The organism is Alteromonas sp. NFXS44 (genome assembly GCF_040148705.1).
Taxonomy (GTDB): domain Bacteria; phylum Pseudomonadota; class Gammaproteobacteria; order Enterobacterales; family Alteromonadaceae; genus Alteromonas.
Genome location: NZ_JAGDEA010000001.1, coordinates 461,373 through 519,043 on the forward strand (window position 1 = coordinate 461,373; position 57,671 = coordinate 519,043).

The 57,671-nt window shown below is 50.5% G+C and carries 49 protein-coding genes, 1 pseudogene and 1 riboswitch (2 of these 51 cut by a window edge); of the genes and pseudogenes, 25 read left to right on the forward strand and 25 right to left on the reverse strand.

Translation table 11 applies throughout. From position 1 onward, the window contains the following. The 5 genes from J3369_RS01995 to J3369_RS02015 all read left to right on the forward strand — a co-directional run. Positions 1 to 1,862 carry the 3' portion of a TonB-dependent receptor gene (locus J3369_RS01995; RefSeq protein ID WP_349583197.1) on the forward strand. Its footprint begins 820 nt before the window's first position, so only the last 1,862 of its 2,682 coding nucleotides appear in the window; its start codon lies beyond the left edge, outside the window; the stop codon is at positions 1,860 to 1,862. A gap of 54 nt (positions 1,863 to 1,916) precedes the next feature. Then, the gene (locus J3369_RS02000) at positions 1,917 to 3,428 is read left to right on the forward strand and encodes a CehA/McbA family metallohydrolase domain-containing protein (protein WP_349583200.1); all 1,512 of its coding nucleotides are present in this window, start codon (positions 1,917 to 1,919) and stop codon (positions 3,426 to 3,428) included. After that, positions 3,418 to 3,948 carry an RNA polymerase sigma factor gene (locus J3369_RS02005; RefSeq protein WP_349583203.1) on the forward strand — a complete coding sequence of 177 codons (531 nt, stop codon included), beginning with the start codon at positions 3,418 to 3,420 and terminating at the stop codon, positions 3,946 to 3,948. The genes J3369_RS02000 and J3369_RS02005 overlap by 11 nt, the downstream gene beginning before the upstream one ends. Next, a complete protein-coding gene (locus tag J3369_RS02010; protein ID WP_349583206.1) occupies positions 3,948 to 4,886 on the forward strand; it encodes a FecR family protein in 939 nt (312 codons plus the stop codon). Before J3369_RS02005 ends, J3369_RS02010 begins: the two co-directional genes overlap by 1 nt. 153 nt (positions 4,887 to 5,039) lie before the next feature. Continuing rightward, the gene (locus J3369_RS02015) at positions 5,040 to 7,871 is read left to right on the forward strand and encodes a TonB-dependent receptor (RefSeq protein WP_349583209.1); all 2,832 of its coding nucleotides are present in this window, start codon (positions 5,040 to 5,042) and stop codon (positions 7,869 to 7,871) included. A 30-nt stretch (positions 7,872 to 7,901) separates the two neighbouring features. On the opposite strand, the gene J3369_RS02020 is transcribed toward J3369_RS02015, so the two are convergent. From J3369_RS02020 to J3369_RS02070, 11 genes are all read right to left on the reverse strand, one after another. Further along, positions 7,902 to 8,819: a sugar kinase gene (locus J3369_RS02020; RefSeq protein WP_349583212.1), complete on the reverse strand. Its 918-nt coding sequence runs from the start codon at positions 8,817 to 8,819 to the stop codon at positions 7,902 to 7,904. Then, complete coding sequence (gene eda / locus J3369_RS02025) at positions 8,816 to 9,454, reverse strand: bifunctional 4-hydroxy-2-oxoglutarate aldolase/2-dehydro-3-deoxy-phosphogluconate aldolase (RefSeq protein WP_349583215.1); 639 nt, start codon at positions 9,452 to 9,454, stop codon at positions 8,816 to 8,818. The genes J3369_RS02020 and eda overlap by 4 nt, the downstream gene beginning before the upstream one ends. Then, positions 9,454 to 10,914, reverse strand: a complete 1,461-nt coding sequence (locus tag J3369_RS02030) for a mannitol dehydrogenase family protein (RefSeq protein WP_303573506.1) — start codon at positions 10,912 to 10,914, stop codon at positions 9,454 to 9,456. The genes eda and J3369_RS02030 overlap by 1 nt, the downstream gene beginning before the upstream one ends. Before the next feature lie 4 nt (positions 10,915 to 10,918). After that, a complete protein-coding gene (gene uxaC, locus J3369_RS02035) occupies positions 10,919 to 12,334 on the reverse strand; it encodes a glucuronate isomerase (protein ID WP_349583219.1) in 1,416 nt (471 codons plus the stop codon). A 13-nt stretch (positions 12,335 to 12,347) separates the two neighbouring features. Further along, complete coding sequence (locus J3369_RS02040) at positions 12,348 to 13,835, reverse strand: UxaA family hydrolase (RefSeq protein WP_349583221.1); 1,488 nt, start codon at positions 13,833 to 13,835, stop codon at positions 12,348 to 12,350. Positions 13,836 to 13,967: 132 nt separating this feature from the next. Next, entirely contained in the window at positions 13,968 to 14,990 is a 1,023-nt protein-coding gene (locus J3369_RS02045; protein ID WP_119499740.1) for a LacI family DNA-binding transcriptional regulator, read from the reverse strand. A gap of 201 nt (positions 14,991 to 15,191) precedes the next feature. Next, complete coding sequence (locus tag J3369_RS02050; protein ID WP_303573508.1) at positions 15,192 to 16,487, reverse strand: TRAP transporter large permease; 1,296 nt, start codon at positions 16,485 to 16,487, stop codon at positions 15,192 to 15,194. After that, positions 16,487 to 16,975, reverse strand: a complete 489-nt coding sequence (locus J3369_RS02055) for a TRAP transporter small permease (protein ID WP_303573509.1) — start codon at positions 16,973 to 16,975, stop codon at positions 16,487 to 16,489. Before J3369_RS02055 ends, J3369_RS02050 begins: the two co-directional genes overlap by 1 nt. Positions 16,976 to 16,977: 2 nt before the next feature. Beyond that, entirely contained in the window at positions 16,978 to 17,964 is a 987-nt protein-coding gene (locus J3369_RS02060; RefSeq protein WP_349583225.1) for a TRAP transporter substrate-binding protein, read from the reverse strand. A gap of 14 nt (positions 17,965 to 17,978) precedes the next feature. Next, positions 17,979 to 18,824, reverse strand: a complete 846-nt coding sequence (gene kduI, locus J3369_RS02065) for a 5-dehydro-4-deoxy-D-glucuronate isomerase (protein WP_303573511.1) — start codon at positions 18,822 to 18,824, stop codon at positions 17,979 to 17,981. Positions 18,825 to 18,854: 30 nt separating this feature from the next. After that, complete coding sequence (locus tag J3369_RS02070; RefSeq protein WP_303573512.1) at positions 18,855 to 19,616, reverse strand: SDR family oxidoreductase; 762 nt, start codon at positions 19,614 to 19,616, stop codon at positions 18,855 to 18,857. 210 nt (positions 19,617 to 19,826) lie between these two features. Between J3369_RS02070 and J3369_RS02075 the strand changes: the two genes are divergently transcribed. Next, the gene (locus tag J3369_RS02075; protein ID WP_349583228.1) at positions 19,827 to 21,071 is read left to right on the forward strand and encodes a DUF4861 family protein; all 1,245 of its coding nucleotides are present in this window, start codon (positions 19,827 to 19,829) and stop codon (positions 21,069 to 21,071) included. Between the two features lie 5 nt (positions 21,072 to 21,076). Here the strand turns inward: J3369_RS02075 and thiH are convergent, their stop codons facing one another. From thiH to thiC, 6 genes are read right to left on the reverse strand one after another with little or no spacing between them, the layout of a single operon-like run. Further along, positions 21,077 to 22,192 (reverse strand): 2-iminoacetate synthase ThiH, encoded by a 1,116-nt coding sequence (gene thiH / locus J3369_RS02080; RefSeq protein WP_349583230.1) that lies wholly within the window; start codon positions 22,190 to 22,192, stop codon positions 21,077 to 21,079. Further along, positions 22,189 to 22,959 carry a thiazole synthase gene (locus J3369_RS02085; RefSeq protein ID WP_349583233.1) on the reverse strand — a complete coding sequence of 257 codons (771 nt, stop codon included), beginning with the start codon at positions 22,957 to 22,959 and terminating at the stop codon, positions 22,189 to 22,191. Before J3369_RS02085 ends, thiH begins: the two co-directional genes overlap by 4 nt. 2 nt (positions 22,960 to 22,961) lie before the next feature. After that, positions 22,962 to 23,162: a sulfur carrier protein ThiS gene (gene thiS / locus J3369_RS02090; RefSeq protein ID WP_349583236.1), complete on the reverse strand. Its 201-nt coding sequence runs from the start codon at positions 23,160 to 23,162 to the stop codon at positions 22,962 to 22,964. Further along, positions 23,146 to 23,916, reverse strand: coding sequence for a HesA/MoeB/ThiF family protein (locus J3369_RS02095; protein ID WP_349583238.1), 771 nt, complete (start codon positions 23,914 to 23,916; stop codon positions 23,146 to 23,148). The genes thiS and J3369_RS02095 overlap by 17 nt, the downstream gene beginning before the upstream one ends. Next, positions 23,903 to 25,441, reverse strand: coding sequence for a thiamine phosphate synthase (gene thiE / locus J3369_RS02100; protein WP_349583241.1), 1,539 nt, complete (start codon positions 25,439 to 25,441; stop codon positions 23,903 to 23,905). The genes J3369_RS02095 and thiE overlap by 14 nt, the downstream gene beginning before the upstream one ends. After that, positions 25,441 to 27,324: a phosphomethylpyrimidine synthase ThiC gene (gene thiC / locus J3369_RS02105; protein ID WP_349583244.1), complete on the reverse strand. Its 1,884-nt coding sequence runs from the start codon at positions 27,322 to 27,324 to the stop codon at positions 25,441 to 25,443. Before thiC ends, thiE begins: the two co-directional genes overlap by 1 nt. A 95-nt stretch (positions 27,325 to 27,419) precedes the next feature. After that, positions 27,420 to 27,533: riboswitch (TPP riboswitch) on the reverse strand. Positions 27,534 to 27,736: 203 nt separating this feature from the next. Between thiC and J3369_RS02110 the strand changes: the two genes are divergently transcribed. After that, the gene (locus J3369_RS02110; RefSeq protein ID WP_303573519.1) at positions 27,737 to 27,970 is read left to right on the forward strand and encodes a FeoA family protein; all 234 of its coding nucleotides are present in this window, start codon (positions 27,737 to 27,739) and stop codon (positions 27,968 to 27,970) included. 44 nt (positions 27,971 to 28,014) lie between these two features. After that, positions 28,015 to 29,829, forward strand: coding sequence for a ferrous iron transporter B (gene feoB / locus J3369_RS02115; RefSeq protein ID WP_349583248.1), 1,815 nt, complete (start codon positions 28,015 to 28,017; stop codon positions 29,827 to 29,829). A 77-nt stretch (positions 29,830 to 29,906) separates the two neighbouring features. Here feoB and J3369_RS02120 read toward each other — a convergent pair whose 3' ends face one another. Together J3369_RS02120 and J3369_RS02125 are read right to left on the reverse strand one after the other, a co-directional pair. Then, on the reverse strand, positions 29,907 to 31,046 hold the full coding sequence (locus J3369_RS02120; protein ID WP_349583251.1) for a FecR family protein: 1,140 nt from the start codon (positions 31,044 to 31,046) through the stop codon (positions 29,907 to 29,909). Further along, on the reverse strand, positions 31,043 to 31,585 hold the full coding sequence (locus tag J3369_RS02125; RefSeq protein WP_349583254.1) for an RNA polymerase sigma factor: 543 nt from the start codon (positions 31,583 to 31,585) through the stop codon (positions 31,043 to 31,045). Before J3369_RS02125 ends, J3369_RS02120 begins: the two co-directional genes overlap by 4 nt. Before the next feature lie 219 nt (positions 31,586 to 31,804). Between J3369_RS02125 and J3369_RS02130 the strand changes: the two genes are divergently transcribed. Together J3369_RS02130 and J3369_RS02135 are read left to right on the forward strand one after the other, a co-directional pair. After that, the gene (locus tag J3369_RS02130; protein ID WP_349583257.1) at positions 31,805 to 34,408 is read left to right on the forward strand and encodes a TonB-dependent receptor; all 2,604 of its coding nucleotides are present in this window, start codon (positions 31,805 to 31,807) and stop codon (positions 34,406 to 34,408) included. Positions 34,409 to 34,495: 87 nt separating this feature from the next. Further along, the gene (locus J3369_RS02135) at positions 34,496 to 35,896 is read left to right on the forward strand and encodes an amidohydrolase (RefSeq protein WP_349583260.1); all 1,401 of its coding nucleotides are present in this window, start codon (positions 34,496 to 34,498) and stop codon (positions 35,894 to 35,896) included. Positions 35,897 to 35,982: 86 nt separating this feature from the next. Here J3369_RS02135 and J3369_RS02140 read toward each other — a convergent pair whose 3' ends face one another. From J3369_RS02140 to J3369_RS02160, 5 genes are read right to left on the reverse strand one after another with little or no spacing between them, the layout of a single operon-like run. After that, positions 35,983 to 37,167 carry a heme biosynthesis HemY N-terminal domain-containing protein gene (locus J3369_RS02140; RefSeq protein ID WP_349583263.1) on the reverse strand — a complete coding sequence of 395 codons (1,185 nt, stop codon included), beginning with the start codon at positions 37,165 to 37,167 and terminating at the stop codon, positions 35,983 to 35,985. Next, positions 37,164 to 38,327 (reverse strand): uroporphyrinogen-III C-methyltransferase, encoded by a 1,164-nt coding sequence (locus J3369_RS02145; RefSeq protein WP_349583266.1) that lies wholly within the window; start codon positions 38,325 to 38,327, stop codon positions 37,164 to 37,166. The genes J3369_RS02140 and J3369_RS02145 overlap by 4 nt, the downstream gene beginning before the upstream one ends. 3 nt (positions 38,328 to 38,330) lie before the next feature. Beyond that, positions 38,331 to 39,041 (reverse strand): uroporphyrinogen-III synthase, encoded by a 711-nt coding sequence (locus J3369_RS02150; protein ID WP_349583269.1) that lies wholly within the window; start codon positions 39,039 to 39,041, stop codon positions 38,331 to 38,333. A 12-nt stretch (positions 39,042 to 39,053) separates the two neighbouring features. Further along, positions 39,054 to 39,995, reverse strand: a complete 942-nt coding sequence (gene hemC, locus J3369_RS02155) for a hydroxymethylbilane synthase (protein WP_349583271.1) — start codon at positions 39,993 to 39,995, stop codon at positions 39,054 to 39,056. 18 nt (positions 39,996 to 40,013) lie between these two features. After that, a complete protein-coding gene (locus J3369_RS02160) occupies positions 40,014 to 40,685 on the reverse strand; it encodes an alpha/beta hydrolase (protein ID WP_349583274.1) in 672 nt (223 codons plus the stop codon). An 85-nt stretch (positions 40,686 to 40,770) separates the two neighbouring features. Between J3369_RS02160 and gmk the strand changes: the two genes are divergently transcribed. The 11 genes from gmk (at position 40,771) to J3369_RS02215 (ending at position 51,863) form a co-directional block, all read left to right on the forward strand. Then, positions 40,771 to 41,409 (forward strand): guanylate kinase, encoded by a 639-nt coding sequence (gene gmk / locus J3369_RS02165; RefSeq protein ID WP_303573530.1) that lies wholly within the window; start codon positions 40,771 to 40,773, stop codon positions 41,407 to 41,409. Between the two features lie 107 nt (positions 41,410 to 41,516). Continuing rightward, positions 41,517 to 41,789, forward strand: coding sequence for a DNA-directed RNA polymerase subunit omega (rpoZ, locus tag J3369_RS02170; protein WP_303573531.1), 273 nt, complete (start codon positions 41,517 to 41,519; stop codon positions 41,787 to 41,789). Between the two features lie 143 nt (positions 41,790 to 41,932). Beyond that, positions 41,933 to 44,041, forward strand: coding sequence for a bifunctional GTP diphosphokinase/guanosine-3',5'-bis pyrophosphate 3'-pyrophosphohydrolase (gene spoT, locus J3369_RS02175; protein WP_349583278.1), 2,109 nt, complete (start codon positions 41,933 to 41,935; stop codon positions 44,039 to 44,041). A gap of 17 nt (positions 44,042 to 44,058) precedes the next feature. Beyond that, entirely contained in the window at positions 44,059 to 44,445 is a 387-nt protein-coding gene (gene ridA, locus J3369_RS02180) for a deaminase RidA (protein ID WP_119499765.1), read from the forward strand. Positions 44,446 to 44,653: 208 nt separating this feature from the next. After that, positions 44,654 to 45,409: an SDR family oxidoreductase gene (locus J3369_RS02185; protein WP_349583281.1), complete on the forward strand. Its 756-nt coding sequence runs from the start codon at positions 44,654 to 44,656 to the stop codon at positions 45,407 to 45,409. 174 nt (positions 45,410 to 45,583) lie between these two features. Next, entirely contained in the window at positions 45,584 to 46,198 is a 615-nt protein-coding gene (locus J3369_RS02190; protein ID WP_303573533.1) for a peroxiredoxin-like family protein, read from the forward strand. Between the two features lie 109 nt (positions 46,199 to 46,307). Next, positions 46,308 to 48,380: an ATP-dependent DNA helicase RecG gene (gene recG / locus J3369_RS02195; protein ID WP_349583285.1), complete on the forward strand. Its 2,073-nt coding sequence runs from the start codon at positions 46,308 to 46,310 to the stop codon at positions 48,378 to 48,380. Then, positions 48,373 to 49,131 (forward strand): class I SAM-dependent methyltransferase, encoded by a 759-nt coding sequence (locus tag J3369_RS02200; protein WP_349583288.1) that lies wholly within the window; start codon positions 48,373 to 48,375, stop codon positions 49,129 to 49,131. The genes recG and J3369_RS02200 overlap by 8 nt, the downstream gene beginning before the upstream one ends. A 9-nt stretch (positions 49,132 to 49,140) precedes the next feature. Further along, positions 49,141 to 49,614 (forward strand): peroxiredoxin, encoded by a 474-nt coding sequence (locus J3369_RS02205; RefSeq protein WP_119499769.1) that lies wholly within the window; start codon positions 49,141 to 49,143, stop codon positions 49,612 to 49,614. A 316-nt stretch (positions 49,615 to 49,930) separates the two neighbouring features. Continuing rightward, positions 49,931 to 50,620 carry a helix-turn-helix transcriptional regulator gene (locus tag J3369_RS02210; protein ID WP_349583291.1) on the forward strand — a complete coding sequence of 230 codons (690 nt, stop codon included), beginning with the start codon at positions 49,931 to 49,933 and terminating at the stop codon, positions 50,618 to 50,620. A 61-nt stretch (positions 50,621 to 50,681) separates the two neighbouring features. Further along, positions 50,682 to 51,863 carry a BaiN/RdsA family NAD(P)/FAD-dependent oxidoreductase gene (locus J3369_RS02215; protein WP_349583294.1) on the forward strand — a complete coding sequence of 394 codons (1,182 nt, stop codon included), beginning with the start codon at positions 50,682 to 50,684 and terminating at the stop codon, positions 51,861 to 51,863. Positions 51,864 to 52,132: 269 nt separating this feature from the next. Here J3369_RS02215 and J3369_RS02220 read toward each other — a convergent pair. After that, positions 52,133 to 53,333: pseudogene (locus J3369_RS02220) on the reverse strand (IS3 family transposase). On the opposite strand from J3369_RS02220, the gene J3369_RS02225 reads away from it, so the two are divergent. From J3369_RS02225 to J3369_RS02240, 4 genes are all read left to right on the forward strand, one after another. Further along, the gene (locus J3369_RS02225) at positions 53,332 to 54,888 is read left to right on the forward strand and encodes a TnsB C-terminal domain-containing protein (RefSeq protein WP_349583297.1); all 1,557 of its coding nucleotides are present in this window, start codon (positions 53,332 to 53,334) and stop codon (positions 54,886 to 54,888) included. The pseudogene J3369_RS02220 and the gene J3369_RS02225 sit on opposite strands and share 2 nt — an antisense overlap. Beyond that, positions 54,881 to 56,350 (forward strand): TniB family NTP-binding protein, encoded by a 1,470-nt coding sequence (locus J3369_RS02230; RefSeq protein WP_349583300.1) that lies wholly within the window; start codon positions 54,881 to 54,883, stop codon positions 56,348 to 56,350. Before J3369_RS02225 ends, J3369_RS02230 begins: the two co-directional genes overlap by 8 nt. Continuing rightward, the gene (locus J3369_RS02235; protein ID WP_349583303.1) at positions 56,347 to 56,907 is read left to right on the forward strand and encodes a TniQ family protein; all 561 of its coding nucleotides are present in this window, start codon (positions 56,347 to 56,349) and stop codon (positions 56,905 to 56,907) included. The genes J3369_RS02230 and J3369_RS02235 overlap by 4 nt, the downstream gene beginning before the upstream one ends. A 337-nt stretch (positions 56,908 to 57,244) precedes the next feature. Continuing rightward, positions 57,245 to 57,671: the start of a TnsD family Tn7-like transposition protein gene (locus J3369_RS02240; RefSeq protein ID WP_349583306.1), read on the forward strand. Its footprint extends 1,148 nt past the window's final position; 427 of the gene's 1,575 nt are visible here — the first part of the coding sequence; the start codon lies at positions 57,245 to 57,247; the stop codon falls past the right edge of the window.

A 57,671-nucleotide genomic window follows, 5' to 3' on the forward strand; every position in this document is an offset into this window, starting at 1 on the left:
GTTGGAATAACACGCAGGACCGGCTGGGCATAACCGCTGCTTTTCAGTATAAACCCTCCGACTCGCTTTCCTTCACGCTTGATATCATGCATGCAGAACTGGAAAACAATACTGATGAACATCACTCGGCCGTGAAGGACAATAGCGTAGTTTCTGATCTCATCTGGGAAGAAAACAATGGCCAGAAAGATGTGGTGTATGCCATGTACGAGGATGCAACCTGGCGCAATGAAAACTCACGACGCTACAACGAATCAGTGTTTGACCAATACACATTAACCATGGACTGGACGATTACCCCGGCGTTGTATGCCACCGCGGTGATAGGCACAAGTTCTTCTGATTTTGACCAGCCCGAAGTGATTAAGTCGAATATCCATGCAAAAGGTATCGTCGATATCGCAACCGATTTCAGACAAGACCGCTTTTACGGCATTAGCTCGTCGCCTGATTTCGATACGACGCAAATCGACGGCTATGAGATGAAAGACATCTACCTGCAGGAAGACTACATCACCAACGATTTTGGTACCGCAAAAGTAGATTTTACTTACCTTACTGGTGATACCGGCGAATTGCAGTTTGGTGTGAATTACAAGAAATTCGAAAACTCTGCCTGGCAGTTAACCCAGAGTAATGCGCAAAACATCGCGCCACAAAATACAGGTGTCACGGCCTTAAATGATACACTTGTTAATGTATACAACGAGCATCCTGACACCAACTGGTTGCAAGGTGATCTGGACGCGTTACTTAATTTCTATGGCCTGACAGGCTACCAGATTGATGACGGCGGGTTAACGCAAAACGATAAATCTCCCGTTACCGAAGAAACGCTTGCCATGTACGTGCAATACGGTTGGGAAACGGAGCTGGCGGGTAAGCCCCTGTTAGTCAGCGCGGGTCTTCGTTATTTCGAAACCGATATTACCGCAGCCGGTATTTCTTCCGGGGTCGCTATCGAAACCACCCATTCTTATTCTGACGTACTGCCAACCTTAAACGTTGTTTATGAACTGCAGGACAATATTCTCTGGCGCGCAGCGGCAAGTAAGAACATTACCCGGCCGTCTTTAGGCTCACTCAGTTACAACGCGTCAGTGTCACAAACCTCAGGCGAGGCAATTACCAGCGTAACCATGGGAAATCCCATGCTGGAGCCGTTCAAGTCTTTGAACCTGGATACGGCACTTGAATGGTATTTTGATGAGGTGGGTTATGCCGCTGCAGCTATCTTCTATAAAGATATCGACAACTTTATTGTCGATACTACCAGTGAGGTGGTGTATTCCTCATTAGGGTTACCTGCTGAATTACTGCCTGCAGACAAAACCGTTGATAGCCTCTTTTACTTGCAACGCCCGGAAAATATGGATGCATCGAAAATAAAAGGTGTGGAGTTAACCTTTTCGCGAGACCTGGATTTTCTGCCTGCGCCGTTTGACCACTTAGGTGTTATCGCAAACTATACTTACGCAGATGGTGATGCGCTGTACCGCAATATCTACGGTGAAACGGGCAACGACCAGGAAAAAGCATTTACCGGCTTATCGAAAAACAGCTACAACTTCACGATATACTACGAGCAGGAAGGGTGGGGCGCGCGCGTGTCAGCTGCCTATCGTAGTGCCTACCTCACGGGCGCATCATCGAGCGGTGATCAGGATGAGTCAGGCTATCATGGCACGACATTCATCGACTTCTCTTCATTCTATCAGCTTACCGACACAATTAAGCTGAGCTTTGAAGGCATAAACCTGACCGACGAACGTCAGGAGTTATACAGCGACTCTCATGATCGTGCTTACAACAGCACGACCAGCGGCCGCACTTATATGCTTGGCGCTACTATGCAGTTTTAAACCAGGCCGCATACCGGGCTGGACCCGGTATGCGTTTTTATAAAGGAGATTTACATGGTACTACAGCCTTTTCCGGTGGCAGTATTGGCTGGTGGATTACTGGTATTGTCAGCCTGCGTGTCAGTTGCGCCGGGCGATACGTCCGGCAATGACTTTTTACCTGATGACGGAAAGACCTGGTTAGCCGGCGATCACCATATTCATGGCAAGTTTAGCGCACAATGGAATTGGAATGATGATCCCCCGTCACCCATTTTTTTTGGTGATGCGCATTACTTTACTGCGTTAAATGCCAGAATGGCGGCATTTCATCAGCTGGACTGGATGGTGACCACCGATCACGGCGGCCCTAATCACAGTGTTATTAACCGCAATCTGGCTTATCCGGAACTTGTTGCCTCAAGAGCAGCAGTGCCGGACATCATGCAGTTTTACGGGATGGAATTTGACACTCCCGGCGCGCGGCACAGCACATTGATTATCCCGAAAAGTGAGCAGGAAGCGGATCAACTGTTTACGCTGGAAAGCCGGTATAACCGCAGAGAAATTTACCCGGACGAATCTCCCAGGGATACACAGGCGTTCATGTTAGAAGCGTTAACTGCTATGCAGAATATGTCGCCACGGCCGGTCCTGACAGTGAATCATCCTGCCCGGAAAGCTACCGGCTTGAATGAATATCAAAAGATTACTCCGCAGAGAATGCGCGAGTGGCAGGACACGGCACCGGATGTGGTAACCGGCATGACGGCTATTCCCGGCCATCAGGCTGCCACCATAAACCCTGACGGCTCGAATGATCCCGATGCGCCACGTGCAGAATATTTCGGCTATCCCACACATGGTGGCACTGACCAAATGTCGGCTGTCGTTGGCGGTGTGTGGGATAAGCTGTTGGCAGAGGGCCGCCGGTGGACGGTAACAGCGGTGTCTGATAGTCATGCGCATTACACCGAAGGCCGCACTGATTTCTGGCCAGGCGAATACGCCAAAACCTATGTACGGGCCACCCGTGACTACGACAGCGTGTTAGCGGGCATACGTGAAGGCAATGTATTTATTACCACTGGTGATTTAATTGACGAACTTTACGTCAGTATCCGCCAGGGGAAGCAGCGGGCAGATATGGGAGAGATGCTGAATCTGCACGGCGGGGAACCTGTTACCGTTACGGTTGCGTTTCACGACCCGCAAAGCGCTAACTTTAATCACCAGTTTCCTGCCGTCGCACGCCTCGATGTCATTTTTGGTGAGGTTGTGGGCACGTACCCTGAAACAGACAGCGCTCCAACCCGCGTGATCCGGCGTTTTTACCCGCAAGACTGGGAACAGCAGGGCGCGTATAAGGTTGTGCAATTTCAGATGCCTGCCCCTAACGGTAGTGCCTATGTACGTGTACGCGGCACAAATGTAAAAGATGAACTGGAACCGGAAGTTGATCCGGCGGGAGAAAACCCCTGGGACGACCTGTGGTTCTACAGTAATCCGGTTTATATTCAGTATGCTGATAATGGACTGGCGTTCCGCTGCAATGAATCTGTCACCGGCGCATGCGATGATAAGTGATCAACCAATTCATTTAGTCGTACCATCGCTGCATATGTCAGATAAAGCCTCCAGTCCCTCGTTGCAAGCACTGATCAATTCCAAAGTGCTTAAGCAATACTTGCACAGGCATTCCGTAAACAGCGAAGAAGCGGCGGACGTTTATCAGGAGTCCGTTGCCCGCGTGTTAGAGCAGTCCCGTGCATCGGTCATTGATAATCCTCTAGCTTATGCATTCCGTGTTGCCCGTAATCTGCTGGCGAAGCGCCGGACACACGAAACTTGTGACATTGAAGAGCAGCACTGTTACCGGCAGAACCCCGAACTCTATCTTGAAACGCAGCAGCGGATAGAGCTTATTGCTGAGGTGATTAATGCTATGCCGGAACAACGCAGGCGGGTTTTCGAGATGCGGCGTATTGAAGGTCAAAGCCGGCAAGACATTGCAGCGCGTCTGAATATCTCCGCTGAAGCTGTGACAAAGCATATTTCACGGGCAATGGCAGACATCCAACTGCAACTGGATAAGGCGGGTAAGTAATGGCAAATCAACAGGAACAAGTCTACCTGGAAGCCGGGGAATGGATTGACCGCCTTGCCGGTGGTGACTTGGATGCATTAAACCGGCACCGGTTCGTGCGCTGGTTAGAAAAAAGTGAGTTACACCGCGCGACGCTTGAAAAAATGATCGCTACATGGGAAGACCCGACCCTTCAAGCCGCCTTTGTTGCCGCTAAAAAAGCTTCATTACCATCTCGTAAACGTTCTTTAGTAACATGGGGGAGTGCCGTTGCAGCGTCATTGCTGGCTATTGCGATTATCTGGCCGGATTATCGGGGAGATACAGTAGCGCCTTCACCACAATTGATTACCGCCGCACATGAAGCATTAAGTGATGGCAGTGAGGTGCAATTGCAGCCCTCCAGTGAATTAGCCGTGTTATTTTCGGATGATACGCGTTATTTAAACCTGAAAAAGGGCCAGGGGTATTTTGATGTAGCCAAAGATCGCAGCCGGCCTTTTGTTGTGAAAGTCGGTTTATCTTCAGTCACAGCGGTGGGTACAGCGTTTAACATTGACCGGCAGGAACAACGGGTAGATGTAGTTGTACACGAAGGTATTGTTGAAGTGCGCGGTAATGCAGACAGTGCGCCGCTTTTACTCAAGGCGGGCGAGCAACTGACTATCGAAAACGGGGTGGCGGGGCCTGTGGAGAAGATTGATCTGGCACAGCGGGTAGACTGGCGCACCGGATGGATTGAAGTTGAAGATGAGTCTCTGAATTATTTGTTTGAACGGCTAAACCGGTATGCGGAAAAGCCCATATTACTGGTGGACAGCCCGGTAGGAAATCGACGTGTTGCAGGGCGATTTAAATTGGAAGAAACGGCACAGACGTTAGCTATGTTGGGGTCATTGTATAACCTGGATATTGCTGACACACGCTCAGGTTATGAAATAAGCCGGCAAGCTGATTAATTCGCTATGAAGAACCGGAGCTTTAAGACGTTTGGAACCATGGTGTCATGCGTTTCAGGATGTTTTGTCTCCGGTTGCTTTATCTTCAGTTTTTCGCCGGTCTGTGTGGCTGCCGGTGAATCGCTGCCCGTTAGGAACAGCCCTCCGGTCCCGTTGGCTCAGATTGTTACTGAGTTCAGCCGTGACGCCGGGGAAACTGTCGCATTTGATCCTGCGTTACTGAAAGGGTTAACGGCTATGCCGCCGTCGCGACATACAATGAGTACGCAAGAGATCACTGCCTTGCTTCGACCATTTTCCCTTTGTCTGGAGCCGGTGCAAAATGGTCGCGTTATCCGCCAGTGCGACTCTCCGCCCAGCGACAATACCGGCAGCTCCGGCGCTACGCCCACAGAAAATAACGCAGTAACCCGGACCCATCCTACTGTAGAAATTGAAGTCACCGGATTTCGCCAGTCGTTGATCCGTGCCAGAGAGATTAAGCGTCTTGCGATGGTGACGCAGGAAACGATTTTGTCTGAAGATATCGCTGATTTTCCTGATTTGAACCTTGCTGATGCTTTGCAGCGTATTCCCGGAATCACTATTACCCGTGAGGGGGGAGAGGGGCGGCAAATATCCTTAAGAGGATTGGGACCTGACTTTACCCGCGTAAAGGTTAATGGCATGGAAGCGATGGCTATGACGTCTTCTGCCATGGATGCCCGGGGAAGCGTAAGCCGGACCCGTGCCTTTGATTTTACACTTTTTGCATCAGAGCTTTTCAACCGTATCGATGTGAGTAAGTCTTACTCGGTTGAGCAGGACGAAGGCGGTATCGGCGGCACGGTGATGTTGCATACGCCGAAACCATTCGATTTTGCAGACAACATCAATACTGTTGCTTATAAGCAAAGCTACAACGGGAACAGCAAGGAATCTGACCCCGGTATTCTTGGCTTATTCAGCCGCCGGAATGACACATTTGGTGGACTTGTCTCCGTTGCTTACAGCCAACGGCATACCACTGAATTTGGCACCAATACAACGCGATGGCGGCAGGAGAAAAAAAGCTATAGCGGAGAGACGGACAGTGAATTACAGCAAGCACTGGAGCAGGGGGAATTATGGTTCCCCCGAGGGCACCGTTATTCGCTCTGGAATAATAATCAACGCAGAATTGGTGTGACGACATCCTTGCAATACGCGCCGGATGACAACTGGCAACTGACGTTGAATGGCATGGCCAGCCGGTTACACAATTCCCTCGATGAACATCATATTGCGGTGAAGGACAACGACAACGTGAGTGTTGTGGTATGGGAGCAGAACCGGAGTGACAAGGAAGTTTTATTCGCCAAATACACCGACGCAACATGGCGGATAGAAACCCGCGAAGATGAAAACACATCGACGTTCTATCAGCTCAGTCTGGACAGTGACTGGCAGGTATCACCGGCACTTCGTGTCGATTTTCTTGTGGGTACCAGTGCCAGTGATTACTCGCAACCTAAAGTAAACAAAGTCAATATTCGCAAAACCGGTGTTGATATTGTTACAGATTTTCGCGAAGACCGCTTTTACGGCGAGAGCTATTCTACCAACATGGATACGGCATCGCTAAGCGGTTTAACGGTAAAAGATCTCTATTTTCAGGAAAATGCCATGCGCTCGTCATTTCATAACGCAAAAGCATCGTTGCGTTATTTGTTGGAAAGTGGCGATGCGCTGTCGGCGGGTATTCAGGTTAAATCATTTAAAAATACCGGCGTTGACCGCGCCCGCAGCGTATACCCTGCACAAGGTGATGAGCCGATATCAGCCGCACAGTTGTCGCTGTTTAACCGGCACCCGGACAAAGCGTGGGTTCAGGGAGATTTGGCGGCTATTCAATCGTACTATGGTTTGGCAGATATAAAGCTGACGAGCGACGACATTGTTGAAAGTACTAACTTTGATGTGAAAGAAGATACTTACGCGTTATATGGCATGTACGACAGTACCGGAAGCTGGCTTGGAAAACCGTTCTACACGCAAAGCGGAGTCCGGTATTTTTCAACCCGCTTTTATACCTCAGGCCTGCAAAAAGGTGAGCCTGCTACCGTTTCGAAAACATACGACGATGTACTTTTTAGCATGAATGCCGTTCTGGAATTAAGCGACGACTGGCTTTGGCGCGCCAGTGTGGATGAAAACATCACGCGTCCTTCCATCCATGATGTAGCTATTACTGCCGAAGTCTCTCAGGCATCCAGAAATGAGGGGGATATTGGCAGGATTTTTATTGGCAATCCTTATTTGAAGCCACTGAAGTCAGTGAACGCTGAAACGGGCATTGAGTGGTATTTTGATGAAGGGGGCATACTGGCGATTTCAGGCTTTTTCAAAAAAATAGACAGCTTCGTAGTTGAGGAAGTTGAAGCTATGCCATACCGGGCGCTCGGTTTGCCGGCGAGTTTGTTGCAGGAAGGAGACAGCGAAGATGATATCTTTTATGTCAGTACGCCTCAAAATACCGATTCTACTACGTTTAAGGGGTTCGAATTAGCGTATTCCCGGGATTTGAACTTTCTGCCATCTCCCCTTGATAGTCTCGGCGTTAACGCAAACTTTACCTACGCTGAAGGCAAAACACTGTACAGGGACGTGCAGGGAACTGGCGAAAATCAGCTTAAAACCTTTGCCGGTTTATCAAGGCGTAGCTACAACTTCACCCTGTATTACGATCAGCAACACTGGTCTGCCCGTGTTTCTGCAGCTTACCGCAGCCCCTATATTTTGTCCGTTCAGCCCGGAAACACCGATCAGGATGAATCCGGCTATCACGCGACTACTTACATTGATGCCTCGGCCAGTATTCAGTTGTCCGGCTCATTGAAAATGACCATTGAAGGGTTAAATCTGACTAACGTAAGAGAAGAACTGTATAGTGATTCGAACGATCGAGCCTACAACACCACAACGAGTGGACGGACATTTCTGGTTGGAATTATTGCGGAGCTATAGCTTCTTTAGCTGAGAACTAACGCCCTCCAATCAGGAGAGCGCTGCTATATGCTTATAAAATGCATCTTTTTCCACAATCGCGCCGGGGTAGCTGATGACTGTGGCGGCGACTTTTGCGCCGAAGCTGGCTGAGTCGGTTACATCTTTACCCGACAAGCGTGCTGACAGGTAGCCGCCATTAAACGCATCACCGGCTGCGGTGGTATCGACAACGGTTTCAACACGCTCTACCGGAACAATGCAATGACTGTCCTGTTCGTAGATATGCACGCCAACAGCGCCGTTCTTCACGATGATCTCTTTAACGCCGAGATTTGCAACATGCTGGTGAATGGCATCCACATCAGTATGGCCATATAACGCCAGATGATCATCACCGCCCGGGAAGGCGATATCTGCATGGGAATAGGCTTTGTCTGTCCATAACTGAGCGTGCTCAGGGCCGGGCCACAGACGCGGGCGATAATTAGGGTCAAAGACCACTTTGCCGCCTTTCGCGCGAAAACCATCAATTAAATCGAACAGCTTCAGGCGCTGTACTTCATCCAGAATGGCAAGCGAAATGCCGCTGAAATAAAACACATCCGCATTGCTTAAATCGCCTCGCATGAGGTTCAGCGTTTGTGTTGCCGCTGAGTTTGCCCGCCAGTAGGCGAAAGTACGTTCGCCGTGCTTATCCGTGCGCACCATGTACAGGCCGAGATTACGGTCTTCGCTGCGGTATACCTGGTCGGTGTTTATTTCCTCGTCGCCCATTTTAAACAGCAACTCGTCACTTAAGAAATCCGCGCCGATAGCGGTTAAGTAGCTTACTGAAATATCACGGGCGCAGCGCTTCAGGTACACAGCGGTGTTGTAGGTGTCGCCGGCGTAGCCTTTAGACAATGTGTCGGCACCACGGTTAACCAGCTCAACCATGCACTCGCCGAAAATGACAATGCGGCTCATGGTCGTAACCCTTCAAATGCCTCCAGTGCCTGCTTGCAGGTGTCTGTGATGCCTTGCCAGTTTTCTGCTTTTACCATGTCAGACGGGATCATCCACGACCCGCCTACGGCAAATACATTTTTCAGGCTCAGATAGTCGTTCAGGTTACTGCCGGAAATGCCGCCGGTGGGGCAGAACGAGATATGCTGAAAGATGCCGCCCAGTGCTTTTAACATTGGCGCGCCACCGCTTAAGTGGGCGGGGAAGAATTTGAGTTCAGTAAGGCCGTATTCACTGGCCATCAGAATGTCTGCAGGATTACTGGTGCCTGGAATAAACGGCACGCCTGACGACATTAATCCGTCCAGTAAACGGGGGCTGACAGTGGGCGTCACCAGAAACTGGCTGCCGGCTTCTACCGCTTCCTTTGCGTGCTCAGGGCTGAGCACAGTACCCATGCCTACAACCATATCCGGAAATGCTTCACGGATAGCCGTCACAGAAGCTGCCGCTGCGTCTGTACGGCGCACCACTTCCAGGTTTTTAAGTCCGCTGGCTTCCACTGCCTTTGCAATATTCAGGGCTTGTTCTACCGAATCTGCCTGCAAAATGGGCAAAATCGGGGCGCCTTTCACAATGTGTTTAATGCCTTTCATTATAACTCTCCCAGGCATGCAGCCATTGTTTCAGGTGTAATGTTGCTGAGTTTTTCAACCTGACCGTGCACAGTGTCGCGGAATGCCTGGTGGTCAGACAATTCAGCAAACACGTCACGTTCATTCAGTACTGCATCTGTCAGTGCTTTCGTATCGCCGCTGTGTTTTTCAGCCAGCGACAATAAACGCTCAGCCATCGGGTCGGTAATGGTTTCACCCGCCGCCTGACGCTTAGCGATAAACAGAATCCACGCAGCAACAGGCACGCTCAGCAAGTTAAAGCTGGCTTTGGCTTTAATGCGGTCACGTACGGTATTCAGAATGCGGAAAGGCAGCTTTTGTGAGCCGTCCCAGGCAATCTGCGCCAGTAAATGACGGATATGTTTGTTGTGATAGCGATTCAGAATGTCACCGGCGTAGGCTGATAAATCCATTTTGTCACCGGCATCAATAGTCGGCAGAATTTCTTCTTTCAGCAGGCGGCGGATGAAAGCTTCCATATCGGGCTTGCTGATGGCTTCAAATACCGTGTCGATACCACATAATGTGCCTGTGTAGGCCAGCGTGGAGTGTGTGCCGTTAAGCACACGCAGTTTGGCTTTTTCAAACAGGTGCACATCGTCGGTGAAGGTCACGCCTACTTTGTCCCAGGCAGGGCGGGGACCGCTGAATTTATCTTCCACGACCCACTGGGTGAAGGCTTCCCGCTGAATCGGCCATTCGTCGGTGACACCCAGTGCTGCAGCCGTCTGGCTCACCAGTGCATCGTCGGTAGCCGGCGTAATGCTGTCTACCATGGTGTTAGGGAAACAAATATTCTTGCTGATCCACGCAGCCAGTTCGCTGTCGAGTAACTGCGCGAATGCCACTACGGCTGCGCCCAGCTTACTGCCGTTATCAGACAGGTTGTCGCAACTGACGATGGTGATTTCGCTGGTGCCGTTTTCTTTGCGCACTTTAAGGGCAGCAACCAGTAATCCGATAGCCGATACCGGCTCTTCCGGAAAATCTTTATCGTGCAGGATATCCGGATGGGCGGCATCAAGTTTGCCCTGGTTGTCCAGGCAATAGCCTTTCTCAGTGATGGTCAGCGTAACGATATGTGTTGCCGGTGCAGTCAGCGAGGCCATGATGGCATCACGGTCTTCACCTAACACGTACACGTTATTCATTGCGCCGATGATCTGAGTGTACGGCTGGTTATCCAGTACAACCAGTGAATACAGATTATCCTGGCCGGACAGCTTTTCTTTCAGGCTTTTACTGCGCATAGACACGCCGTCAATACGCCAGTTGCCGCCGTGGGCCATGGCCAGATCGGTATATACCGCCTGGTGGGCGCGGTGAAATGCGCCCGGGCCAATATGCACAATGCCGCTGGTGGTGGCATTCACATCGTATTGAGGCTGTTTGACCTCTGACGGCAAGTCCGCCAGCGTAGAGAAATTCAGACGTGCCATGCGGTTACCCCAGTTTGTAAGCGTTTTTCGCCAGATTGTAAGACAGCTGCTGCGCCAGTTCGGCGGCTTCCCAGTCGGCAACGCGGTGTTCAACGACCAGTTGCGCCAGGAAACGGCAGTCGATACGGCGGGCCACATCGTGACGGGCCGGAATAGACAGGAACGCACGGGTATCATCGTTAAAGCCAACAGTGTTATAGAAACCGGCGGTTTCAGTCACGTTATGGCGGAAACGCAGCATGCCTTCCGGACTGTCGTGGAACCACCACGCCGGACCCAGCTTCAGGCACGGATAGTGACCGGCCAGCGGTGCGAGTTCACGGGCATACACGGTTTCATCCAGGGTAAACAGGATGATATTCAGATTCGCTTCGTTACCGTACTTGTTCAGCAACGGCTTCAGTGCGTTAACGTAGTCAGTCTGCATAGGAATATCGTGGCCTTTATCGCGGCCGAATTTCTTAAACAGGCTTTCGTTATGGTTACGGAATGAACCCGGGTGGATTTGCATGACCATACCATCTTCCACACTCATGCCGGCCAGTTCGGTAAGCATCTGTGCACGGAACAGTTCCTGCTCTGCGGCTGAGGAATCCCCTGACAGCACTTTCGCAAGCAGGCTTTCGCATTCAGCGGCAGATAAATCTGCGGTGGCGGCAGTCGGGTGGCCGTGGTCTGTCGCGGTAGCGCCGTGTTCACGGAATACCTGACGACGCTGACGCAATGCCGCCAGATAACCCTGCCAGCTGGTAGTGTCTTCACCGGTGATATCACCCAGTTTAGCGATGTTATCTACGAAATCTTCGCGGGAAGCATCTACCACGTCGTCAGGACGGAAGGTGGTGATAACGCGTTTGTCCCAGCCGGTGCCTTTAATCGCGCCGTGATGAGTCAGCGGATCCAGTGCGCCTTCAGTGGTGGCAATTAACTCAATGTTAAAGCGGTCCATCAGTGCACGGGGTTTGTATTCAGGCTTCGCCAGCTCTTTGGTGATGAACTCGTAGTAGTCCATGGCGTTGTCTGAACACAGCATGTCGGTAAGGCCGAACACGTTTTTAAATACGGTGTCGAGCCACATGCGCGACGGTGTACCCGGAAACAGGTAGTAGTGGTCTGCGAACAGCTGCCAGATCTTACGCGGATCTGCTTCAGACTCACCGCCATCCCAGCGGCGGATGCCTAACTGCTCAAGGGTGATACCCTGAGAATACAACATACGAAACACGTAGTGATCAGGCAGAATAAACAGTTCGGTAGCATTACCGAAGTTTTCGTCGTAGGCAAACCAGCGCGGATCAGTATGTCCATGAGGGCTGATAATAGGCAGGTCCCTGACAGACTGATACAACTCACGGGCGATGCCGCGGGTCTTTTCATCAACCGGAAAAAGCCTGTCTTCATGAAGTAAAATCGGTTTCATAACATTCTCTTTTTTAAAGGGTTACGCCTCGTTTCCAAATAGCAATTTCATGACTGCCATTCTTCTCATTACAGGTAAGTTGTCCTGACGCTGTAGTGAGACAAAGTTGGTACAACTGTGCTGCGCAGTCGTCAATACTGACGCCTTGCAGCACTTGTCCCGCATTGAAGTCAATCCAGTGTGGTTTTTGTTCTGCTATTCTGGAATTTGACGATATTTTTATTGTGGGTACAGGGAACCCGAGCGGTGTACCGCGCCCGGTGGTGAATAAAACGATATGAGCGCCACTGGCGGCCAGGGCCGTTGAGCTGACAGCGTCGTTACCCGGCGCCTGCAGCAGTGACAAACCTTTCTGGTGAACAGGTTCACCGTATTTCAGTACGCCGCCGACAGCCGCCTGGCCGCCTTTCTGCACCGCACCGAGGGATTTTTCTTCCAGTGTCGTTAAACCGCCGGCTTTGTTACCCGGGGACGGGTTTTCGTATACAGGCTGGTTATGGTCGAGGAAGTATTGTTTGAATTCGTTGACCAGTGAAACAATGTCGTTGAACACGGGCTCAGACACGGCGCGGTCCATCAGCAACTGTTCTGCACCGAACATCTCAGGGGTTTCTGTTTGCAGTACAGTACCGCCGATGCCGGTTAAAATGTCGGTCATGCGGCCAACCAGCGGATTAGCGGTAATACCGCTGAACGCATCGCTGCCGCCGCATTTTACGCCCAGAACCAGTTCCGAGGCGGGGATCAGTTCCCGTTTATCGGCACCCACCGGTTTCAGCATTTCGTAAACCAGGCGGATCCCTTCTTCAATTTCGTCGCCTACCTGCTGTGAGTTGTAATAACGCAGGCGGTCTTCAGGTTTATCTACCAGCTCCAGCATGGCTGAAAGCTGGTTGTTCTCGCAGCCAAGACCAACGATTAAAACAGCACCGGCATTAGGGTGGGAAGCCAGTGCTGCCAGAATTGCGCGGGTATCTGTTAAATCGTCGCCCAGCTGCGAGCAACCAAAGGGGTGGGTGAAAGCGCGGAATCCATCACACTCGTTGGCAAAACGGCGCTCACACTCTGAAGCAATGCGCTCTGCAGTGCGGTTTACGCAGCCAACGGTATTGATAATCCATATTTCGTTGCGGATCCCTACCTTGCCATTTTCTCTGCGATAGCCCATAAACGTGCCATCTGTGGCACTGCTCCCGGTGGCACTTTTCTTCAGGTCTTTCCACGTGTATGCTTCCTGACCGCTGAGATTGGTTTTCAGGTTGTGGCTGTGAATATGGGCTCCGGCGGCAACATCTTCTGTTAAATGACCAATGGGAAAGCCATATTTAACAATGTTTTCACCGGCCTTCATGGCCTTCAGGGCAACCTTATGTCCCGCGGGGATAGCATCAGCCAGGGTAAGCTCAAGATCATCGTTTTGGATACCCGCCTCTAAGTCCATTGTTGCTACGGCAACATTGTCCTGCGGATGAACCTGAATCAATTGGGTTTGGTCTTGCATACTTACACTCCTGCTGGCGAAAGGCACCGTTAATTCTGTTAAGACAATGGGAACAGTTTCTTAACATGAATGCCACCGGTGGCATTGTAGGTCAGAATAAACAGCGGATCAATCTTCATCAGCGAAATTCTTTTACTTTTCTGCTTTGCGGGTGGACTCACGAATGATCAGGTGAGGTTTCACCAGATAACTTTCCATGTCGTCCGTCGGTTTGTTTTCGATCATCGCAATAATTTTCTTCGCAGCCAGTGATGCCATTGCTGTTACCGGGCGCTTCACTGTGGTCAGCGAAGGGATCACTCTGGCAGCCAGCAAGTTATCATCGAATCCGGCAATAGACAGTTCTTCCGGCACGCGAATACCCATTTCATGAGCGACTTTCAGTACGCCGGCGGCCATTTCGTCGTTATTGGCAAAAATGACTGCGGGGCGGGATGACTGAATAAGCAGGCTGCGGGCACATTCGATACCGCTTTCGTAACTGTTTTTACCTTCGATAACGCGGTTATCGGGCAAATCGATGCCCAGCTCGCGCAGGGTATCGCGGAAACCTTCAAGTCGCTCAATGGAAGAGTAGTAAGCCTGCGGACCACTGATGATGGCAATGTCGCGGTGTCCCAGAGACACCAGATAACGGGCGAGATCGCTGATGGCAGCACGGTCGTCAGACACCACAATGTTCGCGTGGTCGTCTAAATCCACTGACGCCATACGTACATAATTGATAGCCTGGTCGCGCAGGGCGGCAGCCAGCTCTTTGGCTTCAGATACCGGCGGCAGGATCACCACGCCGTCGATATTCGAGCGTTTGACGAACTTAATACAGTTGTCGATGAAATCCGGTGAGTTGTAGTGGCAGGGATGAACAACCAGTTCGTAGCCTTTTTCTGAACAGACGTTCAAAACGCCCCGTTGCACCTGGTCGATATACAGGGCATCCGGGTTATCGTAAATCATCCCGAGCAGAAATGAGCGGGAGGCAGCGAGGCCACGGGCCTGCTTATCCGGAGAAAAGCCTAACTCATCAATGACTTTCTGGATTTTTTCCCGGGTGGCCGCACCCACATTGGTGGCGCCGTTGATCACGCGGGAAACCGTACGTTTAGACACCCCTGAAAGGCGGGCTACATCATTGATAGTCGGACGTTTATCCATGTTTTTCACTTATTATTATTAGCGTTAACGCTGCTCGTTTTATTTAATCATTGTTGCTCTTTGCACCTCTGACACCTGCTGTTCCCCCTGTAGGGTATCCTGCGGAACGGTCAGGTCGGGTAAGTTTAGCCTTTTACACTGCGGATTCACAATCTTAATACGTACAAGCCCTACCAGTGGCAGGGCTTGTTAAAGCGCATATCAGAACCCCAGTGCTGCGGGCAGTGCTTCTGAGAACCACGCCACATAGGTGACTAACATCAGCACCACAAACATCGCGGCATAAAGTGGCAACAATGGCCGGATTATATTTTCCAGTTTGGTTTTTGCGATGGCACAGGTGATAAACAGTACTGCACCTACCGGCGGTGAACACAAACCAATAGATAAGTTAAGCACAATCATAATGCCAAACTGCAACGGGGACATACCCAGCTGCATGGCAACCGGCAGAAAGATTGGCGTAAAAATAAGAACGGCCGGTGTCATATCCAAAAATGCACCCACCACAATCAACAACAGGTTGATAAGCAATAAGATGACAATAGGATTGTCACTGAGTTCCAGTAATGCGGCGCTGAGCGTTTGCGGAATATTCTCAAACGACAGTAACCATGACATCGCCGTAGACGCTGCAATCAGCAACATAACAATAGCGGTGGTCTCTGCAGACTTAAGCAGAATGCCGGGCAGTTCTCTGGTTTTTACCTCGCCGTAAACACCCACAGACAGAATGAGTGAATACACCACAGCAATGGCGCCGGCTTCTGTTGCGGTAAATACGCCGCCGACAATGCCGCCGATCACCAGCACGATAAGAAACAGACTGGGAATAGCAGCCAGGAGTTTTTCGGCAACCACTTTCATGGGTAAGCGGTCTGACAGCGGATAGCCCTTAATTTTTGCCCAGATGTAGCACACTACCATGAGCGCCAGGCCCACCATGATACCCGGAATGTAGCCAGCCATGAACAGTGCAGCGATAGATACGCCACCACTGGCAATCGCATAAACAATCAGGATATTACTTGGCGGGATAAGCATGCCGGTCGTTGCAGCCGCTGCGGTAACCGCCGCTGAAAAATTAGGGTCATAGCCTTTTTTCTTCATTTCCGGCAGCATGAAGCTACCGATAGCTGAACAGGCAGCAACTGCTGAGCCTGAGATGGCACCAAACAGCATGCAGGACACCACGTTCACCAGGGCGAGTCCACCCGGCAGCGCACCTATAAGGGCCATGGCGCATTCAATCAGGCGTTTGGCAATACCACCGCGCCCCATGATCAGGCCCGACAACACAAAGAACGGAATGGCGAGCAGCGCGAAACTGTCCAGTCCGCCTGCCATACGCTGAGCGATGGTGGTAACGGCAGGTTCGAACTCGATGCTCATGAGCATGGCAACCAGTGTCGCGAGACCAATACTCATAGAAACCGGTACATTAATCAGTAAAAAGAAAAAGAAGCCAACGATGAGGATTATTGCAGTCATTTCCATTACAGCGGCTCCTGTGACTCGTCTATCCAGAGGTTATAAATATTGATGAAGCTGTAGAACACCATGATGACACCTGAAATCGGCAGAACGGTGTAAATCCAGCCCATTTTTACGCCAAGAGCTGCGGAAATCTGATTGAGATCCAGAGTCAGGCTGACCAGTGCGTTACCGCCGACAATAAGTACCAGCACACAAAAAGTAACAACCAGCAGTTCAACGAAGGTCATAATGAGTCTGCGCACAGTTTCTGACTGACGGTTTACTATGAGATTAAAGCCCAGATGGACTTTCTGACGGTATGCGTAAGCAGAACCTAAAATACCAATCCAGATAAGCAGGAAGCGGGATAGCTCTTCAGTTACCGAAGCGGGATCTTTCAGCAGGTAGCGGGAAATCACCTGCCACACCACCACCAGAAGGATAGCGGCCATGGCAGCAATCAGCGACGCTGCAAGACTCTTATCAATTAACTTTACTAACTGTCGCATGATCACATCGCCTTAATTTTATCTAGCAGGTTGCCCACTTCCGAGCCGGCAAAGCTGTCGTGGAAAGGTTTCACTGCATCCACAAAGGGTTGCTTGTCGGGATAAATCACTTCCACGCCGTCGGCTTTCACTTTCTCAAGAGATTCCTGCGTAGACGCCTGCCATAATTCGCGTTGATAAACCACGGAGTCGGCCATGGCCTGACTCAGCCAGCCCTGTTGTTGCGGAGTAAGATTGCGCCAGGTACGCAGGGACATCAGCATGACATCCGGCACAGAGGTATGCTCATCCAGCGAGTAGTAACGGGCGATTTCATAGTGACGGGACAGGTAATAGCTGGGCGGATTGTTTTCAGCACCGTCAACAACACCCTGCTGTAAAGCCGTGTACAGTTCGCCCCAGGAGACCGGAGTGGCTGCACCGCCCAGCGCCCGCACGGTTTTCACCGCTGTGGGGCTGTTCAGTACGCGGATTTTCAGGCCTTTTAAATCTTCAGGGGTATGAATAGCCCGGCCTGTGGTGTAAAAGCTGCGGCTGCCGGCATCGTAGTAACCCAGACCTTTCAGCTTGAACGCTTCCACACCGGTAAGCAGATCTTTTCCCACATCGCTGTTAAGTACGTTCCAGTAATGTTCGTTGTCACGGAATACGTAGGGAATACTGAAAATCTGCATTTCCGGCGCGAAGCCTTCCAGCGGACTGGCAGACACTTTGGTCATATCCAGCGAACCGATTTGCAGCAGTTCAATCATTTCCCGTTCGGTGCCTAACTGGCTGCCGGGATAAATAGCAACCTGCATGGTGCCGCCGGAATATTCATCCAGACGTTCACCTAAAAATACCATGGCTTTGTGCACAGAATGCTGGGGATCAAGGGTATGACCCAGACGCAGTACCACCACGTCACTGTCCTGCTTACTGCCACAGCCGGCAATCAGGCTTGTGATGAATACAAGCAGCAGTACCGGCACAACTTTAAGGCGCAACATACTTACCTCAATACTTATCTGAGCTGGTCTGGCGGGAACTTGTCCATATCGTCATAGTCGAGGTTTTCCCCGGCCATGCCCCAGATGAACGCATAGTTCGCAGTACCCACACCGCAGTGAATTGACCAGGGCGGTGACAGCACAGCCTGCTCATTGGAAACAAAGATATGACGGGTTTCCTGTGGCTCGCCCATAAAGTGACAGACTGCCTGTCCGTCAGCTAAGTCGAAGTAGAAGTACACTTCGTTACGACGGTCGTGCTGGTGGGCCGGCATGGTATTCCACACACTGCCCGGTGCCAGACGGGTTAACCCCATTTGTAACTGACAGGTATCAACCACGGTGTTGATAAGCAACTGATTGATATCACGCTCGTTACTGGTTTCCTGACTACCAAGATGCAGCACATTGGCATCGCCTTTACCCACTTTTTTGCATGGGTAAACATGGTGCGCCGGTGCCGAATTCAGGTAGAACTTCGCCGGATTAGCCGCATCGTCTGAAGCAAACACAACGGATTCGTTATCTTTACCGATATACAGAGCTTCTTCTTTTTCCAGCGTGTAGACAGTGTCGCCTACAGTGACTGTGCCGGTGCCGCCGATATTGATTACACCCACTTCACGACGGGCGGTGAAGTAACTCATTTTCAGCTGGTCATCCAGCGTTTCCAGTTTCAGAGGCGCAGAAGTTGGCACTGCGCTGCCCACCATGAAACGCTCATAGTGGCTGTAGACCCAGTAAATTTTGCCGTGCTGCATGAGTTTGTCAGCCAGAAAGGCTTCACGCAGTTCATTGGTGTCGTAAGACTTTACTTCCCGTTGTCCTACGGCGTAACGGATTTCGTGTTCAGTAGTCATGGTGCCTGTCTCTTGTAGGGTTTGTGAGGATCAGCGGGCAAGGAAGCCGCCGTCGACGGCTAACACATGGCCGTTCACGTAATTGCTTGCATCACTGGCCAGAAACACCAGTGCGCCTTTTAAGTCTTCCGTCTCGCCCCAGCGTCCGGCCGGGATCCTTGAAATAATTTCTTTGCTGCGGCCTGCATCGTCCTGCAGAGCCTGCGTGTTGTCGGTACGGATGTAGCCGGGTGCGATAGCGTTCACCTGAACGTTGTGCTTGCCCCATTCATTAGCCAGTGCTTTGGTTAATCCGGCAATGGCGTGCTTGCTGGCAGTGTAGGCAGGTACTGTGATGCCGCCGCTGTAACTGAGCATAGATGCGGTATTAATGATTTTGCCGTAACCCTGCTCAATCATGTTGCGGCCAATTTGCTGGCTGAGCAGAAAGGCTGAGTCTGTATTCACACGTAACACGTTCTGCCATTCCTCCAGCGGGAAATCTACGGCCGGGCTGCGGAAAATCGTGCCGCCGTTATTCACCAGAATATCGATACCACCCCAAACAGCCTGTGCGTCATCAGCCAGCTTCTGAACCGCTGCCATGTCTGACAGATCGGCATGCAGGGCGGTAACTTCCACGTTGCTGACGGCGCGAATTTTGGCGAGGGTTTCTTCACATCCGCCTTCACGGGAACTGGCGCAAATAACACTGGCGCCTGATTCGGCCAGGGCGACGGCCATAGCTTGTCCGATACCGCGGCTGGCACCGGTGACCAGCGCACGTTTTCCCGTCAAACTGAAGTTAGGCATGACATTTCCTTTTAGCGTAAAAACGATGAATTTTGCGGGTGTTGTAAATAAACCGGAAACGCATTTTCCGGATAAGCGATGAAACACCACACACAGTTTACAATGTTAACAATATTTAAAATAATTGCCACCGGTGGCAAATGTCAATATATTAGTGCAAAGTATTTCCCCGAATAACGACTTCTAAACGACGAAATCACGGAGCGCAATATGAAGAAATCAACCCTGCCAATGAGTATCATTTTGGCGTTATCCGCTGCCGCATGCAGCCCTGATAAAACCCCGTCTTCTAATCAGGAAAGTCAGGAAAAACAATCATCTGCAGAATCTGTTGTCAGTAAGGTCAGCGTGAGTAATCCGGCCGGCGGCGCAGCGCTTCCGCAACTTCTGCGTTTTCCGGCAAGCGCATTTGATGACGAGAATGCAGTGACAAAAAAAGTGACAAACTTTCCTTCTGAGTGGACAAAAGATCAGCAGGGAAATGATGTTCTTAACGTTTTAGTCACATTGGATGCCGGTGAAAAAGCCACAATTGCTCTGTCAGATTCAGCCCCGGATGCACCGGATGTTGCTTACACTGAATTGTCAGTTCGTCAGGGCGGTGAATGGGATGGTAAAGAGTACAAAGCTGAAGGTTTCAGCTTTGAGAATGTGGATTCTTTTACTGCGCCTCCGCAACTGACTGATCATTCGTACTATTTACGTTATGAGGGGCCAGGCTGGGAAAATGATCTGGTGGGGTACCGCTTATATCTGGACTGGCGTAACGGTACGGATATCTTTGTAAAAACTGGTAATGAGCCTGTGCTGCATCAGGTAGGGCAGGATGGTTACGACAGTTATCATGATCTGTCTGACTGGGGCGGCGATGTACTGAAAGTGGGTAAGGCGCTGGGTCTTGGTTCTTTTGGCCGTATGGAAGGCGACACGGTAATGCATATGCAGAACGTGGACGAGATGTCCTGGGCACTGGGACATGACGACAAGCTGTCTGCCGGGTTCACTGTGAATTACGACGGCTGGGATGTGAATGGTAAGAAGCTCGATGCCAGTGCAGATTACGAAATTCACGCCGGTGACCCGTCAACCACGGTAACTGTGTCGTTAAGCGGGACAGCAGATGACCTGGTAACGGGCATTGTCAAGCATGACAACACGCAATACATCGAACTGGAAATGAACGGCTGGGGCGTAATTGCCACATACGGTAAGCAAAGCTTGCTGGGCGAAGATGATGAGTTGGGTATGGCACTGTTCTACAAAGTGGACGATATCTCCCGCAAATTTGAAGCGGAATATGACTATTTGATTCAGTTCAAGCCGGCAACAACCATGGAATATCAGTTCATGGCAGTATGGCCTTCTCACCCTGACAGCCCTGACGACGAAAGCGGCTTCACAGAACTGCTGAAAACCAAACTCAAAGCACTGGCAAGCCCTGTAACAGCGGGGTAGGCTGCTTACCGTCCGAATGCATTCAGCCAGTCTGTCCATACCGGGTCGAGTCCGCGGGCGGTGAGGCTGTTTGCGACTGCGCTGGCTGAGCGGGTGTCTTCGGTTGAGAATTGTTCCAGTGCTGTTGTGGGAGCGCTGTATCCGCCGGGTTGAGTTTGCGATGCGGCAGACAATTGATTAATGGCCAATGGTACGACGTTGTCGCGAAATGCCGGGGATTCCCTTGTGGAAAGGCTTAATTCCACTTCCGGAAAACACAGACGGTAAGCGCAAATCAGTTGTATGAGTTGCTTATCTGATACCTGACTTTTCTGCGTTGCCTGGTCACCGGCGCAGGGCTTGATGCGGGGGAATGCAACGGAGTAGCGGCTTTTCCAGTAGCGCTGTTGTAACAGGCTGAGATGTAATGCGGTAAATGCGCTGTCCGTCCGCCATTCGGATAACCCGAGTAATGCGCCGAGACCGATTTTGTTCATACCAGCTTCGCCAAGCCTGTCCGGTGTTGCTAACCGCCAGTCGAAATCCTGCTTTTTGCCCCGCAGGTGATACTCTGCATAGTGAGCGCGATGATAAGTTTCCTGATAAACCAGCACACTGTCAGTTCCGGCTGCAGCAAGGGCACGGTACTCATCCGTGGAAAGCGGTTGCACCTCCATGGCAAGATGACTGAAGTGAGCCTTCACTAACTCAACTGCCTGCAGAAAGTAATCCATGCCTGCTTTCGTTTCGTGCTCGCCGGTAACCAGCAAAACAGAATCAAAGCCCATTTTCTTGATGGCATAAACTTCCTCTGATATTTCAGCCATGGTCAGTTTCGTGCGCTTAATTTTATTGCTCATGGTAAAGCCGCAATAGGTGCATTCGTTGGCGCAAAGGTTTGACAGATACAAGGGCACGAACAAAGACACGGTATGCCCGAAACGCTGGCGGGTGAGGGTCTGTGCTTTAACAGCCATATCCGGTAGAAATGCTTCTGCAGCAGGGGATATCAGCGCAAGAAAATCCTGCCAGTGCCGGGCGGGGCGTTGCAGTGCTGACATCACATCTGCCGCGCTTTTGCTGTAAAGCGCCAGCCTGACATCGTCCCAGTCTGTGCGGGACAGCTCTTCTGCCACCGTCATGATAAGCCAGCCAGAAACTGTGTGAACGGGCTGGTGGCGGAGGCCCCGGAGTTAACCGGTGCGGTACCGGCCAGCCAGGCCTCGCGGCCGGCTTCCACGGCTTTTGCAAACGCAGTGGCCATGGCAACAGGTTGTGCAGCGGCGGCAATGGCGGTATTTACCAGTACTGCATCAGCGCCCATTTCCATGGCTTCGCAGGCATGAGAGGGAGCGCCAATTCCTGCATCAACCACCACCGGCACGCCGGCCTGTTCAATGATAATGTGCAGGAATTCGCGGGTTTGCAGGCCTTTATTGGAACCGATAGGTGCGCCAAGTGGCATCACTGCTGCGCATCCGGCTTCTTCTAAGCGCTTGCACAAAACAGGATCCGCATGACAATAAGGCAGCACGTTAAAGCCTTCTTTACACAACACTTCAGCGGCTTTGAGTGTTTCCACCGGGTCGGGGAGCAAAAAACGCTGATCGGGATGAATTTCCAGTTTCAGCCAGCTGGTACCTAACAGCTCTCTGGCCAGACGGGCCGCATAAACCGCTTCTTCCGCTGTCGCCGCACCGGAAGTGTTCGGCAGTAATGTAACCGGCAGCGAACGCAGAACGCTGAGGGTAGGGTCGGGCACGTCGCCTTTTGAAAGCCGTTTAAGTGCCAGCGTAACAAGCCGGGTCTGGCTGGCGACCAGGGCATCTTTCATGATGTCAGGGTGACTGAATTTCCCCGTACCGGTGAATAATCTGGATGTAAAAGTGGTGCCGGCAATCGTCAGCATTATTAACCTCCCGCTACCAGAGTAAAGAGTTCTACGGCATCATCAGGTTGCAACTCGTGATGTTGCCACTGGCTGGCCGGTATGATTGTCTGGTTTACCGCTACAGCCACTGACGGAGTTTGCTGCAGATAATCACTGATCGCATGGGTGAGCAGGCTGCCTTCAGGCAGAGTGAGCTTGTCACCGTTACACAATATGTTCATGGTGTTCTCCGGTATTGTTTGAGCATGCAGGACACGCCGGATTTTTGTTTACCCTGAAGTGGCGCAGGGTGAGAGCGCGGCCGTCATAAACGTGAAGTTGTCCGAAATCCACAGGCTGAATGCCGCACAGATAACTGAGTGCAAGGCTGGCCTGAAACTGACCGGCAATGGCTACCACAGGACTGAATATTCCCTGCTCAAGGCACGTTTGTGAGTGCTCACCAATCTGTTCCATGCATTCATAACAGGCCGAGCCGGATGCAGGATTCAGCGCCAGCGCCGTGGCGGAAAAGCCTGCAGCACTGGCGGAAATGAGCGGCAGTTTATGTTTAAGGGCCAGACCATTTACAAACTTTCTGCTGGTTACACTGTCGGTGCAATCCAATAGCAATGAGCAGTACGGCAGGTGGGTGGCAAGTCTGATGAGGTCTGAAGGGTCATCGATGCATCGTGTCTGACACCCGCCATGCATGGCTGTCAGTCGCGACCGTGCAGCATAGACCTTCTTTTGTCCCGCACCGGCTTCGGTAAACAGCCACTGGCGGGGTAAATTACTGAGTTCTACGATGTCATGGTCGACCAGCACAATTTCGCCCACACCGGCGGACACCAGCGCCATGGCTACCTGACAGCCCAGTCCACCGCAGCCGAACAGCATGACTTTTGATTGCATGAGTTGCAGTTGGGCTTCCTCATCAAAATTATCCAGCAGTAAATGACGGCTGTAGCGGGAATACAGTTCAGTGGTCAGCACGGCGGCACCTCCCGCGTAATGTGCTGACGGCGTCTTCCGGGTTATCGCTTTCTGTAATAGCCGTTACCACGGCAATGGCATCTGTGCCTGTGGCAGCCACGGTGTCGATATTGCCTAACTTAATACCGCCGATGGCCACAGTAGGAATGCCGTGATATTTGCAAAGTGATACGTAGTCAGCCAGCCGCGCCGGACCCTGCGGCGCAGAGGGCATATCTTTCGTTCTGGTAGGAAAAATATGACCCAGTGCTATGTAAGATGGCCGGATTTGAATGGCGCGGCACAGTTCTGCATATCCGTGAGTGGAAATACCCAGCCGCAACCCGGCACGGGCAATGGCACTCAGATCGGCAGAAGCGAGATCTTCCTGTCCAAGATGCACACCATACGCCCCGTGTTCGATAGCCAGTTGCCAGTGGTCGTTGATGAAAAGCTGGATGTTGTATCCGGCAGCCATGGTTACTGCCTCACGGATAGTTTCACTAAGCCCTTCACTGGCAGATTTTATCCGCAACTGGATAATCTTAAGATTTAAAGGGAGAAGGCGTTGCAGCCATTCAAGGCTGTCCACCACGGGGTAAAGCCCGGGCGCAGAGTCCGGCAACTCCGGTAAAGAATAGATATTCTTTACCGGTATCAAGCCTTCAAAAACTGCCGGAAAGTGAGGATGCAGTGAACCGGGAAGCGACGGTGTCTGTTGTTCAGCGGGCACTGCACGTTCAGAAGGCTGGCGATGAAGGACAGCCGTTTCAGGTAAAACAAGCTCTGCCTGTTGCCATGCTGCGGAAACCACTGCTCCCGCCAGCGAAACAGCATCTTCTGCTATGTACTGCTCAGCCATTGCTCCGGCGATGGCCGATGCCAGCAGGCAACCGGAACCCCGTAAGTTAAAAGGCTGCCGGGCTTTGTGTACAAAACGCCGGACGTTTTCTTTGCTGTACAGCACATCACAAATTTCCGCCGCGTTCCCGGAGCCGGGCCGGAGCGATGAGTCTGGTCTGTGACCGCCTTTTACCAGTACCTGCTCGCAGCCGGAAGCGATAAGCTGATGGGCGGCAGCCAGCTCATCTTTGGCTTGCCGTAACGTAAAGCCTGTCAGCCAGGCCAGCTCATCATAGTTCGGCGTGATAAGCGTGATGTAGGGCAATAGCCCGGCGATAGCATCAAACGACAAGTCACCGAGCTTACTCTTTGATGATGCCTGTAATACAGGGTCCCAAATTACCGGAATTTGCGGATATTCAGACAGTTTCTTAATAAGCACACGGATCTGTTCATCATTCGCCAGCGCACCCACTTTTATCACCGCAGGGATCTGCGGCTGAAAAGCGACTTGCAGTTGTGCCGAAAACGACGCCGGCGATACCGGAGAAACGTGCAGCACGCTGTCATGAGTTTGCGCGCTGACCAGCGAGACCACACTAAACTGGTGGACAGTAAAACATTGCAGCGCACGCTGGTCCTGCTGTAAACCGGCGGCGCCGGAACTGTCGGTGCCGCCAATGGTTAAAACACGGGGTAACATTATTCGCCCTCAGCAACGGCAGCATCAACGTAGAGAGCGCGGCCGGAGGCAGAAAACTTCTTCGCCATATCGGCCATGCCCTGTTGCTTCGCTTCTTCCGCCTGTGCATGGTCACGGACTTCCTGAGAAATTTTCATGGAGCAGAATTTCGGACCGCACATGGAGCAGAAGTGCGCCACCTTGCTTGAAGCCTGCGGCAGAGTTTCGTCGTGATAGGCGCGGGCGGTGAACGGATCCAGTGCCAGATTAAACTGGTCTTCCCAGCGAAACTCAAAGCGGGCTTTCGACATGGCATTGTCGCGTATTTGCGCGCCCGGGTGACCTTTTGCCAGGTCTGCTGCGTGGGCGGCAATTTTGTAGGTAATTAGACCCTGCTTCACATCTTCTTTATCCGGCAGGCCAAGATGCTCTTTAGGCGTGACGTAGCAAAGCATGGCACAGCCATACCAGCCAATCAGTGCTGCGCCGATCCCGGACGTGAAATGGTCATACCCCGGGGCGATATCCGTTGTCAGCGGACCGAGGGTGTAAAACGGTGCGCCATGACAATGAGATAACTGCTCATCCATGTTCTCTTTGATCAGGTGCATAGGCACGTGGCCAGGACCTTCTATCATCACCTGAACGTCATATTCCCACGCGATAGCAGTGAGTTCGCCTAAGGTACGCAGTTCGGAAAATTGTGCTTCATCGTTGGCGTCAGCAACGGAACCGGGGCGCAGACCGTCACCCAGTGACAGACTGACATCGTATTGAGCGCAGATTTCACAGATTTCGCGGAAATGTTCATACAGAAAACTTTCCTGATGATGATATAAACACCATTTCGCCATAATGGCACCACCACGGGACACGATGCCCGTAACACGCTTAGCGGTTAACGGTACAAAAGGTAAGCGTACGCCGGCATGGATAGTAAAGTAATCCACCCCTTGCTCTGCTTGTTCAATCAGGGTGTCCCGAAAAACCGGCCAGTCGAGATCTTCAGCAACCCCGTTGACCTTTTCCAGCGCCTGATAAATGGGCACTGTGCCAATGGGCACCGGACTGTTACGCAGTAACCATTCACGGGTTTCGTGAATATTGCGGCCGGTAGATAAGTCCATGATGGTGTCTGCGCCCCAGCGCGTGGCCCAGACCAGCTTTTCCACTTCCTCTTCGATTGACGATGTCACCGCAGAATTACCGATATTCGCATTCACTTTGACCAGGAAGTTTCGTCCGATAATCATCGGCTCGGCTTCAGGGTGATTAATATTGGCCGGAATAATTGCACGGCCTTCTGCGACTTCGCGGCGCACAAACTCGCCGGTGATTGCCTGCGGTATGTTTGCACCGAAGGCTTCCCCTTTGTGCTGCCGGTTCAACAGTTCATTTTTAATCGCAGCGCGACCCATGTTTTCGCGGATGGCGATGTATTCCATCTCCGGCGTCACGATGCCAAGGCGGGCATAGTGCAATTGCGTTACTACCTTGCCGGAAGCGGCTTTACGGATGATATTTTTCGCCTGAAAACGGATAGATTCTGAGGTGATGTCTGCATCCCGCGCCTGCGTATAGGATGATTCAGATGCAGCAATGGCTTGCGTATCGCTTCGAGCGTTAATCCACTCAGCGCGGCAATGCGGAATACCTCTGGTCACGTCAACTTCACAGGCCGGGTCGCCAAATACGCCGGAGGCATCGTATACGGGAATATCCGGATTGATTTCTTCTTCCTGTTCGCTGATGCGGGTAGGAGACTGGGCAATCATCCGCATGGGCACGCGAATGGACGGGTCAGACCCTTCCTCGTACTGGCGGAAAGAATTAGGAAAAGCTTCACCTTTCAGTGATTGTATAAAAGTTTGCGCCTGCTGGCGTTTCTCGCGTCGTGTTGACATAGCATTTGTTCCTTTTCGGGTGATAAATGCTTGTCAGGAGTGAGTATACAAGGGGCAACACCGGCAAGCAGACGGTCGTCTGTTGTGATGGTGGAACGGTGTTGCTGCTTGTTCCCTTCGCAGGTATTAGCCTGATCAGGTTCTACGGATCCCGCAATGCGGTCTCAGCTTGCTTTTATATGAAAGACGAAGCACTCCGACAAGTTCTGTTTTTACTATAATCATGGATTGGAAAAGAAAACAAGCCTTGTCTTAACGTGCTGATAAGTGTCTTTAGCGAGTTTGTTACCTTATCACTAGTCCGGTATGGAAGTTTCTGATAGTCTGAATAGTAATTATTGTCATTAGGCTCTTCAATGTAGCCGAACACTCAACATCAGGTGTAACACGTTGAGTAAAATAGAGATTTTTTATGACATTGTGGGACTTACCAAGCAAACAACAAGCAATTATTATCTCGGTGAAAGAGAGTTTATGTGTCAACGTGAAAGAACGTTTATCTGAAATGGGCGTTCAGAATGGACGTGAAGTTCAGTGTGTCAGAAAAGGGCCATTAGGTGGACCTATCGTCATGCAACTGGGTGGCAGCGTGTTTGCTATCGAAGAAAATCTCGCCTCACAAATCGAAGTTGAAGTGCGTAACTAACGCTCATTTTTCCGCTGTCGCCAGTAACAGGATACCCTTTTTTCATGCAACGCATTTTAATGGTCGGAAAGCCCAATTCCGGTAAGAGTCTTTTATTCAATCAATTAACCGGTCTGCGACAAAAAGTCGCTAATTATCCTGGTGTTACCGTGGAAGTTAAACGGGGTCAGTGTCAGGATTTTGAAGTGGTTGACCTGCCGGGCACTTATACGCTTCGTGGCCTCAGTCGTGATGAAGAAATCGCAATAAAAGAAATCACCACATCGGTAGAGCGGGACGATACTTCTCTGGTGGTTTGTGTGCTTGATGCCACCCGTTTAGAGCGCAGTTTGGTGCTGGGTCTGCAGGTACAGAAACTGGCAAGAGCCAACAATAAAGCTGTACTCTTTGCCCTCAACTTCATCGACGAAGTCCGCAGGATCGGCGAAGATATTGACACAGAGGCGCTAAGTAAAGAATTAGGCAGTCCGGTAATGGCGCTGTCAGCAAGAACCCTGGACGGCTTGCATGAATTTAAGCAGACCATGCTGTCTGTTGCCAGAGCGCCGTCAGGATACATCCCGGCGACATCGCTGGCAGACGGGGAGTCTGCGGTAAACCAGAGTCAGGCACTGGCTTCAAAGTACGGCCTGCACCTGGATGTTGTGCTGAAAAATCAGAACAGCGTCGACCGCTTCCTGTTAAACAGCTGGACCGGCTCACTGGTATTCCTCGGCGTCATGTTTGTACTCTTCCAGAGTATTTTTACTCTCGCAGCCCCCCTGATGGACGGCGTGGAAACGCTGATCGGCAGCGCTGCTGAAGGTGTCAGTGCCATTACGCCGGAAGGCATTGTTACTGACTTTTTTAACGACGCCATATTCGGTGGTTTAGGTTCTTTCCTGGTGTTTGTACCGCAAATTATGGTACTGACTTTCATTATCGGCTTGCTGGAAGACAGCGGTTATCTTGCCCGTGCCGCGCTGATGTGTCACCGCCCGTTGAGCGCAGTGGGTTTATCAGGCAGAAGTTTTATTCCTTATCTTTCGGGTCATGCCTGCGCCATTCCTGCCATCATGGCGGCCCGTACTATCGAGTCGCCGCACAAGCGTCTTATCACAATGCTGACCATCCCGCTGATGTCCTGTTCAGCCCGTTTGCCGGTTTATGCATTGCTGGTTGCGGTACTGGTGCCGGAAGACGGTACTTTCCTGGGCATTTTTGGTCTGCAGGGTGCTGCCTTCTTCGGCCTGTATTTCTTCGGCATTATCACAGCCCTGATTGTCAGCCAGTTTCTGTCGCGATTCTTACCGAGAGATCTGGAAGAGTCAGACATGCCGTTCATTCTTGAATTACCCACTTACCGCTTACCACACTGGAAGCCGTTAACTTTCCGCGTTATCGACAGCGGGTTGCAGTTTGTCCGCCGTGCTGCACCGATTATTTTCGTGGTGTCGGTGGGGATCTGGATCCTGGGTTACTTCCCGATGGGTTCTACTCTGGAAGACAGCTGGCTCGGGCAAATCGGCCATGTTATCCAGCCTGTATTCGAGCCGATGGGTCTGGACTGGCGTTACGGCGTGGCAATACTGATGTCGTTCCTTGCCCGTGAAGTTTTCGTCGGTGCGCTGGGTACACTGTTCGGAATGGATGACGCTGAAGACAATGTGAACGGTCTGGCCGGACGTATTCAGGCTGACGGACTGACAACCGGCGCCGGCCTCGGCCTGGTGCTGTTCTACGTTGTTGCGCTGCAATGTGTAGCAACTGTTGCCATGCTGAAAGGTGAAACCGGCAGTAATAAGCTCGCATGGGGCCTGTACGTCGGATACGGTATCCTGGCCTACGTTATCGCCGTACTGGTGAATTTGTTGTTCTGATAACGGGTAAACAGCACGTCATTGAGTGTGCTAACCAAAGAGCGGGGACCTTGATGAGGTGCTGTTTACAACAACCGTTAACGGTCATACACCGTAACTTTGTTTATATCCGTTTTTTCAATCCTTGCTTTGCCTGAACTTTCTAAAAAATTCAGCAGAGACATCGGGTCATTGGTTTCAAATACACCGGTTACAGACATGCCTGATAAGTCCGCAGAGGCGATGGTGACCTGCAAAGCATTGTAGCGATTAAATTCGCGAACTACGTCATCTAAACGGTCGTTGCGGAAAATCATTTCTCTGGATTTCCAGGACGTCTCTCTGGCTACATCCACCGATGCTTCTGTATGAATATTACCATTGTCCTGAAGCACAGCTTTTTGTCCCACAGTTACCAGCAGAGGCCTGTCTTTGGTTAAGTCCGGTGCAGTAAAGTCAGTCAGCTTGATACCGGTGGAGCGAAACGGAATCAGTTGTTCTTTTTTCGCTTCTCTTGCCAGTGCGACTTCTCCGGTAAGCACCGTCAATGCAACACTTCCGGGCTCACTGCGGACGTTAAATTCGGTTCCCAGCGCCTGAAACATTGTGTCGTTAACCCAGACCCTGAAGGGCTTTTGAGGATTATGTGCAACTTTGAAAATTGCTTCTCCCTGTTGCAGGACGATGTTTCTGTATTTCTGCGTATAGTTAATATCTACAGCAGTCAGCGTGTTCAGGTAGATAATCGAGCCATCTTCCAGCGTGATGCTTCTTTGCTCGCCCAGTGATGTTTTGTATTGTACAGGCTGATTTTGCGCTACAGGCGTTTCGCCGGCGTTTTCAACCGGCAGCATCTGATAAGCGAAAATAGCGCCTGCCAGCAGACAGGCAGCAACCGGAAGCCAGCGGGTTTTCCGGGGGCGCCCGGAGCTTTCGTGTTCTGAATTATTACCGGTCAGGTTCTGGTGTTGAGAGATAGGAGTCACCTTACTGCCCGCTGCTGATTCTACCTGGGCGAGTAATTTGTCGACGGATAGCTTTTTACCCTGATCAACATCTGACATCAGATCCAGCAACACGCATGCGTGAATAAATTCCTCCACATGAGCAGGTCCCATCAGCAACCAGTGCGTCAGTTCACGGCGATCTTTTTCGCTCAGTTCGCCATCGTCCAGCAATACCGCCCAGTAGCTAGCTTGTTCAATGATCAGAGAATTAGATTGTTTAACCATATTCATGATGCATCACTCGCAATTTGCGCTTTGCGACATTCTGTCATAGCACGGGTTAAGTATTTTCTGACGGTGTGAATAGAAATTCCCAGTTTTTCTGCAATTTCCGCATGATTTAGGCCATCGCGCTTCCTCAGTAGTAACACTGACTGATAAACAGGTGGAAGTGTAACTAGTATTTTCTCCAGTTCTTGTATAGCTTTCTGCCGCTCAAGTTGCAGGTGAGGGTCTTCATTGCCGGGAAAATTTTCCAGACCATCAGTAAACGGTGTTTCATTTTGAGCAATCCGCTCATTCTTTGAACGCATTTCATGCACAAGATTTGCGGCAATACGAAATAAGTAGGCTTTGGGTTGTTCTATGAGATCTTTTCTGTCTACATTCATCAGTCGCAGGTAAGTCTCCTGCGAAAAATCCTGAGCCTGCTGATTATTATTCGAACGACGCATGAAGAAGGCAAACAGTTCCTTATAAGAACTGTCGTAGAGCCCTTTTACAAAGCTGCTGCATTTACTCTTTTTATTCGTCGCAGTGTGGTTGCCCATAGAGAAAGATGTCTTGTGCCGGAATTCAGAGGGGAAGATGAATTAATACTTACAAAATCAGATTAAAACTTCGCGGAAGTTTCAAGATAAAAAAAATAAGTACCTAAATCCAGCACTTTCACACTCTTTATTTATTAGTGGGTTTTCAGCCCGCATAAATAAAGGCTCGCAACGAAGCCAATGACAATTATATGTAGTACGGATATAGGAAATACAAGCATGAGAACTCGTGTCCCCAAATTTAAGAAAAAGCCAGTCGTCTTGTCAGTGATGCTGTCACTGGCCGGCAGCTTTGGCGTTGCTGCAGAGAATATTGAAAATCAGGAGCAGTTACAGGTTACGGTGGGGCAGGTTCCGCTGGACCGGGCTTTGCAGAGCATCGCAAAACAATATGGAAAGCAGATTGTTTTCTTCTCCAATGTGGCAGACGGCCTGACAACTGAAGCGTTTTCCGGAACGTATAGCGAAGAAGCTGCTTTTAATAAGCTTCTGGAAGGGACTGCGCTTAGTTATCGCTATATCAATAAGAAAACCATCGCTATTGAAAAGAAAAATGTGGATGAAACCGTTGAGGGAAAAAAGCCCGCAGCGTCTACTGACGCCTCTGCGCAGCCAGCCGCAGTGAATAGCGGGAACCTGAGTAAAACAAGTAAGGGGAAGGTTGAGAATATTACCGTTACCGCACAACGCCGTACTCAAAATTTACAGGAAGTACCGGTTTCAGTTTCTGTCATGAAACGTGACTTGCTTGAAAGTGCGTCGACCGCAGGTGATGATATCCGTTTCATGTCAGCCCGCATTCCAAGTCTGAAAATTGAATCTTCGTTTGGCCGCTCTTTCCCCCGCTTTTATATTCGCGGTCTGGGCAATCAGGATTATGATGTAAATGCCTCTCAGCCGGTATCATTGATCACTGATGATGTGGTTCAGGAGAATCCGCTTTTAAAAGGTTTCCCCGTCTTTGATGTGGAGAGTGTTGAAGTGTTACGTGGTCCTCAGGGTACGTTGTTTGGCCGTAACACACCTGCAGGACTGGTAAAGTTCACTTCGAACCGTCCTACGCAGGATTTCGAAGGTTATATCAGCGCGTCTTATTCGTCTCTGGACACATTGTCTACCCATGGTGCTATTAGCGGTGGCCTGACAGACACTGTGTCTGTGCGTGTGTCTCTACTTAACCAGACGCGTTCAGACTATATTGATACCCGTGCGCCGGGTTTTGAACAAAACGATATTCTGGGTGGTTATGACGATCGAGCTGCCAAAGTGCAGGTGCTCTACGAGCCAAACAGTCAGTTTTCGGCGTTATTTAACTACCACACCCGTGATTTAGATGGTACGCCCACGGTGTTCAGAGCCAGTGCAATAAAGCCCGGAACCAACGACTTCGTTGATGGTTTCGACCGCAATGTGGTTTACCACGATGCCGCGCAACGTGCCACGCAAACGGTGAAAACCGAGGGCGGAAGTATGAAATTGGAATATTTCACGACTGATTACACGTTTACCTCTGTAACGGGCTATGAAACTGTGGAAATGTACTCACAGGCCGATGTCGATGGTGGTTACCGGGTAAGTAGTTTTGCTGATCCCTCCGGCTACACCGGCGAATTGGGCACTGTTCCTTCTTTCTCTGTTGAAAGTGCCGACGGTATTCCTGACCACAGCCAGTTCACTCAGGAGTTGCGAATGGCCTCTAATGAACTTGGGGTATTTGACTATCAGGCGGGGCTGTTTTTCTTCACAGAAGATCTCAATATCGACACTTTTCACTACAATGAAGACGGCAGCTTAAAGCGTTATCTGACTCAGAATCAGAAAACTGATGCATGGGCTGTGTTCGCCTCCGGTGATTACGAAGTCAATGACAGAACCAGCGTGACTGCGGGTATCCGGTACTCGAAAGATAAGAAAGACTATTTTTCTCAGCGAATTATCTCTACCGCCAGCGACGGTGAGTTTTTTGACCCTATGTATGCTGACACGAAAGATTCTGCTATCAGCTGGGACCTGAGTGCAATGTATCAGTATTCAGATGACACTAATCTGTACACCAGGCTGGCAAAGGGCTTCAGAGCACCAAGTATTCAGGGCCGTGTTGTCAGTGGCAGCGACCCTAAACTCAGCGTTGCAGACTCAGAAGTTATACACTCGGTAGAAGTAGGTGCTAAATCAGACCTGCTGGATGATGCAGCACGGGTAAACTTCAATCTGTTTTACTTCCAGATGAACGATCAACAGTTAACGGCTCAATCGTCTTTTGATGAAGGGGCTGCCAAAGAGCTGGTTAATGTTGATAAGACAGTAGGCTACGGGTTTGAATTTGAGGGCGAATACGCTATCACTTCTGACCTGCTTACAACGTTAGGGGTCAGCTACAACAACACTGAAATTAAGGATGAGAACGTAGCTATCTCAACCTGTACTTTCTGTACAGTGTTGAACCCGGTGGATGAAAACGGGCTGATTAGTGTTGATGGTCTTTCACTTCCCCGTGCACCTGAGTGGATTGGTAATTTCACTATGCGCTACAGCACCGAACTTGGCGATGGTGAATTGTATTTCTACACCGACTGGTCCTATGCAAGTGAAGTGCGGTTCTCACTTATTGATGCACTGGAAATGAGACAGGACCCTTACCTTGAAGGCGGCGTGCGGGTTGGCTACCTGTTCATGGTCGACAATTATGATGTGGAAGTTGCAGGTTACGGTCGTAACATCACAGATGAAACAGCGTTAATTGGTGGCGTGACGATCAATAACCTTGCAGGTGTGGTAAATCAGGGCAGAACCTGGGGAGCCGACATTAAGGTGAAATTCTAATCTGTTGATCACCCTCTGATGGTTGTACTGCCGGGCCAGCACCCGTAGCAGTACAACCTTTTTCATCTCCCCGTAAGGTGTTTTCTTATGAAATTTTCCCGCGTTATTACACTTGTCTCACTTATCGGCGCTTCATTGTCTGCATCAGCGGCGCAATCAGTCGATATTCTTATTACCCGTGGGCATATCCTCTCTATGGACAGTGCTTTGACAGAGTATGAATCCGGTTTTGTGGCCGTTAAAGACGGGCGTATCGTGGCTGTCGGTCCACAAGAAAAAGCATCAGATTACCGTGCCGGCACTCTCCTTGATGTGGACGGTGATCTGGTTTTGCCAGGGTTTATCAACACACATACTCATGCCTCAATGTCCTTATTGCGTTCATTGGGTGATGATGTGCCTGACCGGCTGCATAAGTATATGTTTCCTCTTGAGAAGCAATTCGTTTCACGTGAAATGGTAAGGTTGGGTGCTGAGCTCGGTAATGTTGAAATGCTTAAAGGTGGCGTGACCACTTATGCGGATATGTACTATTTTGAAGATGAAGTCGCAAAGGCAGTCGACGAAATTGGTATGCGTGCTGTTTTAGGACAAACCGTGATCCAATACCCTCAGGCCGATGCTAAAACCGCAGAAGAAGGAATTGATTATGCGGTTAATTTCATTAAAAGCTATGCGGATCATCCGCGCATTACTCCCGCTTTTGCGCCTCACGCTCCATACACGAATACCACAGGCACTTTGCAGAAGATTTCAGCACTTTCTGAAGAATTCGGTGTGCCTGTGCTGACGCATCTTGCTGAGTCTGAAAGGGAGGAGGAGGTGATAGCTGAGCGCAGTGGCGGATTATCCCCGGTGGCCTATTTAGAAAGTATCGGTGTGCTTAACAATAATCTGATAGGGGCCCACGTCATCAGAGTGAGCAATCAGGATATTGCCCTTCTTAAAAAGCATCATGTTGGTGTAGCGCATAATATGAGTGCAAACATCAAATCAGCAAAAGGCGTGGCGCCGGTGACAGAAATGCTGAAACAGGGCGTTGATGTTGGTCTGGGCACTGACGGCCCGATGTCAGGCAACACACTGAGCTTAATTGATGAGTTTAATCAGGTAGCTAAACTTCACAAGTTGTGGACGAATGACCGGACTAATATGCCAGCCGTCGAAGTGATAAAAATGGCAACCTCAGGCAGTGCGAAAGTGCTGAATATGGAAAATGAGATTGGCTCTCTGGAGAAAAGCAAACGGGCAGATATCATCGTGATTGATACCAAGTCGCCTAATATGACGCCTGTTTATAATCCTTACTCTGTGCTTGTGTATTCAGCTTACGCGACAAATGTAAGACACAGCATTGTGGAAGGTAAATTGCTGATGAAAGACAGGAATGTTCTCACTGTAGACGAGAGCGATATCGTTAAAAGAGCAACTGAATTTAGCAACAAAATAAAGCAGGCTTTAAAGGCACAGAATAAGCCTGTTTTATAGATTGCAGGCTTCTGTTTACGTCTCTTATGTTGCCCCGCCGGAATCGCAAGACTGCAGCGGGGCTTTTATTTTCCGCTACGAATTATTTACACCAGCGCGTTCTGACTGACTTCCATACTACGTTTGTACATGGCAAGGGCGCCGGTGGCATCCTGCTTGCGCTCGCGGATTTCTGCCAGTGCGATAAGATCCTGCTGGTTTTCATGCAGTTTGATGGCTTTTAAAAGCACTTTCTCTGCAAGTATGTCGTCGCCGGCGTTCAGCGCTAACTGACCCAGGCAGGAGAACAGAACAGGATTTGTGTCGTCCTGTTTTATCCACTGTTCCAGTGCGCGGATAGCATTTGCTGGATTAGGAATACTAATTTGCGCCATGTAGGGAAGCAAGATTGGATCAGGGCCTTTCTTCTGCCACTCAACCAGACAGGTTTCTGCTTCTTTGTGCATGCCCTGTTCCAGCAATTGCTGAGCGTAAGCAGCACGGTACGCGTTATCTGCACGGGCTTTGCGGGGCATGTTTTCCCAGTGTTGCTTCAGTGCATTGGCACCTTGCTTACTGGCAATTTCAGCAAACTTTCCTTTCGCTATTTTCTGTGCCCACAGTACGTAATCATCTTTTAACGGTTTGCGCCATTGCGGCAATACTTCTTCCAGTGACTGCCACTGACCCAGTTCGCCCATAGCACGGGCCTTAAGCCGGATAACCTGCGGATTCTTTTGCGCTTTTTCATCCAGTTCGTTCAGCTTGTCCAGTGCATCCTGCTGGTGTCCCTGTTCGAGATCGAGTCTTGCCAGCGCAACACGGGCGGCTACTTTAGCGTTATTAAACTCTGCAGCGCGGTCCAGTAAATATCGTACCCGTTCCGGTTCGTTCAGCGCCTTGGCCACCTGTGCAGCAGCCAGAAAATTCACGCCGTCGAAATCGCCGTCAGTGGTATCCTGCAGTGCTTTTTTCGCCGCGATGAAATCGCCTTCAACCATTAACTGAAGACCATTGTAAAAACGGCGCTGGCGCTTACGGCGGGAAAGTCCGCCAAACCATTGTCTTGAGCCTTTAAATAACCCGAGGGTGCGGGAAAGTAACCGCCAGATGATCCACAAAGCCAGCAGACTGAAAAATACGGTAATACACAGGCTGACAACTGACATTTCAATGTGCAACTGACCCATGGAAATCAGCACATAGCCTTTGTCGCCAATAACCTGCGGCGCAATTAACATTGCGGCAAGTACCGCTATAACCAGCAGAATTGCATACACTAACCGTTTCATTGTGCTGCCTCTCCTTTGCCGTAAGCGGCTTTAACGCGGGATTCCAGCAAGCGTTGAAGCGGTGCCATAGCACTGAGTTCTTCCGGCAGATTTTCCTGCACATTGGCTTCACCAAGGGCATCCAGGGTAGACAGTGCGCCGTTAATTTCCGGTGCATCAGTATCAAATTTATCATTCAGCAGAGCTTTAGCGTTTGCAACCGACTGTTGATACAGATTGTCTTCACCGCTCATAGCAGCAGACTGTGCCTGCATGATTTGCAGTTTAAGCTGCTCTTTGTACAGCCACATTTCTTCAGCGGTCATCATAGGTGCAACAGGCGCATCAGTGCGTCGTACTGAAATAAAATCATCAACAATAGAATGCCAGACTTTCGCCAGATTACTTTTCCAGTCGTCTACCGATTCAGACAGCGCTTCCTTGCCTGTATTTTCATCCGGACGGGTGAACGTTTTTAACGGCAGCGCGTCTACCTGAGACAGGAAACCTGACAGGGTTAATGCAAGTTTAACGGTGTCTGTGCGGTTAACCTGACGCAGTGTCTGAATGTCCTGTGCAATCAGCCCGCGCACCGGGATCACTGACGGATCGGAAAGCTCTTTTAAACGCTGGTCGGCATTTTCAAGCAGCAACACTGCGGTATCTGTATCCTGTTCAAGCCACACTTTACGGCCGGCCATGCGTACCAGATAATCTGCTTCAGCCAGCAACCAGTCTGACGGGCGGCGGCCTTCCATTTCACCTAACTGTGACAATAGTTGTTCGGTTTGCAGTTGCAGGGACTCAGTTTTTTCCGTCAGGCTGTTCACCGTGCCGGCAAGTGCCTGCTTACTCTTCTCCAGTTCGATGAGCTGACGCTGGAGTTGCGCATTTTCATCGTTCAGGTTGCCCAGTATTGCCTTTTGCGCCGACTGCTCGTCTGCCAGTGCACTCTGACCACTGTCTTTTTGCCACAGAAACCAGTAGCCCGCCGCTGCGGTACCAGCTGCAATCAACAACGTGAGGATAACGACAATCCATAAGCCGGCGTGGGACGGATGTTTGGCAGTAGTTTCTGTGCCGGCCTTGTCTTTGCCGGATGCCGTTGACGACGGCGTGATGTCTTTTTCTTCAGGCAACACCAGTGTGGAATCCGTATTGTGTTTATCGTTGTCAGCCATGGTTTACTCCCAATTTTCCTTTATCCACGCACATAGCGTGTTGTCACTGGCGTCACTGCAAACGGCAACCTGCGTTGCACCTGAGGCGCTGATTTGTGCTGCTACTCTGTCGCTGACGGTCAGCCAGCGTTGCTTTCGCAACATGTTAGTATCATAAACGCGAAACAGCTGCTCTGCCATTTCGCCGCTGGTTGCCACTATGCCTGTAATCTGTGGCCACTGCCAATTATCTGTTTGTATGGGTTTTTCCAGCAACAGGCGCTGGTAGACCGCAAATTCTTCTACGTGGTTTTGCTGCAATAAGAGCGTGTCCCGCAAAGTGGTTCGACCACCTTGCCCTTTAATAATAACGATTTGTCGCCGGTTTGCACTATTGAGTTGTGATAACGCCAATAAACCTTCTGAATTTTGCTGCTCCGGCACTGCTACAAACAGGCCATATTCCTCAAGCACCTGTGCGGTTGATGTGCCTACCCCGAACCAGCGGGAGGGCAATGCTGACAGCGGCAATGCAGATAACAACTGCGCGGCAAAAGCACTGGTAACGATGATGTAATCTGCAGGCTGCGTGGCAAGATGATGTGCAAGACGGCTAAGTTCTTCTTCGCACGCAGTGATGGTCAGCGGGGCGACACCAGAACATGAAATACCCGCCAGGCGAAAGGCTGCGACACTTTTCGCCAGCTTCTGCTCAGGGCGGGTAATCAATATCATAAGTTTAAATGATTAGTCGTGCAGGGCGCTTAAGATCTCGCCGGCACCCTGTGACAGTAACGATTCTGCCACTTCCACACCCAGCGCTTCTGCCCGTTCGCGGTGTCCGGTTGCAGATGCATACAGTAAGGTTGCACCGTCGACGCTGCCGACCATACCGGTCAGTGTGATAGTGTCACTGGCCAGTGTGGCAAAACTGCCGATGGGTACCTGACAGCCGCCTTCCAGACGGGTGTTCATGGCCCGCTCGGCGTAAACCCGGTCTGCGGTATCTGCGTGGTTGAGCGCACCGAGCAGGGCAATCAGTTCGATGTCGTCGTTGCGGCATTCTATGCCCACAGCGCCCTGGCCTACCGCCGGTAAAGACAGCTCGGGAGACAATTCATGGTTTATGCGGTCCTGCATCCCCAGGCGGATAAGTCCGGCGGCGGCGAGAATGATGGCATCGTATTCGCCGTTATCCAGCTTCGCGAGGCGGGTATTCACGTTGCCTCGTAAGTCTTTAATCTTTATGTCAGGACGATATTTACGTAACTGGCACTGACGGCGCAGGCTGGACGTGCCCACGACTGCGCCCTGAGGCAAATCATCAATGCTGGCAGCGGTATTCGACACAAAAGCATCGAAGGGATTCTCCCTGGGACAAATAGCGTGTAAACCAAAGCCTTCGGGAAATTCCACCGGCACATCTTTCATACTGTGTACCGCAATGTCAGCACGACCTTCCAGCATAGCGACTTCCAGCTCTTTGATAAAAAGGCCTTTACCGCCAATTTTGGCCAGCGGCGTATCGAGAATTTTATCGCCCTGGGTGCTCATGGGCACCAGTTCTACGTGCAGGCCGGGGTGGGCCATCAGCAGTTGTTCTTTGACATAATCTGCCTGCCATAAGGCCAGCGCACTTTTGCGGGTGGCAATACGGATGGTAGTGCGGGAAACGGGTTGTTCACTCATGGGTAAATCCTGAAAAGCTTAGTCGAGCACGGTTTGCAGCCAGCGGCTGATGTCCTGAATTTCCTGTACACATACATTATGTTGCATAGGATAGGTTTGCCAGGTCGCTGAAAAACCGTTGTCTTCAAGTGCAGTATGGGCCATTTTGCCCAGCGCTGCCGGCACCACTTCGTCGTGGATGCCATGGGCCATCATCACCGGCGTAGACTTATTTAAGTCACTGGCTTCTTCAGCCAGTTTGCCCGGTTTGCACATGTAGGTAGACAGCGCCATGATGCCTGCAATTTTATGCCGCAGACGGGTGCCCAGGTGCAGCGCAATCACACCGCCCTGAGAAAAGCCGGCCAGTACCATTTTTTCATACGGGAAGCCGGCTGCATGCTGGGCTTCAAGTAGTGCATTTACACTCTCTGCAGATTCGATGACGCCGACTTCATCAGCGCGGTTATCGAGATCCATGGTTTTAATGTCGTACCAGGCACGCATACGCATACCGCCGTTAATGGTTACCGGACGCTCCGGCGCATGAGGAAACAGAAAACGCACTGGTAAAGCCGCCGGTATCTGCAGTTCGGGGACAATAGGGGCAAAGCCGTGTCCGGAGTCACCTAAACCGTGCAACCAGATAACGCAAGCCTGCGGGTTGTCACCCGTATTTGCTTCTACGTAGGGTAATAAGGCTTCTTTCATAATGTCGCTTCTGTTACTCAATTCTTAGCGCTATGCTACCATTGCCGTCTGAAATCACCACAACATGATGACAAAAAGCAAGATTATGGCTTCTCTACTTGGTAATTTGTTTATTCTCGCAGCCCCTTCAGGTGCGGGAAAGTCCAGTTTAATTAAAGCATTACTGGAAAAGCATGACGGAAATCAACAATATCCCATGCAGGTGTCAGTTTCTCACACTACCCGTAAGCCACGGCCAGGAGAAGTTGACGGCGTACATTATCATTTTGTCAGTCATGAGCAGTTTGAAGCGCTTATCGAGCAGGGCGTGTTCTTCGAATATGCTGAGGTGTTCGGTAATTACTACGGCACGTCCCGCGTGACCATTGAGCAAACGTTGCACCGTGGTATCGATGTATTTTTAGATATCGACTGGCAGGGTGCCCGCCAGGTGAAAAAAAACATGCCGGATACCTGTGGCATTTTCATCCTGCCGCCTTCTACAGAAGTACTGCGCCAGCGGCTGACAAGCCGCGGGCAGGACTCAGACAGCGTTATTGAAGGACGCATGCAGGAAGCGGTATCTGAGATGTCTCATTATGCCGAATTTGATTACGTACTGGTGAATGATGATTTCTCTGTGGCGCTGGCAGAATTAGAAGCCATTGTGTGTGCCCAGCGCCAGCGTACTGTTAAGCAGCAATTGCGTCACAAAGCACTGATTGCTGATCTGGTGGGATCGTAAAAGATCTTGCTGATTAAACCTACAAAATACTAGGACTTGAAAGGCATGTGTTGTATACTGCGCGGCCATTTTGAGTTTTACGCTTTTATTCATTTTCGGAGAGATACATGGCACGCGTAACCGTAGAAGACGCCGTTGATAAAGTTGGTAACCGCTTTGACCTCGTACTGGTTGCAGCACGACGTGCTCGCCAACTGGCAACCGAAGGTAAAGAAGCACGGGTTGATGTGCAAAACGATAAGCCGACGGTAACCGCTTTACGCGAAATCGAAGAAGGCCTGGTTACTGCCGATACGCTGGATCAAGATGATCTGCGTGATCAGGAAAGACAAGAAAGCGCGGATTTCGCTTCTGTAGCGAACATCCTGTCTGAGCAATAATCAGCAGATCGCTGCTGTCACTCAGACTATACAAACGCCAGTGAGCTTTTAATCGGGTTCACTGGCGTTTTGCTATTGGCATTCCCTACAATACTTCATTATTCTGTTTCTATTGGTTTTATTCGCAGGAAAGTTGTCTACACGTGTATTTATTCGAGGGTTTAAAACAAAAAATCTCTGAGTATCTGTCAGCAGAACGGGTTCAGCTGGTGCAGGACAGCTTTGTTTTAGCTCATGAAGCCCATGACGGACAGATGCGATCCAGTGGCGATCCCTATATTACTCACCCTGTTGCTGTGGCCGGTATTCTGGCTGATATGCATCTTGATCACGAAACGCTGATGGCTGCGCTGCTGCACGACGTGATTGAGGACACCCACTATAACCAGGAAGATCTGGCTGAAGCCTTTGGCGATACCGTTGCCGAGCTGGTGGAAGGGGTAAGTAAGCTGGACAAAATTGCGTTCAGCAGTAAGCAGGAAGCACAGGCAGAGAACTTCCGTAAGATGATGATGGCGATGGTGCAGGACATCCGCGTGATCCTCATCAAGCTGGCCGACCGCACACACAATATGCGTACGTTAGGGTCGCTTCGTCCCGATAAGCGACGCCGTATTGCCCGCGAGACGCTGGAAATCTATGCGCCGATTGCCCATCGTCTGGGTATCCACGACATTAAGAACGAGCTGGAAGATCTTGGTTTTCAGGCCATGTATCCCATGCGTCACCGCGCTCTGAAGTCCGCGGTGAAACAAGCCCGTGGTAACCGCAAAGAAATTATCGATAACATCCGTCAGGAACTGGCTACCCGTCTCGGCGAGCACAAAATTGAAGGCGATGTCATCGGCCGCGAGAAGCACCTGTATTCTATTTACCGCAAAATGAAGAACAAGGAGCTGATGTTCAACGAAGTGATGGACATCTATGCCTTCCGTATTGTGGTTGAAAGTGTGGACAACTGTTATCGCTCGCTGGGTGCCATGCACAGCCTGTACAAGCCCATCGAAACCCGCTTCAAAGATTACATCGCGATTCCGCGCACCAATGGTTATCAGTCGCTGCATACCTCGTTAATTGGCCCTCACGGTATTCCGGTGGAAGTACAGATACGTACACTGGCCATGGATCAGATGGCAGATAAAGGGGTCGCAGCCCACTGGCTGTACAAAGAACCGGGTGACAGTGACACCACTGCCCAGCTTCGTGCCCGTAAGTGGATGCAGTCGTTACTTGAGCTGCAGCAGAGCGCAAGTTCCAGTTTTGAATTTATCGAGTCGGTGAAAACAGACTTGTTCCCGGAAGAAATTTACGTATTCACGCCCGACGGCCGTATTATCGAGCTGCCCATGGGCGCCACTGCCGTAGATTTTGCCTATGCTGTTCACTCGGACATTGGTAACACTTGCGTGGGTGTGCGGGTAGAGCGTCGTAACTACAGCCTGAGTAAGCCGCTGGAAAACGGCCAGACGGTAGAAATTATTACCTCGCCGAAAGCCAAGCCGAATGCTAACTGGCTGAACTTTGTGGTCAGCGCCCGAGCCCGTACCCGCATCCGCCAGTATCTGCGCAGACAGCATTCGCAGGAAGCGGTGAATATGGGTAACCGTCTGCTTCGTCATGCGCTCGGTGCAGTGAAACTGGATGATATCAGTCAGGAAGATATCGACCGTGTGGTTGCGGAAACCAAACATCAAACCTTCGAAGACTTGCTGACGGACATTGGTCTGGGTAATGAACTGAGTGCCATTGTTGCCCGCCGCCTGCTGGGTGAATCAGCAGAGATCCCGGATAAGAAAGGCAATGTGGCTATCCGCGGTACAGAAGGCCTGCTGGTGCACTATGCCCGCTGCTGCCATCCTATTCCTGATGATGAAATTGTGGCGGTACTCAGCCCGGGCCGTGGCATGACGATTCACCAGACGGGTTGTAAAAATATCCGTAAACTGGCGAAAGAAGAGCCTCAGCGTGTGCTTCCCATGCAGTGGGACGATACGCCGCAGGGAGAATTTAAGGCTTCGCTGCGTATTGAACTGTACAATCACCAGGGTACACTGGCGAATCTGACCAATATGATTTCCAGCTGCGATTCCAATATTATTGGACTCCAGACAGAAGAAAAAGAAAGTAATATTTATTTCATCGATATTGAATTGACGACACATAACCGTGTGCATCTGGCGCGGATTATGAAGAAGATCAGAACCATGTCAGAAGTGCAGAAGGTCTCGCGTCACAGTCAATCCCGACACTAATTTACACAGGATTCAACATGGCTAAAGCAATTATTCAGACCGATAAAGCGCCACAGGCGATTGGTACATACAGTCAGGCAGTTAAAGCAGGCACCACCGTTTATTTGTCTGGCCAGATCCCGCTGAACCCGGAAACCATGGAAATCGTATCTGACGATTTTTCCGAACAGGCTAAACAAGTCTTCGAAAACGTGAAAGCGGTTTGTGAAGCTGCCGGCGGTACTATCAACGATTTGGTTAAGGTAAATATCTTCCTGCCGGATCTGTCTCATTTCGCCACGGTAAACGAAATCATGGCGCAATATTTCACTAAGCCTTATCCGGCCCGTGCCGCTATTGGTGTGAAAGAACTGCCAAAAGCGTCGCAAATTGAAATCGACGGCATCATGGAATTGCCTGAGTGATTTCACAGCTATAAATATGAAAACCGCACATTGTTGCGGTTTTTTTATGCCTGTTTACGGAATTACGCCTGAAATAAAAAGGCTTTTAAACCCTTATTAAAAATAATGTGATTCGTAACCGGTATTCTTCCATTCGACGTATTGCAGCTGATTTTTTAGAAAAAGACCCACATAGCCTGAGTATAAACAGTAAAACAACGGAGTCATTATGAGCAAATTAAACGGTAAGGTTGCCCTGGTTACCGGCGGGGCGGACGGCATTGGTGCTGCGAGTGCTAAAGCGCTGGGTGAAGCTGGCGCATTTGTTTTCGTTACTGATATCAATACAGAGAAAGCACAGCAGGTCGCTGATGACATCGGTGTCAATGCGAAGGCGCTTACGCTGAATGTGTGCGAAGAAGAAAACTGGAAGTCGGTATTCAGTGAAATTGAAAAGCAATTTGGTGAATTACATATCCTTGTGAATAATGCCGGAGGTAGCGGCGCCGGTACCATTGAAGGCACCAGTTTTGATGCATACCGCAACTGTATGAAACTTAATGTGGACAGTATTTTCATCGGTACACAGCTGGCCTTGCCACTGATGAAGGGCAAAAATGCTTCTGTGATCAATGTATCGTCAATCCACGGATTGCGCGCCGCGCCCCATGCCGCGCCATACACAGCGGCAAAGGGTGCAGTGACGATGCTGACCAAATCAGTGGCCCGTTATTGTGCCGACAACGGCCTGAAAATCCGATGTAATTCGCTGCACCCGGGCTACATAAACACGCCTCAGATGCTGGCCTGGCTGGACTCGCAGGAAGATACTGAAGCGGCTACACAGGCACTGGTTTCTCAACATCCCATCGGCTTTTTAGGTGAGCCGGAAGACATCGCAAGTGGCGTAGTGTTTCTGGCCAGTGACGACTCCCGCTTCATGACAGGTTCTGAGCTGGTGATGGACGGCGGTTTTTGCCTGTAGTCCGGGCCTCAATTTTCGCAGGCTAATTCATTAAACGAAGAAGCAGGCCGGGTGCCTGCTTTTTTATGCCCGCGGGACGGACGACTTCGCAGTATATTTCCGGAAATGAAAATAGTTTGAAAGATAACGGTACAGGCGCAGGTCTCTTTAAATTCAAAACCTGAGGAGAGTGTTATGCGCTTAATTTTTATGTTGTTACTTATCGTTGCCGGCGGGCAGGTGTTTGCGGCAGCAATGCCGTCAAAGGCCCCGGATGAAGTTCGTCCTTTACTGGAAGGCATGACAGTGCCCGATGTAGTGGTATCTGATACAGATGGTGCGCCGTTCAGTTTAAAAGCGCTGTTGATGCAAAAGCCGTCAGTGGTGTTGTTCTATCGGGGTGGCTGGTGCCCGTATTGTAACCGTCAACTGGCGGGCCTGAAGGATATCGAAAAGCCATTGTCAGATCTCGGCTATCAGATCCTGGCAATTTCACCCCAGTCATTAGAGCAGTTAACGTCACAAAAGCTGGAGAGTGAATTTGCAGCAAGGCTGTTGTCAGATGCAAAACTGAACGCCCTGAATGCGTTCGGGATCAGCTACTATGTGGATGATGAAACAGCAAAGCGTTACAAAGGCCATGGCATCGCCCTGACAACCGATGAGACAGGAAAGCCCGTCCTGCCTGCACCTGCTGTGTTCATCGTTGATACTGAGGGTAAAATTCAGTTCAGCTACGTTAACCCTGATTATAAAGTACGGCCATCTCCGGCATTGATCCTAGCTGCAGCAGAGGCAATTGCCAAATAAACCTGTCTTTTCTGACAAGGGCTGCCGGACCTGAACCGGCAGCCCCTCGCAAACCTGCTATGAATGGCTTACACTGCGCCTATCCGCAAATAAATATGCCTTAATTATCATGCAGTCACTCGCTCAAACACCCATTACCACGTTGAAAGGCGTCGGCGCAAAGGTGGCTGAGAAGTTAACAAAAATAGGTCTGCACACCGTACAGGATGTCCTTTTCCATCTGCCATCCCGTTATGAAGACCGCACCCAGGTTTACGAGATTGAAGATTGTAAGCCGTTTACTCACGTGAGTATTCAGGGGGAGGTAAAAACCGCCGACATTCAGTACGGCAAAAAACGTATGTTTGTGGTGAAGGTGTCTGACGGTACCGGCACCATCACGCTTCGTTTTTTCCACTTCGGCGCGGTTCAGCGCACCATGATGACGCCTGGCAACGAAGTGCGTTGTTTTGGCGAAATCCGGACGGGTAAATGGGGGCTGGAGATGATGCACCCTGAATTTGCTCTCATCGGCGAAGACGACGGCGAAACAGAAGATACTCTGACACCGGTTTACCCCACTACAGAAGGTGTTAAGCAGCTTACGCTGCGCAGCCTTACCGACCAGGCGCTTAAACTGCTGGAGAAAGGCGCATTAAGCGATCTGCTCCCGCAAGGCATGTATGAAGGACAGGTATTGCTGGCAGATGCTCTGAAGCTCGTTCACCGCCCGCCACCGGATGTTCCGCTGGAAATGATGGAAGAAGGCCGGCACCCCGCGCAGAAGCGTCTTATTCTCGAGGAATTGCTGGCACATCACCTGAGCGTACTGAAGGTGCGTCAGCAGGCACAGGCCCAGCCGGGTATCGCCATTCAGATTAATCAGTCTCTGATTGACCAGTTACTGGGTAATCTGCCGTTTTCGCCCACCGGCGCACAGCAACGGGTAGTCAATGACATTCAGAAAGACATGGCCATGAATTGCCCGATGATGCGGCTGGTGCAGGGAGATGTGGGCTCAGGGAAAACCCTGGTGGCAGCGCTTGCAGCGTTATCCGCGATCGGTGCCGGTTATCAGGTTGCCCTGATGGCACCTACAGAACTGCTGGCTGAGCAGCATGCCAGCAACTTCCGTGACTGGCTGTCGCCACTGGGCATAGAAGTGGGCTGGCTGGCCGGTAAATTGAAAGGTAAGGTGCGGCAGGAAGTTCTGACCCGGCTGGCGTCGGGTGAAATACAAATGCTGGTGGGCACGCATGCCATATTCCAGGAGCAGGTGGAATATCAGCAACTGGCACTGGTCATCGTGGATGAACAACACCGTTTTGGTGTGCATCAGCGTCTGGCGTTAAGGGAAAAAGGTGAAAAGCAGGGGCGCTTCCCCCATCAGTTGATTATGACGGCCACGCCTATTCCCAGAACACTGGCGATGACGGCCTATGCAGATCTTGATACCTCCGTGATTGATGAACTGCCCCCCGGCCGTTCACCGGTAACCACGGTTGTTCTTCCTGATACCCGAAGAGGGGATGTGATTGCCAGAGTTTATGAAGCCTGTCATAACCAGGGGCGTCAGGCTTACTGGGTGTGTACACTCATTGACGAGTCTGAAGTGTTGCAGTGTCAGGCGGCTGAGGACGCTGCCATTACCCTGAGAACCGCTTTGCCGGATTTACGGGTAGGGCTGGTACACGGCCGCCTCAAGCCGGCAGAAAAGCAAGCAGTCATGGATGAATTCAAACGCGGTGAGCTGGATTTGCTGGTGGCAACCACGGTTATCGAAGTGGGCGTGGATGTGCCTAACGCCAGTATTATGATCATTGAGAACCCGGAGCGCCTAGGTCTGGCACAATTGCACCAGCTTCGCGGCAGGGTGGGGCGCGGCGCGGTAGAGAGTCAGTGTGTGCTGATGTACTCAGGCCCGTTATCCAAAACGGCAACGCAGCGTCTGGGCGTGCTCCGTGAATCAAACGACGGATTTTACATTGCCCAGAAAGATTTAGAAATCCGTGGTCCGGGAGAATTAATGGGGACAAAGCAAACCGGTATCGCAGAAATGCGTATTGCCGATCTTGTCCGCGATGCGCAATTGGTACCTCAGGTGCAATCTATCGCAGAAAAATTGTGGCAGGACTATCCAAGCCACGCTCAGGCGATAATAAACCGCTGGATTGGCTTTAAGGAACAGTACGGTAATGCATAACATTCCGGTGTTTATTGACGAAACGCAAAGCGAAGAACAACAGAACCAGTTAAAAAGGGTTGCAGAGCACTGGCAGTTCAGTGTGCAGAGTACGCTGCCAGCCGGGCTGGCCCTCACCCTCGAAGACGGCAAGCTGGCAGTGAAAGATTTTTCCGAAGCCAAACAGCAGGGCGTGTTTGTGGATTTCCTGTCTGGCAGCAGCGTGTATCGCCAGCAACATGGCGGCGGTAAAAAAGAACCCATTGCCAAAGCGGTGGGTGTGAAAGGTCAGGAAGTGCCTGTGGTTCTGGATGCAACGCCCGGGCTCGGGCGGGATGCCTTTGTACTGGCGTCGCTGGGCTGTCGTGTAGTGATGATGGAACGCTCTCCTGTCGTCGCGGCATTACTGGCCGACGGTTTACACCGTCTTTCTTTGCAAGCTCCTGAAATGGAAGAAAAATTCAGGCTGATTCATGGTAACAGTATTGAAGGGATGAATACATTGGATGAGCAAATAGATGTAGTTTATCTTGATCCAATGTTTCCACATCGCAAAAAATCTGCTTTAGTAAAGAAAGAGATGCGGGTCTTTCAACAATTACTGGGCAGTGACGACGATGCTGACAGTTTGTTGGCGCCGGCAAGGGAACTCGCCGGAAAACGTGTTGTTGTAAAACGTCCCGCGTATGCAGAACCGCTGGCTGATGTGCCGCCTGCTATGGCCATCACCAGTAAAAAGCACCGTTTTGACGTGTACATTTCCACTCATTAGGAGAGAAGTATGATTAACGTTGGCAGTACATTGCCTGAAGTAACCTTTGGTTTGTTAAAGGATGGCAAGACAACCAACCCGCACACCAATGATATATTTGGCGGCAAACGCGTTGTAGTATTCGCCGTACCCGGCGCTTTCACCCCGACCTGTTCGGCGGCGCACCTGCCCGGCTATGTCGCCCTTGCTGACAAGATCAAAGCTAAAGGGGTCGATGATATCGTCTGCATTTCGGTAAATGATGCTTTTGTGATGGATGCTTGGGGAAAGTCAGCGAATGCAGAAGAAATCACCATGCTGGCTGACGGCAATGCTTTTTTTACCCGTACAATTGGTCTTGATATGAACACCAGTGACTTTGGCGGTGTGCGCAGTATGCGTTATTCTATGCTGGTTGAAGATGGTGAAGTAGTAAAACTGAATGTTGAAGATCCGGGCCGTTTTGAGGTGTCTGACGCAGAAACAATGCTTAACAGCCTGTAAATAGTCTTAATGCATTCAAATGATGGAATTGACTAATACTTTAGTCGATTCCATGACTTATCTCCCTCCCTTTATTGTTCTGTAACTACCGGAAATTCATTGATTTTTATAAATGTTTAGTAAGCGCTATCTATTTATGCGTTTTTTACAACATTTAATGTACAGTATGCGCCATTCTGCTATTCTTAAAGAATAGAGCGATATACCTATGCAGGTGGAGATTATTTGGTACTTCACGAAGAAAACCATTAATCATCCGTGCGCTCATGCTCACAGGGTAAGTTGAGCAGCTCAAACGGAACCATGGAGGGAAAGTATGTTGAGCAAAAATCAGAAGTTTGGTGTCTATCTGATATCCAAATCTCTATCTTCAGATGAAGCAAGCGATGAACAGGTCATTCTGTTCAAGCATCTTTTGCAAACCTGTGGTTATGAAATCACAGAACTCACGTCCATAGAACAGTTAGAAACTACTTCCAATCAGGATCTTATTTTTTACGATGCCGCTAAGGCTAAAGAAAAAATGGAAGCGTTTTATCGTTATCAGGGCTTTGCCCGCTGGATTCTGTTTAATTTGGAACACGGCGATATCGATGAATGTGAGGCTATCATTGCAGGTGTTGAGGGAACCTTCTATACCTCTGACTCACCTGAATTATTACTGAAAGGTGTGCGGCGGCTGGCCAAAATGGATGTGTGGTTTAAACGCAACTCCATTAACGAGGCATTGCGCCGGTTGCGGCAACAAACCCGTAAAGCCAATGCAGCTATTGCACGTCCCAAAGAGTTAAATAAAATGGCTCTGCATCCCAAGCTTACCAAGCGGGAAGTAACCATTATTGAGCTGGTGGCGCAGGGTTCGCAGAATCAGGAAATCGCTGATCAGTTGCATATCAGTGTGAATACAGTAAAGACGCATATATACAGTATTTTCCGTAAAACCCATTCGAGAAACCGGATTGAGTTGCTGTCCTGGTCACAGCAATTTGTCAGCGAGTACTCCTGACACTTCAAGAATCTTACCGGGCACACTATAATCCGGCTTTTGAATTTGCCGGAGTCAGTTTGTGATCCAGAAAGATGTCATTGTAATCGGTGCGGGCGCTGCCGGATTGTTCTGCGCAGCGCAGGCGGGTAAGCGTGGCCGCGCTGTCGCTGTACTGGATCACGGAAAGAAAGTCGGGCGTAAAATACTCATGTCCGGCGGCGGACGGTGTAATTTCACCAACATGTACGCTGAACCGGCCAATTTTCTGTCTGCTAACCCTCATTTCTGTAAATCTGCTCTGAGCCGCTATACCCAGTGGGACTTCATCTCACTGGTGAGCGAATACGGCATTCCCTATCATGAGAAAACCCTCGGCCAGTTGTTCTGCGATAACAGCGCATCAGACATCGTAGATATGCTGGTAAAAGAATGTGATAAAGCCGGTGCTGAAATCGTTACCCGCTGTGACATTCTGAGTGTTGAGAAAACAGAGACCGGCTATGTGCTGAGCACTTCGCTGGGCGATTATGTTTGCGAATCTCTGGTTATCGCTACCGGCGGCCTGAGTATGCCGAAAATTGGCGCTACGCCATTCGGCTACAAAATTGCAGAACAGTTCGGTCTGAAGGTCCTGCCAACACGAGCCGGCCTGGTGCCCTTTACACTGCATGACAAAGACAAGCAGGCGCTGGAAGCATTGAGCGGCATCGCTGTCGATACGTCAGCAAGTTGTAACGACACATCCTTCCGCGAAGCGATGCTGTTTACTCACCGGGGGTTAAGCGGCCCGTCTATGCTACAGATATCGTCTTACTGGCATCCGGGGGACACCCTGCATATCGACTTACAACCTGCCATGAGCGCCGCAGAATATCTGACAGCCGCTCAACAGGATACGCCTGACGCGCAACTCTCTACGGTACTCAGTAAGTTCTATCCCAAACGGCTGGCACAAACCTTTGTCGACACCCGACAGTGGTCTAATGAACCGGTAAAACGCCTGACCCACAGTCAGATAGCAGAAATCGACAACACCCTGTCTGACTGGCAAGTCACGCCCAATGGCACAGAAGGCTACCGCACCGCAGAGGTGACGCTGGGCGGCGTAGATACAGACGAACTGTCGTCGAAAACCATGATGAGTAAGAAAGCCGAAGGCTTATTCTTCATCGGCGAAGTGGTAGACGTCACCGGCTGGCTCGGCGGCTACAACTTCCAATGGGCCTGGAGCAGCGCCTGGGCCGCAGGGCAGTATGTTTGATGTGTTTTCGCATAATAAAGTTTGTACATTAATCTATACTGGTTAAACAAAGATACAGTGGAACCAGCAACTTGCCTCGCTTCAGAGAAATAAAAACGTTCAAAGATTTTCAAAGAGCGCTAAAGAACAAATATGGTATTGGCGAAGGCGAAAACTATAAGCCTTGGCAAAGAGTTCAGGATGTCCCTTCGCAGGGAAGCAGCGCGAAAATTCAAGGTATAAAAATAGACAGAGAGCACCACACCTTGTCTGAGGGGGAGATGTAGTGGTCAAGTCATTTTGGCCACGTCGTTGTAGCTAATCCAGTAACGTTTCTCCGATTCATTGGGTGTTAAACCACCGTTGTATGAATGCGGTTTCAGTCGGCTGTAATAGCCATGAATATAATCACCAATTTTCTGCTTTGCTTCAGTAAAGTTCCGGTAGCCAGTTGTTGGAACCCACTCGGTTTTGAGACTTCTGAAGAAGCGTTCCATCGGGCTGTTATCCCAACAATTTCCCCGGCGACTCATGCTTTGTGTTAAGCGATATCGCCAGATTAGCTGACGGAATTTACGGCTTGTGTAGTGACATCCCTGGTCGCTATGGAACATCACGTTTTTAGGCTGTCCCCGATATTCGAATGCCATTGTCAGCGCCTGGCAAGTCAAGCTACTGTCCGGTGAATGGCTCATTGCCCAGCCTATTGGCTTGCGGGCAAACAGGTCGATAACCACAGCCAGATAAGCCCAGCGGTTGCCTGTCCAGATAAAGCTCACATCGCCGCACCAGACCTGATTTGGTGCTGTAACGGCGAACTGCCTGTCGAGTAAGTTCGGGATAGCAACGTGTTCCTGTGTTGCTTTCCGGTACGCATGTTTCGGCAACTGACAACTGAACAAGCTGAGCGCTTTCATGAACTTTCCAGCACGGTAACGGCTCAGCGTAACGTCATGAGACTCATCGTTCGTAATGATGTCTGATATGGTTCTCGCTCCGGCAGAGCCACCGCTCAGTCGGTGCGCTTCGCGTACCAGGCTGCGTAGCCGGATGGCTTCCGGCGATGGCCGCTTATCACGCTGTTGCCAGTATTTAAATGTGCTGCGGTGGACATCCAGTACCGCACACAGATGATTGACCGAATATCGGTGCTTATTGCTCTGACTCAGCTTCTCGATTAACGAGAGTGTTTCATGGAGTCCGACATCAACAGAGCTGAAGCCTTTTTTAATATTTCCTTTTCTAATTCAAGGCGTTCAACTTGTTTCTTCAACTCGCGGATTTCTCGTTGTTCCGGTGTCATCGGCGTGGCCTGCTTAGGCGATTTTCCATCGCGTTCTTCACTAGCTGCCGCACCCACTTACCCAACGTTGAGTAACAAACGCCCATCGCATCAGCCGCTTCTTTATGTGTATAACCCTGGTCGAGAACCAGCTGTGCAGTTTCGAGTCTGAATTCAGGACTGAAATTCGGGCCTTTCTTCTTTGCCATGTTGTCACCTAATTTTGCTATGCTGCTAATCATAGCAGCTCTAATCAGGTGGCCAAATTCACTATGCCACTACATTACTACTACTGGCAGTAGTCGTTTTCATGTTGAGCTCAAACCACGTACTGAGCGCCCTACCATCGCGCAATTTACGTATTGGGTAAAAAAGCAGTGCGGCGGCAACTTACCGAAGCGTGACCGTAAGCGTCGCAATCCCATAGAGCATAGCAAAGATTTAGCCGGGCGCACTGGCGATGCGTTTGGTACAGACGATGGCTTCGGCAAAACCTTTGAGCTGGATGAAACGCCGTTCGACGAAGAATCAGTATCGCAATTTGATGAAACCCGTCAAACCAAGATAGGCAAACCTACCTTTTATTTTGTCGTTGACCGCTTCTCGCGATACATCACCGGGCTGTATATCACTACAGAAACGCCATCGTTCAAGACCGTGCGCCAGGCCGTGTTTAATGCCGAGATAAATAAAGCGAAATTTTTAGAAGAGTATGGGTTCGAGCCCGGTGAAGTGAAGTGGGAATTCCACGGCATTCCGACGACTCTGTTTGTGGATAACGCGGAATTTCGTAATCGCAAATCAGAAGCGGCAGTGAGCGATTTGGCGATGAAAGTACAGTTCGCCAGACGCGGACGCGGCGATTATAAACCCCATGTGGAGCAACTATTTCGCGTATTCTCGCTCTGGTTTAAAGGCTTAAGTAAAGGCCAGCAATCTAAATCGTTGGCCGATATCGCTGCACAATTGGCGCGTAAGCACGCGTCACTCAATCTCAATGAGCTCTACATCATCGCTATCATTTACATTAACTATCACAACAATCATCGGCGACTCAAAGACTATCAATATTGCAAAGAAATGTTGATGGATGACGTAGCGCCGATTCCTGCGAAATTGTGTCAATGGGGGCAGCGGTATCGCCCCGGCCATACGCTGAAATATGATGAACGGGATCTCTATCGGGCGTTGCTGCCGGTGGCCGAGGTGTCGGTACATCAGCGCGGTATTTATTTTGCTGATGTGGGGCTTTGGTACAACTGTGAATATGTGCTCGAGCGTGGGCTGCAAGACAAGCTGGTCAGTCGTAATCGTGTCGTAAAGTTGCGTGCTCGCTACAACGAGAACTTAGTCGATGTCATCTTTCTTGAAACTGACGATGGGCTTAAGCCCGCGACGCTTGATGTGCGCTGCCAAGCCTTTCAGGGGCTTTCATGTTATGAAGCGACATTACAGCGAAAATCGATGGCACGAAATGATGAATTGGCCAAGGATGAGGAAATGGCGTTTGCGCTAGGCGTGTCGCAGGCCATGCAACGCATCTTAAAAAATGCTCAGAAAGAAAAGCAGCCGGGCGTCATGCCCTCAACGGCCACGCTCAAAGATAACCGAAAACTAGAAGCCATCTTGAATCGCTATGCCGACATCAATAAGTTTTTAGCCGCTGTCCAGCTAGATCACGTGCAGATTGAGCCTAACGCGCTGCCTGATAAATCGGATGCCAAAAATATTTATGATGAATTCGAGGAAGATGATGATGCCTAAACGTCGCCCAGTTTCAGTCGCAAAAGCGCACTATACTCCGTCTGATGTAGCGATGTATGCGGGTAATCCGCTGATCGAAGCGTTGCCACCTCGGCTGGGATCCAAACTGTTACGCCAACGTTTGACGGTGAAGCCCAACAGCACGCATGTGGGGCACTTAAGTGTAGGCGAGCGCGAAGAGCATATACACACGCTGTTCGACATCCGTTTGTTACCGCAGCAGCATTTAGACTTGTACTACGACATGTATTCCATGATTCGGTATGGCTACGTGCATCGCAACCCGGTACGGGCGGAAGTCGTCGCCTGGAGTTATGACATCGCCGACCCGAATGTTGAGCAAAAAGAGGTGACGCAGCCATTGCTAAACGATGCGTCGGCACCGACGGTGGCAGAAGCGTTATTTTTGACGGGCTTTTTGGGTAATGGCAAGTCAACGATGACCGAACATCTGCTGCTCAACCTCTTTCCACAAGTCATCGAGCATACTGTCGCTGACTTTGATGAACCTCAGGTTGTGTACCTAAAGGTGGATATGCCCCACAACGCGTCGCGGGGCGGATTGATCTCGCGCCTCCTTACCGAGTTAGATCGGGTGCTTGCAGCAACGTCCTATGGCGATCCGCGTTATCGGGACGTGATCAAAAAGAAAAATGGCGACCACATTAAGCTCGATGCGATGGTGGAAGTGCTTATCACAGCGTGTAATCGCCACCATGTGGGGCTATTGGTGATTGATGAATTTCAGAACGTGAAAGTCGCGTCACTGCGCTACCGCAACGAAATGCTGCAACTATTTGATGAGCTAGCGAATCAGCTTTTCATTCCCAGCATCAAAATTGGCACACCTGATACATTAATGATATTTGATAACGCCCGGCATAAGCGCCGCTTGGGCAAACCCTTTGAGTTAAACCGGCTAAACGAGCCTAAAACCTGGGAGCGCTTATTGACGATGCTGTATGACTTTCAGCCGCTGGCCCACCCCATTACGCGAAATGACAAAATTGACGCTGCTTTGTTGCATTTAACGGCGGCGGTCCCGGCGTTTGTTCTGGGGCTGTGGGAAGCGACACTGATCAAAGCCATACGTACGGGTAAAGAGAAAATTACGCTGACACTGATTAAACAAGCGTGCCGGGAACGTTTTCCGCTATTAAGTACCGCTACGCGCAATATCCATCAAAACCGCAGAGGCGGTTATGCCGATTTACTGACGGTGCAACAGTACTTAGCAGAAGATAACAACGCGTTGGCGCTCAAGCATTTAAATCAGTTTGCTGAAAAAACGGAGGTAAAAGGCGAAGCGGCCAGTGATGTGATCAAAGACATTGATAGTTCGTTTAACGCTGCTGAGCTCGATGCGAACGAGCGCAACAAGCTCCTGGATATTAAGAAAAAGTTGGTTGAAAAAAGTCAGACAGTGTTAGGCCCTCAGACTATTGAGCATAAAGCCACATGAGGTGGTTATCGTTTTACCCGGGTGAACATATCTACAGTGGCCTCATACGCTATCGCATGCGTATGGGGCAAGGTGTCATGAGTGATAAGCGATTCTTTGCACACAATCATTTGCCGTATCAGTGGTTTCGTTCGCAAGTGCCGCTTAATCACCTCATGCGCGAGACGCTGGATAGCATTGCACCGGAGTCTGATGAGCAGTTCACTTTGAGGCTGAATCATACACCGTTTGCACCCTGGTTATTGTCATTGCCCGACGGCATGGCCCCGCAAGAGCTAAAAGAAGCAAAACATCGGCCCAACACCGAAGAAAACCCGTTTCAGGTGGATCGGCGCTGGAAGTATTGTCCGAGCTGCACACAGGCGCAAAAAGCCAAATGGGGGGTGAGCTACTGGCGAGTCGCCCATCAATTACCTGGAGCACTTGTCTGCGATGAACACGGCTCGCCACTGCATAGTCATGATGCGCTACGCTATTTGAATTTCACGTTGCCTGATAAATGGGAGAGCACCAGCACCCCCGTCCCAATGATGGATGCGTGGCAAGTCAGTTGGTAGCCGTTTATTTACGGTATCGCACGTCGCCTTCAATGCAAGCCGACTTTGGGCGTGGAACTTCGCGACAGTACCTACGAAGTCTTGAAACTATCGAAACCTCTTCGACGAGGTGATCGCACGGTCGTGAATGCCTTGTTTGCGCAAATGCGCAACGATTTAGGCGAGGCGTGCCTGGCCGGGCTATTTACCGCGTATGCCCGGCAGTTTACTCGCCCGACGAACGTATTGTGGATCACGCTCTCGCCTTTCGGGCAGTCAAAGGGTCTGCGCCATCCCTTGTATTGGCTGGCTATTGTGTTTTGGCTAAGAGAACAGCTACCCGCACTCAAGGATGAGTATGAAAACGGTGTCGCTACAACCTTATGAAACGCTGTTTAGCTGGCTAAGCCGCACGCACATCCGCTATGGTGTGGGGCCCGTGGCTCGCACGTATCACGCATTGCTAGGCAAAACTAAGGTACGGCTGCACCCTTATCTTCCCCAAGGGATCCGTGACTTTTCAGCGCTTACCGATAAAGGTACGGACATATTACTCTCACAGCATACGCTGTATCCGCTGTTTCGCTTTTTTCATGCCGATGAGCAAGGGCGTCTTAAACATACGCTACTAACCGGTGAGGGCTCATCGACCCATGCGGCAAACATTCCTCATGCCCGGCTACATATCCCGTTACATCACAAATACTGTCCACTGTGCGCCCGTGAACAGCGTCAGAGGCTGGGTTTTGCCTATTTTGATATCAGGCACCAGCTTCCCGGCCTTA

Bases quoted from the DNA above. Each gene is read 5' to 3' on its own strand.
- J3369_RS02000 (WP_349583200.1), top strand. From the start codon at position 1,917: ATGGTACTACAGCCTTTTCCGGTGGCAGTATTGGCTGGTGGATTACTG.
- J3369_RS02005 (WP_349583203.1), top strand. From the start codon at position 3,418: ATGATAAGTGATCAACCAATTCATTTAGTCGTACCATCGCTGCATATG.
- J3369_RS02010 (WP_349583206.1), top strand. From the start codon at position 3,948: ATGGCAAATCAACAGGAACAAGTCTACCTGGAAGCCGGGGAATGGATT.
- J3369_RS02020 (WP_349583212.1), bottom strand. From the start codon at position 8,819: ATGAGCCGCATTGTCATTTTCGGCGAGTGCATGGTTGAGCTGGTTAAC.
- eda (WP_349583215.1), bottom strand. From the start codon at position 9,454: ATGAAAGGCATTAAACACATTGTGAAAGGCGCCCCGATTTTGCCCATT.
- J3369_RS02030 (WP_303573506.1), bottom strand. From the start codon at position 10,914: ATGGCACGTCTGAATTTCTCTACGCTGGCGGACTTGCCGTCAGAGGTC.
- uxaC (WP_349583219.1), bottom strand. From the start codon at position 12,334: ATGAAACCGATTTTACTTCATGAAGACAGGCTTTTTCCGGTTGATGAA.
- J3369_RS02040 (WP_349583221.1), bottom strand. From the start codon at position 13,835: ATGCAAGACCAAACCCAATTGATTCAGGTTCATCCGCAGGACAATGTT.
- J3369_RS02045 (WP_119499740.1), bottom strand. From the start codon at position 14,990: ATGGATAAACGTCCGACTATCAATGATGTAGCCCGCCTTTCAGGGGTG.
- J3369_RS02050 (WP_303573508.1), bottom strand. From the start codon at position 16,487: ATGGAAATGACTGCAATAATCCTCATCGTTGGCTTCTTTTTCTTTTTA.
- J3369_RS02055 (WP_303573509.1), bottom strand. From the start codon at position 16,975: ATGCGACAGTTAGTAAAGTTAATTGATAAGAGTCTTGCAGCGTCGCTG.
- J3369_RS02060 (WP_349583225.1), bottom strand. From the start codon at position 17,964: ATGTTGCGCCTTAAAGTTGTGCCGGTACTGCTGCTTGTATTCATCACA.
- kduI (WP_303573511.1), bottom strand. From the start codon at position 18,824: ATGACTACTGAACACGAAATCCGTTACGCCGTAGGACAACGGGAAGTA.
- J3369_RS02070 (WP_303573512.1), bottom strand. From the start codon at position 19,616: ATGCCTAACTTCAGTTTGACGGGAAAACGTGCGCTGGTCACCGGTGCC.
- J3369_RS02075 (WP_349583228.1), top strand. From the start codon at position 19,827: ATGAAGAAATCAACCCTGCCAATGAGTATCATTTTGGCGTTATCCGCT.
- thiH (WP_349583230.1), bottom strand. From the start codon at position 22,192: ATGACGGTGGCAGAAGAGCTGTCCCGCACAGACTGGGACGATGTCAGG.
- J3369_RS02085 (WP_349583233.1), bottom strand. From the start codon at position 22,959: ATGCTGACGATTGCCGGCACCACTTTTACATCCAGATTATTCACCGGT.
- thiS (WP_349583236.1), bottom strand. From the start codon at position 23,162: ATGAACATATTGTGTAACGGTGACAAGCTCACTCTGCCTGAAGGCAGC.
- thiE (WP_349583241.1), bottom strand. From the start codon at position 25,441: ATGTTACCCCGTGTTTTAACCATTGGCGGCACCGACAGTTCCGGCGCC.
- thiC (WP_349583244.1), bottom strand. From the start codon at position 27,324: ATGTCAACACGACGCGAGAAACGCCAGCAGGCGCAAACTTTTATACAA.
- J3369_RS02110 (WP_303573519.1), top strand. From the start codon at position 27,737: ATGACATTGTGGGACTTACCAAGCAAACAACAAGCAATTATTATCTCG.
- feoB (WP_349583248.1), top strand. From the start codon at position 28,015: ATGCAACGCATTTTAATGGTCGGAAAGCCCAATTCCGGTAAGAGTCTT.
- J3369_RS02120 (WP_349583251.1), bottom strand. From the start codon at position 31,046: ATGAATATGGTTAAACAATCTAATTCTCTGATCATTGAACAAGCTAGC.
- J3369_RS02125 (WP_349583254.1), bottom strand. From the start codon at position 31,585: ATGGGCAACCACACTGCGACGAATAAAAAGAGTAAATGCAGCAGCTTT.
- J3369_RS02130 (WP_349583257.1), top strand. From the start codon at position 31,805: ATGAGAACTCGTGTCCCCAAATTTAAGAAAAAGCCAGTCGTCTTGTCA.
- J3369_RS02135 (WP_349583260.1), top strand. From the start codon at position 34,496: ATGAAATTTTCCCGCGTTATTACACTTGTCTCACTTATCGGCGCTTCA.
- J3369_RS02140 (WP_349583263.1), bottom strand. From the start codon at position 37,167: ATGAAACGGTTAGTGTATGCAATTCTGCTGGTTATAGCGGTACTTGCC.
- J3369_RS02145 (WP_349583266.1), bottom strand. From the start codon at position 38,327: ATGGCTGACAACGATAAACACAATACGGATTCCACACTGGTGTTGCCT.
- J3369_RS02150 (WP_349583269.1), bottom strand. From the start codon at position 39,041: ATGATATTGATTACCCGCCCTGAGCAGAAGCTGGCGAAAAGTGTCGCA.
- hemC (WP_349583271.1), bottom strand. From the start codon at position 39,995: ATGAGTGAACAACCCGTTTCCCGCACTACCATCCGTATTGCCACCCGC.
- J3369_RS02160 (WP_349583274.1), bottom strand. From the start codon at position 40,685: ATGAAAGAAGCCTTATTACCCTACGTAGAAGCAAATACGGGTGACAAC.
- gmk (WP_303573530.1), top strand. From the start codon at position 40,771: ATGGCTTCTCTACTTGGTAATTTGTTTATTCTCGCAGCCCCTTCAGGT.
- rpoZ (WP_303573531.1), top strand. From the start codon at position 41,517: ATGGCACGCGTAACCGTAGAAGACGCCGTTGATAAAGTTGGTAACCGC.
- ridA (WP_119499765.1), top strand. From the start codon at position 44,059: ATGGCTAAAGCAATTATTCAGACCGATAAAGCGCCACAGGCGATTGGT.
- J3369_RS02185 (WP_349583281.1), top strand. From the start codon at position 44,654: ATGAGCAAATTAAACGGTAAGGTTGCCCTGGTTACCGGCGGGGCGGAC.
- J3369_RS02190 (WP_303573533.1), top strand. From the start codon at position 45,584: ATGCGCTTAATTTTTATGTTGTTACTTATCGTTGCCGGCGGGCAGGTG.
- recG (WP_349583285.1), top strand. From the start codon at position 46,308: ATGCAGTCACTCGCTCAAACACCCATTACCACGTTGAAAGGCGTCGGC.
- J3369_RS02200 (WP_349583288.1), top strand. From the start codon at position 48,373: ATGCATAACATTCCGGTGTTTATTGACGAAACGCAAAGCGAAGAACAA.
- J3369_RS02205 (WP_119499769.1), top strand. From the start codon at position 49,141: ATGATTAACGTTGGCAGTACATTGCCTGAAGTAACCTTTGGTTTGTTA.
- J3369_RS02210 (WP_349583291.1), top strand. From the start codon at position 49,931: ATGTTGAGCAAAAATCAGAAGTTTGGTGTCTATCTGATATCCAAATCT.
- J3369_RS02225 (WP_349583297.1), top strand. From the start codon at position 53,332: ATGTTGTCACCTAATTTTGCTATGCTGCTAATCATAGCAGCTCTAATC.
- J3369_RS02230 (WP_349583300.1), top strand. From the start codon at position 54,881: ATGCCTAAACGTCGCCCAGTTTCAGTCGCAAAAGCGCACTATACTCCG.
- J3369_RS02235 (WP_349583303.1), top strand. From the start codon at position 56,347: ATGAGGTGGTTATCGTTTTACCCGGGTGAACATATCTACAGTGGCCTC.